Source organism: Ruegeria sp. HKCCD7181 (assembly GCF_057221055.1).
In genome coordinates this window covers 112,632-169,832 of the sequence record NZ_JBWVBC010000006.1, presented here as the reverse complement: position 1 = coordinate 169,832, position 57,201 = coordinate 112,632, and the positions used below count along the sequence as shown (strand labels likewise).

Here is a 57,201-nt window from a genome sequence, read left to right as displayed (position 1 = left end):
GGACGTTGCCAGCATGATCTGATCGTCAATCTCAACCGGGAAAGAAGCCACCAGTTCGCCACCGCGCATCGCCTTGTCCATCGCCGCGACGCCCATGCCGCCCCGTCCGCGGACAGGATAGTCGTGGCTGGAGCTTAGCTTACCTGCGCCGCCTGCGGTAATCGTCAGGATCAGGTTCTCGACGGCTGACATTTCGGCGTAACGTTCCTGAGGCAGAACGCTGTCCGCGTTGCCTTCGTCCTCATCGTTGTCCGTTTCCTCGGTGACGCCCGCCATCAGACGACGCATCTTCAGATACGCGGCGCGTTCATCCGGGCCAGCTTCGAAGTGTCGGATCACCGACATCGACACAACCCGGTCGCCGTTGGACAGCCGTATTCCACGGACGCCCGTGGATTCACGCGAGTTAAAGACTCGCACATCCGTTGTGCGGAAGCGGATGGCACGGCCCGAGTTGGTGACCAGCATCACGTCCTCGTCTTCCGAGCAGATGCGGGCATTAACCAGTTCTACACCCTCGGGCAGCTTCATGGCGATCTTGCCGTTGCGGCGGACATTGGTGAAGTCAGACAAACGGTTACGGCGCACATCGCCCGCGCTGGTGGCGAAAATGATTTGCAGGTTTTCCCATTCCTCATCCGGCACATCAACCGGCATGATCGCTGCAATGGAAACGCCGGTCGGGATCGGCAGGATATTGACGATGGCCTTTCCTTTGCCGGTTCGTCCAGACTGCGGCAGCCGCCAGGTCTTCAACTTGTACACCATTCCATCCGTGGTGAAGAACAGAAGCTGCGTGTGCGTGTTGGCGACGAAGAGGTTGGTAACAACATCCTCTTCCTTGGTCTGCATCCCCGACAGCCCTTTGCCACCACGTTTCTGCGCGCGGAAGTCGACCAGCGGAGTCCGCTTGATGTAGCCACCCGAGGTCACTGTCACGACCATGTCTTCACGCTCGATCAGGTCTTCATCTTCCATATCGCCGGACCAGTCGACGATTTCGGTACGACGTGGTACGGCGAACTGCTCGCGGACGCTGCGCAGCTCATCGCCAATGATCGACATGATCCGTTCGCGAGAGGACAGAATATCCAGGTATTCCTGGATCTTGGCAGCCAGCTGTTCCAGCTCGTCTGTGACCTCTTTGACGCCCAGCTGTGTCAGGCGCTGCAGGCGCAGGTCCAAAATTGCCCGAGCCTGAACTTCGGTCAGGTTGTAGGTGCCATCATCGTTCATTTTGGACAGCGGATCGTCGATCAGGCGCAGGTAACCCTCGATCTCAGCCGCGGGCCAACGACGGGTCATCAATTTCTCACGCGCCTGCGCCGCGTCAACCGAAGACCGAATGGTCGCCACGACTTCATCCACGTTCGAGACGGCTACAGCCAGCCCGCAAAGTATATGGCTCCGCTCGCGCGCTTTGCGCAAATCATAGGCCGTGCGACGCGCTACGACGTCTTCCCGGAAGTCGATAAAACTGGTGAGGAACCGCCGTAGTGTAAGCTGCTCGGGGCGACCACCGTTCAAGGCCAACATGTTGCAGCCAAACGATGTTTGCATCGGCGAGAAGCGGAACAGTTGATTCAGCACCACCTCGGGCGTCGCATCTCGTTTCAGTTCAACCACCACACGCACGCCGTTGCGGTCGGATTCATCCTGTACGTGGCTGACACCTTCGATGCGTTTCTCGCGCACGGCTTCGGCGATCTTTTCGATCATCGAGGCCTTGTTCACCTGATAAGGGATCTCATCGACAACAATTGCGTACCGGTCTTTACGGATCTCCTCGACGCGGGTCTTGGAGCGGATTATCACGCTGCCGCGTCCCTCAAGGTACGCCTTGCGCGCACCTGACCGGCCCAGCATGACGCCGCCTGTCGGGAAATCGGGGCCGGGGACATATTCGATCAATTGTTCGGACGTCAGATCCGGGTCGTCGATCAGGGCCAGCGTGGCATCAACCACTTCACCCAGATTGTGCGGAGGAATGTTGGTCGCCATACCCACGGCAATACCGCCGGCACCATTAACCAACATGTTGGGGAAACGGGCGGGCAGAACGGTCGGCTCTTTATCTTTGCCGTCATAGTTGTCCTGAAAATCGACCGTGTCTTTTTCGATATCTGCCAGAAGGGAGGCGGCGGGTTTGTCCATCCGCACTTCGGTGTAACGCATAGCCGCGGGGTTATCGCCGTCCATCGAACCAAAGTTGCCCTGCCCATCCAGCAACGGCAACGACATTGAGAAATCCTGAGCCATCCGCACCAACGCGTCATAGATCGCGCTGTCTCCGTGTGGGTGGTATTTACCCATCACGTCGCCCACCGGACGGGCCGATTTGCGGTAAGACTTGTCGTGCGTATTCCCTGTTTCATGCATCGCGTAAAGGATACGGCGGTGCACAGGCTTCAGCCCGTCCCGTAGATCAGGGATCGCGCGGGAAACAATGACCGACATCGCATAGTCCAGATAGGACGTCCGCATTTCGGATTCGATGGAAACCGTCGGGCCGTCGTGGGTGGGGCGCTCGGGCGGGGTTTCATCCATGTTTTCAGGAATTTCTGGCGTATCGCTCACGTAAACTGCCCGTTCTTTATGCAGGGTCTATATCTTGTGGATGCATCTTATCAGACCCGGCACATAAGGTGCAAGCAAGCAACGATTTTGCATGCGAAAAACCCGGTAACACCAGAGTAACATATTGTTAACTAAGGGTTAGGAGGTTTTCGTGTTACCCTAAAGAGACCTTGCAATAAATTTGGAGGTCTGCATGGAGCAAAGCGAAACGGAATTAATGCTCAAGGGGTACGGGCTGACGACGGCAGAGTTTTTCTATCGCATGCCCGATTATATTCACGTTCTGAATACGTTCATCTGGCAGGAATACGACCTGGCGCCCGATCATCCAAAGCTGTTCGATTTCATCGACTTCTGGCAGCGAGAGATCGAAGGCCCTTTGCATTCCGTCCGGTTCACGCACCGCAAGATGATCGCGCCCGGAGAATGGCGCAACATGGTTGGTGAGTTTCGGATCAATTGACGCTGGAATAGGGTTTCGGATCAGTAGCTGTCGGATTGCGTTTATATTTTGGACGCATCGGGTAAGGTATCGACCGAGTCGCCGGCCGCATTCGGAGCCACAATATGACAAGAGTTCTGTTTTTCATTACCGCCGCTTGTCTGGCGTGCGGAGGGGCTGCTGCTGACGGCGTTCTGGGAAAGATCAAGAAAGGCGCCGAGAATACGGCAAATGCGATCGGGCGTGGAGCGGAGAGCGTTGGCAACACCATAGACAAGGGCGCAAACGCGGTCGATGAAACCATCAATTCAACGGCAAACCTTGTGTCCAACGAAGCTACACCTGAAGAAACACGCGCCAAGCTCGACCTTATGGCAGATGATGTATTGACGCAGCTATTGGCTGAAAACCCCGAGGCGCGGTCTCTTTACGACGTCAGCGCGGGTTACGCGGTGTTCGATTCTCGTAAAATAACTGTATTTCCTGTTTCGGCGGGTTATGGGCGCGGTGTTGCAGTGTCAAAAGAAACGGACCACCACACCTACATGAATATGGGTACAGGCGGGGTCGGAGCGGCCATAGGTATAGGCGGGTTTGAAACCAAGTTCGTAATTCTGTTCGAAACACCGGAGGTGTTGGAAAAGTTCATAACCTATGGGTATGACGCCACAGCGGAATCCGGGGCTATGTACGGCGATGACAGCAGCAATGAAACCGTTCGGTTCACCGATGGTCGGTCATTCTTTGTGTTGGGTAAGAAGGGCTGGCGGGTTTCGGCTGGGGCGTCTGGCACGAAATACTGGAAATCTCCGGAATTGAACTGAAGGTTCAACTTGAACAGCTTGCCCCGCCAAGAACGCAAAACTTGGCACAATGCGGGTGGTTCAGGTGCACGTCTGCCTCGGCTTCCGCCAATGTTGTACCCATTTCGAATTCAGCCGCGTAAGGCAGTAGGGTGCAAGCCAGAACGACAGGGCTTGCAGCGCCATTGCGTTTGACCACCATGCGCGAGTTGGCGCACATGACCTCGCTTGGGGATTTGTTCAGTATGTCCCAGCAAGCGGTTGTAATTTCAGGGACATCAACCGTTTCGTCCATCTCCGGAAACAGGACTGTTTGAGCAGGATTCCGGGCGTCGATGTCAAAACCATGTTCGGCGAAGAATTCCGCATAGCCCTTCCGGTTTTCTGCATCGGTGTCCCCCCAGACCGTTCGCCCGGCCACCGTCATTCTGAACCCATTGTCGCGCAACCATTTCATGCCGGTCAGAGTTCTCTCGAAACTGCCTGTGCCGCGCTCTTTATCATGTAATTCGGGCTTATAATGATCTACGGAAACACGTAGCGTCAGTGCGCCGGGATGACTGCGTTCGAGCTCCAGCAACCCTTCACGCATCTTCCGGCGCATCATTGGCAGCATGGCGTTAGTCAAAATCAGCACATCATAGTCGCGTTCCAGCGCCGCACGGGCCATGCCGATCATTTCGGGGTTCATGAAAGGTTCGCCGCCGGTGAAACCGATTTCGCGGATCGGCCAATTCCGGGCATCGATCTGATCCAGGTAGGCCCGGACTTCGTCTGCAGTGATATACACCAGCGCATCATTGGTCGGGCTGCTGGCGATATAGCAATTCGAACATTCGATATTGCACAAGGTTCCAGTGTTGAACCACAACGTTTCAGGCTGTTTCAACGAGACCGAAGCACGGGTCTGACCATCTGCTGTCACCAATTTGTTCTGAAACTTGCCGATATTGGCGATGTGAGGGACGTTGTCTTTCATTCCGCATCCGGTTCTTTGCAAATTAATAGTTGATCTAGTTCGATCCGGACTATCGGAAAAGGTGCTGAAGACAGAACTGACAGAGTTTTGATGGAAGCAAAAAAGGAAAATATGGTGGCGCTAACATTGGACATGGCTCGAACGGCAAGGTAAGGAAAACCCATGGTTTCTCGCGTCATACCTGTAGACCCTTTTGATCTGGTCATATTCGGTGGAACCGGCGATCTGGCACAACGCAAGATCCTGCCGGCACTGTTTCGTCGCTATTGTGCAGGCCAGTGGCCCAAAGACACCCAGATCATAGCTGCTGCACGTAGTGATTTGGATCGTGCCGCTTTCCAGGCGCTGGTCTCTGATTCGTTGCGCCAACACGCGCCAAACCGTTCGAAGGACGCGGAAAAGCTGAACGGGTTTCTGAACCGCGTCGATTATGTCCGGTTGGACGCGCTTTCCGAGGATGGTTGGGCCGCGTTGGCGGACAAGTTGCATCAGGACCGCGTACGGGCGTTCTATTTCTCAGTCGGTCCTCGGCTGTTCGGGCCTCTGGCCGAGCGGATCAATGAGAATGGCCTGGCCAATGCACAAACCCGTGTTGTGGTGGAAAAACCATTCGGCCATGACCTCGAAAGCGCACGCGATCTCAATGCCACGCTGGCGGCACATTTTTCCGAAGGTCAAATCTATCGCATCGATCACTATCTGGGTAAAGAAACCGTTCAGAACCTAATGGCGGTGCGGTTTGGGAACATGATGTTCGAGCCGCTTTGGAACAGCCAGTATGTGGATCATATTCAGATCACCGTGGCTGAAACCGTCGGCATCGCCGGGCGCGAGGAATATTACGAGCGGGCAGGCGCCATGCGGGATATGGTACAGAACCACCTGATGCAACTTTTGTGCCTGATCGCAATGGAGCCGCCGGCCAAGTTCGATCCTAACGCGGTACGGGATGAAAAACTGAAAGTGATCCGCGCGTTGGATCCGGTCGAGCCGCATCACATCGTGCGCGGCCAGTTTTCGGCGGGGCCCGAGGGGCTGGGTTATCGTGACGTTGTGGGCAATCCTCGCTCGACCACCGAAAGCTATGTCGCGCTGCGCGCCCATGTCAGCAACTGGCGGTGGGCAGGTACACCTTTTTACTTGCGTACGGGCAAACGGTTGGTGGCGCGATCGTCGGTCATTAATGTACAGTTCAAGGACGCGCCACACTCGATATTCGGGGAAGAAGCAGGACGGCACGCGAATGCACTGTCGATCCGTCTGCAACCGAATGAAGGCATCACGCTGAAGGTGACGATCAAGGAACCCGGGCAGGGCGGGATGCGTCTGGTCGACGTGCCGCTGGACATGAGCTTTGCCGAGGCGTTGGGCCCGGAAAACCAGGACCCGCCTGATGCCTATGAAAGGCTGGTGATGGATGTGATCCGGGGCAACCAAACGTTGTTCATGCGCGGTGACGAGGTAGAGGCCGCATGGGCCTGGACCGATCCTGTCATTGCCGGATGGCAGGCACGGGGCGATGTGCCCAAACCTTATGAAAGCGGAAGCACCGGTCCGGGCGACGCCGAGCTGCTGATGAAACGCGACGGTCGCCACTGGCAAGGGATCAAGCCATGAAAATACAGGAATATGCCGACCGCGATATGCTGGCAATTGATGTGGCCAATGACTTGGCCGGTGATCTTGAGGCCGCTTTGCTGCATCACGATCTGGTGTCCTTTGCCGTGCCGGGCGGCACTACGCCCGGACCGATTTTTGACGGGCTTTGCGCGGCTGATCTGGAGTGGGATCGTGTTCGGGTTCTGCCCACTGATGAACGCTGTGTTCCAGCCGATGATGAACGCTCGAACGAACGTCTCATCCGTGAGCGTCTGCTGACCAGCCGTGCGTCGGTGGCCGAGTATGTGCCGTTATTTGTGCCGGGGCGGAACCCCGAGGACGCTCTGGCCGAGATTGAAACGCTGATCGCACCTGTGCTGCCGCTTTCCGTTCTGGTTTTGGGCATGGGCGAGGATATGCACACCGCCTCGCTGTTTCCGGGTATGGCCGACTTGGGCGCAGCGTTGGACAGCCACGCGCCGATGCTGGCCGTGGCGCGAACAGATGTTCAGCCCGAGCCGCGTATAACGCTGACGGCACCTGTATTGGACGGGGCGCTGTCCAAGCATCTGATTATCTATGGTGAGGCGAAACGCACCGCGTTGGAACGAGCGATGACAATGCCTCCCGAAGAGGCACCGATCGCCGCTGTGCTCAGCGGCATGACGGTACATTGGGCGGAGTAAGAGGTATGCAACTCGAAACCCTCAAATATCTTGTTGAACAGGGGGCTGGCGACAGCATTCTTAACCTGTTCGAAACAGACCCTGAGCGAGCGCGTGAATTTTCAGCCTCGACCGGTGATATGCTGTTCGACTACTCGAAAACCAAAATCGACAAAGATGTCCGTGCCGAATTGATCCGCCTGTGCGACGCCGCTGATCTGGCCGCGCGTCGTGATGCGATGTTTGGCGGCGAGAAAATCAACGAAACCGAGGGGCGGGCAGTTCTGCATACGGCCTTACGTAACCTGGATGGAGGTCCGGTCGAGGTTGATGGACATGACGTTATGCCAGACGTCCTGGACACGTTGCAACGGATGCGAGTCTTTGCCGAAGAAATCCGAGGCGGCGCGATTCAAGGACCGGGTGGCAGTTTCACAGATGTGGTGAATATCGGGATCGGAGGGTCAGATCTCGGCCCAGTCATGGCGACCCACGCGCTTGCGCCTTATCACGACGGGCCGAGGCTGCACTACGTGTCGAACGTGGACGGCGCGCATATCGCCGATACGCTGCGCGAGCTCGATCCGACACGCACACTGATCATTGTGGCCTCCAAGACTTTTACAACGATCGAAACTATGACCAACGCGCGCACCGCCCGTGCCTGGGTAATGGACGGTGGTGGCGATCCGGCGCGGCAATTTGCTGCCGTTTCCAGCGCTTTGGACAAAACAGCGGCCTTTGACATCCCGGAGGACAGAGTCTTTGGATTCGCTGATTGGGTTGGTGGTCGCTATTCCGTCTGGGGACCAGTGGGATTGCCCGTAATGATCGCTGTTGGCTCAAATGCCTTTGATGCATTTTTGCGGGGCGGGCAGGCGATGGACCTGCACTTCCGATCGGCCGATTGGGTTGAGAATATGCCGGTTATGCTGGCCTTGGTTGGCATCTGGCACCGTCAGGTGTTGAACCACACCAGCCGCGCGGTGCTGCCCTATGACCAACGTCTGCTGCGCTTGCCTGCCTATTTCCAGCAGTTAGAGATGGAATCGAACGGCAAGTCGGTCGCCATGGACGGCAGCGCGCTGACCACGCCCTCGGGACCAGTCGTCTGGGGTGAACCGGGCACCAACGGTCAGCACGCCTTTTATCAGCTGATCCATCAGGGTACTGATGTAATTCCGTGCGAGTTCATGGTGGCCGCCGAGGGGCATGAGCCCGAACTTGCCCATCATCACCGCCTGTTATTGGCCAATTGCCTGGCCCAGTCCGAGGCATTGATGCGCGGCCGTTCACTAGATGAAGCGCGGGACCGTATGACTGCCAAAGGGCTGGAAGGCGACGAGTTGGATCGGCAGGCCCGTCACCGGGTATTCCCAGGCAACCGGCCTTCGACCACGCTGATCTATCCCAAGCTCACGCCGTATGTGCTGGGCCAGATCATCGCCCTTTATGAACATCGGGTTTTCGTTGAAGGGACCCTGTTGGGAATCAACTCGTTTGATCAATGGGGCGTTGAGCTGGGTAAGGAACTGGCTACCTCGCTGGGGCCGATCGTGGAGGGAGATGTCAGCGCGGCGGACAAGGACGGATCGACCGCGGCTTTGGTCGACTATGCGCTGCGGCATCGGCGCTGGTAGGCGGTCTTGACCGCGGTCCGCTGTCGTGACCGACAGCATTCTTTTATTGTCAGACAATTGAAAGATTGGCAGGGTCATTGCCAATCAAAGCCAATGTTTGATCCGTCTGGCTCTGCCGGGACGTAATGCAAACAAGGCAATAAAGCGCGGCCGCTACGGCACGAAGCTGACAATGGGAGGATGTCCATGCTGGGACAGATGATGACGCAGCCGTTGCTGATTTCGTCACTGATTGATCACGCCGAACGTTATCACGGGGAAACTGAGATCATTTCGGTCGAGACCGATGGCTCGGTGACTAAGACCGACTGGGCGGGAATTGCGCAAAATGCACGCAGGCTGGCCTCGGCGTTTAACCGGCTGGGATTACAACCGCAGGATCGCATAGGGACGCTGGCGTGGAACAACCGGCGCCATCTCGAGATTTATTACGCCGTGTCCGGTGCAGGATTCGTCTGCCATACGATCAATCCGCGCCTGTTTCCGGACCAGCTGACCTACATCATCAACCACGCTCAGGACCGGGTGTTGTTCTTTGATGCAACATTTATCCCACTTGTCTCAGCATTGCAGGAACACCTGAGTGAGGTTCAGCACTTTGTGCTGATGGGGCCTCGGGACGACGCCGCATCGGAGCAGGTGGTCGATTTGAAATTCTATGACGAGTTGATCGATGCGGGCAGCGACGATTTTGAATGGCCCGACTTGGACGAAAATACGGCCAGCGGCCTTTGTTATACGTCGGGCACTACAGGACACCCCAAGGGCGTTTTGTATTCCCATCGTTCGACAGTATTGCACAGTTTTGCATCGAACACGCGGGATGTTATTGGGTTTTCGGCGATGGACGTCGTGATGCCGGTTGTACCGATGTTCCACGTTAACGCTTGGGGTTCGCCTTACGCGTGCGCCATGTCCGGGTCACGCATGGTGCTACCGGGGCCGGGTTTGCACGGCGAAGCGCTGGTTGATCTGATCGACAAGCATGGTGTGACGCTGGCAATGGGCGTCCCGACTATCTGGCAGGGCCTTCTGGCTCATGCCCAGCAAAACGGTTCTCAGCTGACTAGCCTGAACCGCACCGTCATAGGCGGTGCTGCTTGCCCGCCGTCAATGATTGAAACCTTCCGGGAAACCTATGGCGTCGATACCGTCCACGCCTGGGGTATGAGCGAAATGAGCCCTCTGGGAACGACCAACTATCCGCTGGCCAAACACCTCGATCTGCCGCTTGAAGAACAACACAGACTACGCGAGAATCAGGGACGTCCTCCTTTTGGCGTGGAATTAAAGATCGTAGATGATGACGGCAACGATCTGCCACATGACGGTGAAACACAGGGCGATCTGATGGTTCGCGGTCCTTGGGTGTTGGACAGCTATTTTCAGCTGCAGGATCAGGATCTTTTGCAAAACGGCTGGTTCGCGACTGGCGACGTGGCGACACTGGACCCTGACGGCTATATGACGATCCGCGACCGGTCTAAGGACATCATCAAATCCGGCGGTGAATGGATCAGTTCCGTCGAACTGGAAAACATCGCCGTCGCACACCCGAAACTGGCCACTGCTGCGGTTGTTGGAGTGCCTCATCCGAAGTGGGACGAGCGCCCGTTGCTCGTGGCGGTTAAGTCCGAGGGTGAAGATCCGACAGAGCAAGAGCTATTGGACTTTTTTGACGGTAAAATTCCTAAGTGGCAGGTGCCCGACAAGGTTGTTTTCGTAGATGCACTGCCGCTTAATGCGACGGGTAAAATCCTGAAACGCAATCTGCGCGCGGACTTCAACGATGCCCTGTCGGGCTGAGTGTCGATGATTGGAGAATGGCTCCGGCGGTAGGGATCGAACCTACGACCAATTGATTAACAGTCAACTGCTCTACCGCTGAGCTACGCCGGAACGGTTCGCGCCGTATAGCAATCAGATTTCCTGGCGTCCAGAGGGGTCAAAGGGTTTTTTCGACGAAAAACTGGACCGGACTTCGGATCACACGTCAGTGCAGTTTGAAACGCGCAGATGTAAGGAAAATTGGCTCCGGCGGTAGGGATCGAACCTACGACCAATTGATTAACAGTCAACTGCTCTACCGCTGAGCTACGCCGGAACTGAGGGCGCGTATAACAACACCGATTTTCGCCGTCCAGAGGGGATGCGCATAACGATGAAAAAAATTTCTGCGGGTCAGCTGAGCCGCCGGAATTGTGCTGCTACAGACAGGTCTTGAAGCGGTTCAACGCGGAATTTTCCCGTCAGGTCCACAAGATGCGCAAATACATTTCGTTCGGCGGCTGGCAGCAATGCGTCAGAGGTATCGACATATATCCGGCGGGCCAATTCTTGCACTGTTGCAGGGCCGTCCTCCAGTGCAGTCAGGATTTGGCATTCACGCCCAAGACGATGTTCGATCAGCCAATCCAGCCGGGCCGCAGGTTCAGTAACGGGGGCTCCGTGGCCCGGATGAAACACGGACCATTGGCGCGCGCGCAAGCGGTGGCACGCGTCCATGAAATCGGTCAGGTCACCGTCCGGCGGCGAGACCAGCGAGCTGGCCCAGCCCATTACATGATCGGCGGTAAAACACGCTTCGCCCCAGGCAAGCGCGATGTGATTGCCCAGATGACCCGGCGTGTGGATTACCTCAAGCTCCCAGTCCTCACCTCGGATGATCTGACCATCCAGCACCTCCTGATCTGGGCGAAAGCCTGAATCGATGCCTTCGCCGCCTCCAGCCAACCCTTGTTTCGCCAGCTGCGTCATGACGGCGCTACGACCGGCTTCTGGCTCGCCAAAGGCCAGAATCGGCGCGCCGGTGCGCGCGGATAAAGGGGCGGCGAGGGGCGAGTGGTCCAGATGGGAGTGAGTCACCAGAATGTGGCTGACCCGCTGATCGGGCTGCAACGCGTTTAGAATCGCGTCGAGGTGTGCTTCGATCATCGGGCCGGGATCGATCACCGCGATGTCTCGGGTGCCCAGCAAATAAGTGTTTGTGCCGCGATAAGTCATCGGCGACGGATTTGGTGCAAGAATCCGTCGGAGGCCGGGTGAAAGCTCTTCGGCCACGCCGGGTGCTGGGTTGAAACTGTCAGGGGCTTGCATTGTGACCTCTTCCTCTTACCCAGGTGGCCCGCTAGGTTTAGCGCATGTCGTCGCAATTGCTCAAACCCTATATGCCCCGCAGCCTGTATGCCCGTGCTGCCTTGATTCTCGTGCTGCCGGTCATTGTCGTGTTGTTGGTGGTGTCCATCGCCTTTCTGCAGAAACACCTTGAAGAGGTGACGCAGCAAATGACGCGTTCTGCTGCACGGGAAGTTGATCTGATCATGGAGGGGATGCAGGGCGCCGAGATACAGCAAGAGGCGCTGGCTGCCGTAAGAACCGAATTGACGGCCCTGGGAATGACGGCGCGATTCCTGAACCCGGACGAAGAAGCCGAAGCCGGATCACGCCGGTGGCATGATTTCATAGCGCCGCAAGTTGCTGAAAACCTGCACACAAGGATACCAGAGGCTGTCGCGATAGCCTTGCCGAGCGGCAAAGAGGCGCGCGTTTATCTCAAGACAGACCTTGGGACACTTGAGTTGGCATTCGACCGGAGGCGGTTGTCTCCGGCCGCTCCTCACCAGTTGCTTGTCACTATGGTTTTCTTTGCCGTTGTGATGACCACGATTTCCTTTCTTTACATGCGTAACCAATTGCGGCCGATCACTCGCCTTGCCGACGCGGCGCAAGCCTTCGGTCGCGGTAGGGTCGTGCCTTACACGCCGAACGGTGCGATCGAGGTGCGCGCGGCGGGAAACGCATTTCTGGACATGCGGTCTCGAATTGAGCGTCAGATCGAACAACGAACACGGATGCTGTCCGGCGTTAGCCATGATCTGCGTACGCCGCTTACCCGGTTGAAACTGGGACTGTCGCTTATTCCTGAAGAAGAAGCAGGCCCAATGCTCAAAGATGTGGACGAGATGCAGTCCCTTCTGGATGCATTTCTGGAGTTCTCCCGTGGCACTGCCGAGGGCGCCCCCGAGAAAGTGGAGCCCGAATTGTGGCTGCGAGAGATCGTGAAGGACGCGCAGCGTGCCGGTTACGATGTGGAACTCATATCGGTCGAAGGGGAAGGCCCCGCCATGATGCGCCCGACCGCGATGCGGCGCGCAGTGGAGAACCTGATCGGGAATGCAGTGCGTTATGGTTCTCGCGCTGAGATGAGTCTGACGCTCACGCCAAAATCCCTGCGCATTCGGGTTGAAGATGATGGACCCGGAATTCCATTGGAACAGCGCACCGAGGCCGTAAGACCATTCACCCGGCTTGATCCGGCCCGAAACCAGAATCAGGGCAGCGGTGTCGGTTTGGGCCTGGCCATCGTTGCGGACATAGCACGCGCCCACGGAGGCACGTTGCGGTTGGGCAAAAGCAAAAACCTGGGCGGATTATGTGCGGATATAGTGATCGGACGGTGAAAATGGTAGGCCCGGAGGGACTCGAACCCCCAACCAAAGCGTTATGAGCGCTCTGCTCTAACCAATTGAGCTACAGGCCCGCCTGAGCGCCTTGGGTATCACGATCTGTGCCCGCGTCAAGCCTGACCGTTGCAACATGTTGCACAATCGAATAACCCGCCCGCAAAGCACTCATGAGGGATTGGCCATGACAGCGGGCAAGAACGGAATCACCTATGCCGATGCCGGTGTGGATATTGACGCAGGCAACGCGCTGGTTGACCGGATCAAGCCGGCGGCGAAGCGCACCAATCGCTCGGGTGTGATGAGTGGGCTAGGCGGGTTCGGCGCGTTGTTCGATCTCAAAGCCGCCGGTTACGAAGACCCGATTCTCGTGGGGGCAACCGATGGCGTGGGCACTAAACTAAGGATCGCTATCGATACCGGTTTGGTGGACGGCGTCGGAATCGACTTGGTGGCGATGTGCGTCAACGATTTGATCTGTCAGGGTGCCGAGCCGCTGTTCTTTCTGGATTACTTCGCCACCGGCAAGCTGGACACGGATACGGCCGCACGGATCATCGAAGGCATCGCCGAAGGGTGTGCACAATCAGGTTGCGCTTTGATCGGTGGTGAAACGGCCGAAATGCCGGGCATGTATCCTGATGGAGATTTCGATTTGGCCGGATTCTCGGTCGGTGCGATGGAGCGGGGCGCTGTTCTTCCCGACGGAGTTCAGGCCGGTGATGTTCTGCTGGGGCTGGCCTCGAACGGGGTGCATTCCAACGGCTACTCGCTGGTGCGCAAACTGGTTGAGATATCGGGGCTGGGTTGGGACTCTGAATCTCCCTTTGGCAGCGGGACGCTGGGCGAAGCACTGCTGACGCCGACGCGGCTCTATGTCAAACCTGCATTGGCGGCGATACGGGCAGGGGGCGTTCATGCGCTGGCCCATATCACCGGTGGTGGCCTGACAGAAAACCTGCCGCGTGTCTTGCCCGAAGGAATGGGTGCCGAAATCGATCTGAACTCCTGGAACCTGACGCCTGTCTTTGGCTGGATGGCAGAAGTCGGCGGGATTGCCGAGGCCGAGATGCTCAAGACCTTCAACTGCGGTATCGGCATGATTGTTGTCTGCTCTGCAGATCAAGCCGACACGCTGACCGGGTTGCTGACCGAGGCTGGCGAGACGGTCTCACGGATTGGTACTGTCACGGAAACACCGGGCGTCGCGTACTCGGGCACCCTGTTGTGAGCCATAAGCGCGTCGCGATCCTGCTGTCTGGCGGGGGGTCGAACATGGTGTCGCTGGTCGACAGCATGGTGAACGATCACCCAGCCCGACCCTGTCTGGTTTTGTCCAATGACCCAAGTGCGGGTGGGATTCAGAAGGCAGCAGATCGCGGTATTCCTACAGCTGTGGTCGATCACCGTCCTTTTAAAGGCGACCGTTCAGCATTCGAGTCAGAACTGGTGAAACCTTTGCTAGAGGCACAACCTGACATAATCTGCCTTGCCGGGTTCATGCGGGTACTGACCGGGGAGTTCGTATCGCAGTTTCAGGGGCGAATGCTGAACATCCACCCGTCACTCTTGCCGAAGTACAAGGGCCTGAATACCCACGCACGGGCGATCGAGGCTGGGGACACAGAACATGGCTGTACCGTACACGAGGTAACCGCGGCCCTGGATGACGGTCCGATATTGGGTCAAGCCCGTGTCGAGGTCGAGGCGGCAGATACCTCAGATACCTTGGCCGCACGGGTTCTGACTTGGGAGCACAAGCTGTATCCAGCTGTTTTGCGGCGCTATGCCAAAGGTGACAAATCCCCGGTTCTGCTACCCTGATTTGCCTTCGGTGATTTACACGCCCCCGGAAATCGGCCTATGGTCGCCCCTAACGCTCGGGACGAGGACGTAAAGACGGGCAGTCATTAAAAAAAGAGCAAGAACAGCACGGCGCATGAGAACCCTGACAACGACGCAAGAGCTGGCCGAATTTTGCAAGACGGCTTCGGAATATCCCTATGTTACCGTAGACACAGAGTTTCTACGCGAACGGACATATTATTCGAAACTGTGCCTGGTGCAGGTGGCCTATCCCTCGGACGACGATGATAGCGCGGTGCTTGTTGATCCGCTGGCCGACAATATGTCGCTTGAGCCTCTCTATGACCTGTTTCGTGATGAACGTGTTGTAAAAGTCTTTCACGCCGCACGACAGGATCTTGAGATTTTCTGGGTTGATGCCGGTGTTTTCCCTGCGCCGCTGTTTGACACGCAAGTCGCTGCGATGGTCTGCGATTTTGGTGAGCAGGTGGGTTATGAAACGCTGGTCCGCAAAATCTGTAAAGCGGGCGTGGATAAAACCTCACGATTCACGGACTGGTCTCGCCGCCCTTTGTCGGACGCGCAGAAAACCTATGCTTTGGCGGATGTAACGCATTTGCGGAACATCTACGAATACCTGGCTGCCGAACTTGAAAAGACCAAACGCAGCCATTGGGTCGCGGAAGAGCTGCAAATTCTGACCCGGCCCGAAACCTACGATATTCGCCCCGAGGACGCATGGCGGCGGGTCAAGACCCGAACGAATTCAGCCAAATTCTTGGCCGTGGTTCGCGAGTTGGCTCAATTTCGAGAGGCTTATGCGCAGGAAAACAATGTCCCGCGTAGTCGTGTATTCAAGGATGATGCCCTAATCGAGATGGCGTCTACCAAGCCAAAATCGACCTCGGATCTCGGTGGTTCACGGTTGCTGTTGCGTGATGCGCGTAAAGGTCCAATAGCCGATGGGATTCTCGCCGCAGTCAAACGCGGCGTGAACTGCCCGCCGGAGCAAATGCCCAAAATTGACAACAGCCGCGACAAGCTGAAGGTCAATCCGGCACTGGCCGATTTGCTGAGGGTATTGCTGAAGTCAAAGACTGAAAGCGCAGGCGTGGCCGCCAAGCTGATTGCGTCCAGCGCCGACTTGGATCTGATCGCCTCCGGGGAACGCGAAGTACCTGCAATGACCGGTTGGCGGTTCGAAGTGTTTGGTGAGGATGCCCTAAAACTCTGCGATGGCAAGATCGCACTGGCGGCAAAAGGGCAAACTGTTCAGGTCGTGTCGCTCTAATCCTGCTTAGCGGCGGCGTGATTCCAATGCGTTTTGCTGACCGACCACACGAACCAGGCGAATGTCCTGCAGCTCCTGTGCGGTGACATTGATAGCATCCGACACCATGCGCGACCGTTCGGTCCCTTGCGATGTTGCATAGTCGGGGTAATTCACACGAAACGAGAACTCCATAATGCCGTTTTTGGTGTTTTCCTCTGATTCAACGCGCCTGAGGTGGGCGTCGTAAGCGCCCTGTCGAATTGCTGTCCCAGCAGCATAAACAATAGCCCCCGCCGGCGTTGGATCGATTCGCAGTTCATCAATCCGAGCGATCGGAATACTGCTGTCGATGGCGTCCGGGCGCTTGAACAAGCCGGCCGAGTCACTTTGCGCCGGAACAAGTGCATTCGGATCTTCGGTTGACAGTTCGCCCGGGGCAGGGGTGCTGGGCTCAAACCAGTTCGAGGGGTTCACCCGCGAGTCGCGCCAGCCGCCGCAGCCTGACAGAATTAACGTGGAAACCAGAAGAACAGACAGAGATTTGTACATGGACCCAACGATTTGTGTATTTTTTCCTGCATCGGGTTACCGCAATTTCATCGTCTTGAAAAGCCACGCCGGGGGGTGGACAGACGGTTAAGCTAAGCATAGGTCACAATTATGATCGCGCAACGCAAGGAATAGCCGAACTATGGCAACGCCCGCCTTTGAAGAGATTGTCGAGGACTTCGAATTTTTGGAGGACTGGGAAGACCGGTACCGCCACGTCATCGAGCAGGGTAAGGCGATGTCCCCGTTGGATGATGCACTGAAAGTACCGGCAACCAAAGTCAATGGATGCGCAAGTCAGGTATGGCTACACCCTGTAATCGAAGGCGGGGCGTTCCACTTTGATGGCGACAGTGACGCCCTTATTGTACGTGGCCTGATCGCTGTATTGCGGAGCTTGTACAATGGTTTGCCAGTAAGCGAAGTGCCCAGCGTGGATGCTGCTGCCGAACTTGCGCGGCTGGGCTTAAACGACCATTTGTCCGCGCAACGCTCAAACGGGTTGCGTTCGATGATCGAACGGATTCGCGAAGTCGCTTTGGCCAACGCCTAGCTTTGGTCCTGCTGTCCGGCTGTTGGGCGGGCCGCCCAATCGGATAAGGTGGTTTCCAGATCACCATATCTTGTCAGCCTGCGTTCGAAGGTCAGGCCCATTCTGTCCGCGCATTCCATTGCCCGTCGGGTAAGGTCGGGATTATCGGTCTGCGCCTGATAGACGAGTTTTGTGTAGTTTCCGAAGTACATGTCACGCAGTTCCGGATGCCGGTCCAGACCTAGCGGCTTCCAGACGAACGCATCGAACTGCCGTGCCAGAAAATCCGTTAGGTAGAAGGCTGTGGTTTCGTCATCGGCATGTTCCGCGAAGGCATCGTTGCCCTCGAAGAAAGAATAACAATGCGGGCCCTTGATCATCTCGACGCCCAAACGTTCACAGGCCTGCTGTAACAACCCGCCGGTTCCGCAATCGGCATAGACGACATAGATCCGTTCAAAACTGTCCCGGTGCTTGGCCACCGCGTCTTCGACCGCTTGAGTGATGCGTTCAGGATGGACATGCAGGATTGCCGGTAGGCAGGTCAGTGCCATGTGGTCCCAGCCGTTGCGGGCCTTCAAATCCAGAATTTCACGCGCCAGAGCACCACAAGCGATGAGCAGAATCTGCTCGGCCTTTCGCTGTTCGCTAAAACCCTGCACCGTCAGGCTGTTGTCGTCTGGCAATGGCGTGTCCGTCATCGGGCTTCCGTTCGGTTGCGTCTCAGAACAATTTTAGTGCCGCCTGTTGTGATTTAACAAGCGCGGCCCCGGAACAAAAAAAGCCGCCCGAAACGGGCGGCCTTCGGTAATCTTTCAATTGGCTTAGCCCGCCATCTGATTGTGGCGGCGCGACACGAAGTCTTTGGCCATTTCCACAGCCACCGCAGCGTCACGGCAATAACCGTCGGCACCAATTGCCTTGCCGAACTCTTCGTTCAGGGGCGCACCACCCACAAGTACGATATAGTCATCGCGCAGGCCCTGTTCGACCAGAGTATCGATGACGACCTTCATATAAGGCATCGTGGTCGTCAGCAGAGCGGACATGCCCAAGATGTCAGGCTGTTCAGACTCCAGCGCCTCAAGGTAGTTTTCTACGGGGTTGTTGATGCCCAGATCGACAACTTCGAACCCTGCGCCTTCCATCATCATCGAAACAAGGTTCTTGCCGATGTCGTGGATGTCGCCCTTGACGGTGCCAATGACCATCTTGCCCACACGGGGCGCACCGGTTTCGGCCAGCAACGGCTTGAGGATCGTCATGCCGCCTTTCATGGCGTTGGCTGCCAGCAAGACCTCGGGGACGAACAAGATGCCGTCGCGGAAGTCGTGGCCAACGATCGTCATGCCACCAACCAGCGCCTTGGTCAGGATGTCGTAAGGGGTCCATCCGCGTTCCAGCAGAATGTTCACGCCTTCCTCGATCTCTTCCTTCAGACCATCATAAAGATCGTCGAACATCTGCTCGACAAGTTCGTCGTCGTTCAGTTCTGACAGGATGATGTCTTCTTCATCGGACATGGGGCATTTCCCTGAGCTGTTCGGGCCCTCGGCCCGGGGTGGCAATTTTTTCCGTTTTGGCCATTTCGTCGCATGTATACTGTGACGATTGCGACCTTGGTCGTTCTTAGACCGACCTATAGATGAAAATATGACCTGATGGGGTGGATTTTTTTGCATGACTATCTTGTAGTTTATTCAAGATCCCACGGTATTTTCAAATTTTCCCGTCAGATGGGACGCAGAGGGCAAATGTTGTCGCCTTGCGTGAGCAGCAGCAGTTCTGTATTACAAGACAATGAGAACAAAGAGCGAACAAATTGTTGATCACACACGGCTGGTCGCTCGCGGTTCGGCGTCAAACCATGCCGGCCGTTTCGAGCGGTTCCTCACCACCGCCACGCATGACGGGTGGGATAACGATGAAGAATTGCCGCCGCTGCGTACTGAAGCCCGGGATGAGATTGCACGGAGCCTGATTACCTACAACACCTCTCCTGACTTGCCCTTCGATCGCTCGATCAATCCGTACCGCGGATGTGAACACGGTTGCGTTTATTGTTTTGCGCGCCCGACGCACGCTTATCTGGGGCTTTCTCCGGGTTTGGACTTTGAAACACGTTTGGTCGCGCGTCCGAACTCGGCAAATGTGTTGCGGCGCGAGCTATCGGCGCGGTCCTACAAGGTCGCCCCGATAGCGCTTGGAACCAACACGGATCCATATCAGCCGATCGAGAAGACTCGCGAAATAACAAGAGCCTGTCTTGAAGTTCTGAGAGGTTTTCAACACCCGGTTGGTATCGTAACCAAGGGCACTCTGGTAGAGCGCGATCTGGATATTTTAGCGCCCATGGCGAAGCAGGGCTTGGTCCGCGTGGGGATTTCTTTGACAACCCTGGATTCTGATCTGTCCCGCAGAATGGAGCCGCGTGCGCCGTCTCCGCAACGCCGCTTGAAAACAATCAGGCGGCTGACCGAAGCCGGAGTTCCAGTGCGTGTAATGACATCGCCCATCGTGCCCGGTCTGACGGACCACGAGCTGGAACACCTACTGGAGGCCGGTCAGGAGGCGGGGGCTGATGCGGCCAGTTGGATCATGTTGCGATTGCCACGTGAGGTATCAGAATTGTGGCAGGAGTGGTTGGCGGAACACGAACCGCATCGCGCCGGGAAGATCATGGCGCGCCTGCGCGAGATGCATGGGGGAAAAGACTACGACCCACGTTGGGGGCACAGAATGCGGGGCGAGGGCACCTACGCAGAGATGATTGCGCACCGCTTCAAAGCGGCGCTAAAGCGACTAGGACTGGCGACCCAGTCGCCGCCCTTGCGTTGCGATTTATTTGCTGTGCCAGCGCAGGTCGGCGATCAGCTTAGCTTGTTCTGACAAAAAAGCCCCGGCGCAGGGCCGGGGCTTAAGTTCGTTTTGGCTTGTCTCAGCGTTTTTCGATATCAACGTAGTCCCGCATGGTCTCGCCCAGATACAGCTGACGCGGACGACCGATCTTGTTTTGCGGGTCGGCGATCATCTCTTTCCACTGGCTGACCCAGCCGACGGTACGCGACAATGCAAAGATCGGCGTGAACATCGAAGTCGGGAAGCCCATCGCTTCAAGGATGATGCCCGAATAGAAGTCTACGTTCGGGAACAGCTTCTTCTCGGCGAAATACGGATCTTCCAGAGCTTCTTTCTCCAGCTCTTTTGCGACCTGCAATTTCGGGTTGTTTTCGATGCCCAGCAGCTCAAGAACTTCATCCGCCGACTGTTTCATCACCTTGGCCCGCGGATCGAAATTCTTGTAGACGCGGTGACCAAAGCCCATCAGGCGGAACGGATCGTCCTTGTCCTTGGCGCGGGCGATGAATTCGGGGATGCGGTCGACGGTACCGATCTCTTCCAGCATCTCAAGGCAGGCCTGGTTGGCACCGCCATGGGCCGGACCCCAAAGACAAGCAACACCAGCGGCGATACAGGCAAACGGGTTTGCCCCCGACGAAGACGCCAGACGCACGGTCGAGGTCGACGCGTTCTGTTCGTGGTCGGCGTGCAGCGTGAGTATCCGGTCCATTGCGCGGCTGAGGATCGGATTGACGTCATAATCCTCGGCGGGCACGGCGAAACACATGCGCAGGAAGTTCGACGCATAATCCATATCATTGCGCGGATAAATGAAAGGCTGACCGATGTGATACTTATAGGCCCAGGCCGCGATGGTGGGCATCTTGGCAATCAGGCGATGCGATGCGATCTCACGCTGTTGCGGGTCCGAGATGTCGGTCGAATCGTGATAGAACGCCGACATGGCACCCACAACGCCGACCATAATGGCCATCGGGTGCGCGTCTCGGCGGAACCCGCGGTAGAAATACTGCATTTGTTCATGCAGCATAGTGTGGCGGGTTATCGTGGTCTCAAACTCTTCGAGAACGGCTGCGGTGGGCAGCTCTCCGTACAGCAGCAGATAGCAGACTTCCAGAAAATGGGATTTTTCGGCCAATTGGTCGATCGGGTAACCCCGGTGCAGCAGTTCGCCTTTTTCACCGTCAATATAAGTGATGGTGCTGTCGCAGCTGGCGGTTGATGTGAAACCGGGATCATAAGTGAATACGCCCGCCTGGCTATAAAGCTTGCGGATATCAACAACGTCCGGCCCCGCGGTTGGCGAATGAACCGGCAACTCGTATTCTTTACCATGGACAGTCAGCGTGGCGGTTTTGTTGCTATCGGTCATTTCATCCCTTCCTCAGTCATGCGCATGTCGGATCGCTGTCCGACCTTGCGGGCAACGGCTGCGCGCAAGCGCGCAGTCCGGGTATTAGCGGAGCAGCGTTACCCGAATGTGAAGGTCGGGCCTAGTTCACTGCATCAGAAAGTCGCGCCAGGGTCTCATCCCTCCCAAGCACGAGCATCATGTCAAAAACCGAAGGTGTCACAGCCCGACCGGCCAAAACCGCCCGTAGCGGACCCGCCAGTTTACCGAACTTAACCCCTTTCGCTTCTGCAAACGAATTCAGGGTTTCCTCCAGCTCGTCACGGGACCAGCTAGCATTTTGCAGATGCGGCGTCAATTCAATCAGTATACCATCGGATACAGATGCCAGCGCTTTTTCGGCTTTTTCATCAGGTGTAATCGGCCTTGATGTCAGAACAAAGTGCGCTTTTTCAAGCAGTTCCGGGAATGTTCGGGCTCGATCCTTGAGGCAATACATCGCACGTTCCAGATCACTGGATTGTGTGTCACTCAGAGTGTTGTGACCAGCCGCTGCCAGATAGCCTGCGATTTCATGCCGCAGCGCAGCATCCGCAGAAATAGCAATGTGCTGACCGCACAGGTTCTCAAGCTTCTTCAGGTCGAAACGGGCAGGGCTTTTGCCAATTCCGTCCAGATCGAACCATTCCTTTGCCTGTTCATCAGTAAAAAACTCATCATCCCCATGACTCCACCCAAGGCGCGCCAGATAGTTGCGCATACCGGCCGCAGGATATCCCATTGCCCGGTACTCCTGCGCACCCAGTGCGCCATGGCGTTTGCTGAGTTTCTTGCCGTCGGGGCCGTGAATCAGAGGAATATGTGCCCAGACTGGGACGTCCCAGTCCATTGCTTGGTAGATCATCATCTGACGTGCGGCGTTGTTCAGGTGGTCATCGCCTCGGATAACATGGGTTACGCCCATGTCGTGATCATCCACTACGACAGCCAACATGTAGACTGGCGTTCTATCTGAACGAAGCAAGACCATGTCGTCCAGTTGGTCGTTGCGAATAGTAACGTCGCCCTGAACCTGATCCCGGATGATCGTGACGCCGTCCTGAGGTGCCTTGATACGGATCACAAACGGCAGATCAGGATGGGTCGAGTCATCAGCATCCCGCCAGGGGCTGCGGAATAAGGTGGACTTGCCTTCTGCGCGTGCCTGATCGCGGAAAGCGGCAATTTCTTCCTGCGTCGAGAAGCACTTGTAAGCTTTTCCCTGAGCGAGCAGTTGGTGGGCGACTTCGGCATGGCGAGCGGCACCTTCAAACTGACTTATGATGTCGCCGTCATGATCCAGGCCCAACCACTCCATGCCTTGCAAAATCGCAGCGGTCGCTTCGGGGGTGGATCTTTCACGATCGGTATCCTCAATCCTCAGCAGGAACTTTCCGCCACGACCCCGAGCATACAGCCAATTGAACAACGCGGTACGGGCGCCGCCGATATGTAAGAACCCGGTGGGCGATGGGGCAAAACGGGTGACGACCTGATCGGACATAGTGGTGATTAACCTTTTGGTAACCTTAGCGGGCTTAAGTTGACGCCTGTCTAACGAGCCCGGGAGACGGGGGCAACCATGCGTGTTCTGGCTGGGATCGAGACCGCGTTACTGAAGCAGCGAGGGTACCTGTTTCCGTGGTCTCCGATCTGTTTGGCCATAGGAATCGGATTCTATTTCAGCCTGCGGTTCGAGCCCGGCTTGCAACTTTATGGCTGGGTTCTGGTCTTGTCGCTTGTCGCGTTGGTTGCCAGTCGCAGCCTGCCTGCTGCCTGGGCTCCACTGGCCGTCGGTGTAGCGCTGATTGCCGCAGGTTTTCTACTGGCGGGCGCGCGTGCTCACAGGGTTGCAGAGCCGGTACTGCAATGGCGCTACTATGGCCCGATCGAGGGGCGGGTCGTGGCGCTGGACCGCTCTGCGTCGGATGCGCTGCGGGTGACGCTGGATCAGGTGCGGATCGGGGATGTGCCTGAAAAACAGCAACCGCAGCGCATCCGGCTGTCTATGCATGGCGACACTGTTCCCCTGATGCCGGGACAACGGATCATGACGACCGCGTATATGTCTCCTCCGCAGGGGCCGGTCGAGCCGGGCGGTTTCGATTTTCGCCGTCACGCATGGTTTCAGCGTTTGGGTGCCGTCGGTTACACCCGAGTTCCCGTGATGCCTGTGTCTCCGGTTGAGGACGGGCTTGGTGGTGTGCGAATAACGTTCTGGCGCATGGCTGTATCCGAGCACGTGCGTGGGGTTTTGCCTGGCGAAGTTGGTGGATTTGCTGCTGCCGTGACAACCGGGGATCGCAGCGGCATGGGGCAAACCACGCTTGATGCACTTAGGGCGTCGAACTTGGCTCATTTGCTGGCAATTTCAGGTCTGCACATGGGCTTGTTGACCGGTTTCGTTTTTGTGACTTGCAGGATCATATTGGCAACGATTCCGGCTTTGGCATTGCGTTTGCCGGTGCGAAAGCTGGCCGCGATCTGTGCGCTAAGTGCCGCAATGGTCTATCTGCTATTGTCAGGCGGGAATGTCGCGACCGAGCGCGCCTTTGTCATGGTCAGCGTCATGTTGGGCGCGGTTCTGATTGATCGCAGGGCCATTTCACTACGCGCTGTTGCACTTGCGGCCCTGATTGTCCTGATCCTGCGCCCCGAATCTCTGCTTAGCCCTGGGTTTCAGATGTCATTTGCCGCAACCACCGCTTTGGTTGCTGCATTCGGAGGAATGCGCAACCTGGGGCCGATCCCGGGTCCCAAATGGATAAAGCCTGCTTTGGGTTTGTTGATGTCCTCTGCCATTGCGGGTCTTGCCACTGCACCGGTCGGGGCTGCGCATTTCAATACAATGTCTCACTATGGCCTGCTGGCGAACCTCTTATCGGTGCCCGTCATGGGTACGGTCGTGGTGCCGACCGCTGTCGTAGCGGCACTATTAGCGCCATTTGGATTGGAATGGCTCGCGCTGGCACTGATGGGTTTGGGACTACGCTGGATTTTAGGGGTTGCAGAGTGGGTCTCGGCGTTGGACGGGGCCAGGGGCTATGTGGTCAGCCCCCCGGAATTCGTGTTGCCTATGCTGGCTCTTGGCGCATTGTGGGCCATTCTTTGGCAAACCCGTGCCAGATGGGCAGGCGTGGCCCCAATGGCAGCGGCGCTAATGCTATGGGGGCAGGGACACAGGCCAGAAGTTCTGGTGGCCGATACAGGCAGTCTGATTGGTGTAATGACCGCAAGCGGGCGGGCGCTGAGCAAAGAAAAAGGCAGCGGTTTTGTGGCTTCGGTTTGGCTTGAGAATGATGGTGACGGCGTAGATCAAACCCGCGCGGCGGCCCGCTGGCCGCATGCCCCGGACCGGGTGCAGCGGTTTTTGCTGGGCGATAAGGAACTGGTACACGTCACCGGAAAGCGGGCAGCCAGCAGCTTTGACGAATGCAATCAAAACCAGATAGTCGTATCGCCGATTGCGTTGGAGCTCAGCGGCAACTGTACGATCTTTGGCCCGAAAATATTGCGAGAAACCGGCAGCTTGGCGTTTGACGACGGACATCTTATGACCAGTGCAGATGTCACCGGGCGCAGGCTCTGGTCTCCCAGCGCCCGGAATATCAAGGATCAGTAGCTGCGGATCAAGCCAACCAGACGACCTTGAACTTTGACCTTTTCTTCCGGCAACACACGGGTTTCATAAACCGGATTGGCAGCCTCGAGTGCAATTGCGTGGCCACGGCGGAAGAAACGTTTCAGCGTGGCTTCCTGATCTTCCACCAGTGCGACAACGATATCGCCGTTATCTGCGACCGAAGTTTCCCTAATCACAACAACATCACCGTCATTGATGCCTGCGTCGATCATCGAGTCACCGCGTACTTCAAGCGCGTAGTGGTCTCCTTTGCCGGAAACCATAGTGCCCGGCACTGCTACACGGTGAGAAACATGGCTGATTGCTTCAATTGGAACACCCGCTGCGATACGGCCCATCACGGGCAGTTCCATCGCATCTACTGTGACCGGTTCGAAATTGGCGGGGCGCGGGCCTGTTGGCCGGTCGCCCTCGATCACGCGTGGGGTAAAGCCTGCGGTCGGCTCGCCACCGAGGCTTTCCGGTAATTTCACAATTTCGATGGCGCGGGCGCGATGCGCAAGACGGCGGATAAAGCCACGCTCCTCCAGCGCGGTGATCAACCGATGGATCCCGGATTTCGAACGCAGATCCAGCGCAATCTTCATTTCGTCGAAGCTGGGCGGAACACCGTCCGCCTGAACGCGTTTATGGATGAATTCCAGCAAATCCAGCTGTTTTTTGGTCAGCATTGCTCACACCTCGTCGCTCATGCGTTTTCTTTTGTTCTACGCATGTTCACGTTTTGTGTCAACGGATTTACAGGTCTTCTAGATCGGGAGGTACAGAACTTCGTCCCCGACAACCCGTTCAGGATCATGCGGTTCACGCACCAACAGTGCATTTGCTTGGGCCAGAACACTGAGCAGCGAGCTATCCTGATTGTCACAGGCCCGGATGCCGGTTTCGTCCAGTACAGCGCGCATATAGTGTTCGCGCGGTCCGTTCTTGCCGATAGGCGCCGCCAGTTTGGCTCGTCGAAATGGTGATAAAGCCTCTTCGCGTCCAAGCATGCGGCGCACCATTGGGGCCAGAAACAGATAGCCGCAGACCATTGCACTCACCGGATTGCCGGGCAGGCCGACCATGGCCGCGTCACCCAATCGTCCGGCCATTAGCGGTTTTCCGGGTCGCATTCGGATCTTGTAGAACGACCGGTCCATGCCCAACGCCTGCGAGACATCGGCGACAAGGTCATATTCGCCCACCGAGGCGCCACCGATGGTTACGACCATGTCCGCGCCGTCCGCCAGATTGAATGCTGTTTCCAGCGAAGAGACGGTGTCCTGAGCAATCGGCAGAACCCGGACACGCGCACCAACTTCCTCGAGTAACGCTTTGAGGCCAAAGGTGTTTGACGCGATGATCTGATCGGGGCCGGGGGTTTCTCCGGGCATGACCAGTTCGTTTCCGGTCGAAATGAGCGCGATCTCTGGTTTGCGTGTTACCGGCACCGTTGCGATATTCATTGCGGCCATCAGTGCAACGTCTTCTGCTCGAAGGCGTCGAGGTGCTGAAATCCGTGTGCCGACCGCAAAATCAATGCCTGCCGGGCGGATATTGGGTTTGGGGCCGGGGTCATTGCTGATTGTGATCAGATCGCCGCGTCGGTCGACATCTTCCTGAATGACGACAAAATCAGCACCTTCGGGAACTGGCGCGCCCGTAAAGATTCGAACTGCCTGTCCGGGGCCCAAGGGGGCGCTGAAACGCTGCCCTGCCGTGGCTTCGCCAACGACTTTGAACATCGCGTGCCGTTCGACTTCGGCGGATATTACCGCGTAGCCATCCATCGAGGATGCGGCAAAAGGCGGTTGATCCCGGGTTGCTAACACATCCTCCGCCAGAACACGGCCTGCGGAATTTGCAAGCGGAACTGTCTCGGCAGGAAGCGGGTTAACCAGCTCGAACAGCAGAGCAAGTGCCTCTTCTACGCTAATCATTCCGCTTCGTAACGTCCTGATTTTCCGCCATCTTTCAGAAGAACCCTGATACCGCCAATCTCCATCGCTTTGTCCACGGCTTTGGTCATGTCATAAACGGTCAAAGCTGCGGTCGTGACGGCGGTTAGGGCCTCCATTTCGACGCCGGTCTGTCCAGACGTTTTTACGGTCGCTTCGATCTGTACACCTGGCAGGTCCGGGTCCAGTGTCAGCTCGACGGCAGCACGCGTAATCGGGAGGGGGTGGCACAATGGGATCAGGTCGGGTGTTTTCTTAGCGCCCATGATACCGGCCAATCGTGCCACACCGAGAACGTCGCCCTTTTTTGCGCGACCTTCTGAAATAATATCAAAGGTTTCCCGAGCCATCTTGACGTGACCCGCGGCAACAGCGACGCGATTTGTCACCGCCTTGTCTGAGACATCGACCATGTGTGCCTGGCCCTGAGAGTCGAAATGAGTCAGTGGCATTACATCACTCCGGGTACCAATGGGTTGGCGAGCAACGCATGGGTCGCAGCCGCCACATCGTCCTGACGCATCAAGCTTTCACCGATCAGAAAACAACGGGCGCCGTAACGTGCAATGTCAGCCAGATCTTCGGGCGTGCTCAAACCGCTTTCGCAAACGATCCGACGCCCAGCAGGAACCAATTTCGATAGGCGTCTAGTCGTATCAAGAGTGGTTTCGAACGTTTTCAGATTACGATTGTTTATCCCGATCAATGAGCTTTTTAGAAGCGTCGCGCGTTCCAGCTCCGCTTCGTCATGCACCTCGATCAGAACATCCATTCCCCATTCAAATGCGGTCTGTTCCAGTTCAGCGGCCTGCGCGTCACTCACCGAGGCCATGATTATCAGGATACAGTCGGCACCAAGAGCGCGCGCCTCGATGACCTGATAGGGATCATACATGAAATCCTTGCGCAGCGCCGGCAGTGTTGTGGCCTCACGTGCAGCAGTCAGGTACTCTTTAGCACCCTGGAAACTGGGTGTATCTGTCAGAACCGAGAGGCACGCCGCTCCGCCGTCTTCGTAAGCCTTGGCCAAAGTAGGCGGATCAAAATCTGCGCGGATCAACCCTTTGGACGGGCTTGCCTTTTTAACCTCAGCGATCAGGCCATATCCCTTACGCGTTGCACGCTGCAGCGCGTCAGCGAAACCGCGAGTTTCTGAGGCGGCATTGGCTTCGGATTCCAGCGTTTCCAGTGGCTTATTCGCTTTATCCGCAGCAACTTCTTCCAGTTTGTAGGCTTTGATCCTGTCCAGAACGGTCTCGGTCATGCGGCTTCCTGTGTAATTCGGGCCAGGGCGGCGATTTTTTCTTTGGCTTTCCCGCTGTCGATGCTTTCGGCAGCCATGGCAACACCCTCTCGTAGGTCGCTCGCGGCGTCGGCTACTACCAGTGCGGCCGCGGAATTGAGTAATACCGCGTCACGATAGGCCGATGGCGCGCCATTCAACAGGGCACGGAACGCAGAGGCATTCTCTTCGGGGGTTCCGCCGATGATATCCTCGAACGGATGAACCGGCAGTCCTGCGTCTTCGGGGTGAATCTCAGCTTCCTTAACGGTACCGTCTTCAACGGACGCGACCCAGCTGATGCCGGTGATGGTCAGTTCATCGGTGCCATCTGATCCATGGACCAACCAGGCGTGTTCCGAGCCCAACAGGCCCAGCGTTTCGGCCATTGGACGGATAAGATCGCGACTAAACGCGCCGGTCAACTGACGCTTGACCCCGGCCGGGTTTGTCAGAGGTCCCAGAATGTTGAATATCGTGCGCGTGCCCAGCTCTTGTCGGGACGGCATGACATGGGCGATTGCCGGGTGGTGCATCGGCGCCATCATAAAGCCGATGCCGACGTCTTTTAAAGCTTTTTCAACGACTTCCGGGCCGACCATAACGTTGATTCCAAGCTGTCCCAGAGCATCCGCAGCGCCAGATTTCGAACTCAGATTCCGGTTGCCATGTTTCGCGACAGTCACGCCAGCGCCAGCCACCACGAACGCGGTGGCAGTCGAGATATTCAGCGTTCCCTTGCCGTCGCCGCCAGTGCCCACGATGTCCATCGCACCAGCAGGAGCATTCACCGCATGACACTTGGCCCGCATGACTGCGGCTGCAGCGGCATATTCATCTACGGTTTCACCGCGGGTTCGCATGGCCATCAGCAAACCACCGATCTGGCTGGGCGTTGCTTCGCCGTCGAATAGAATTTCAAAGGCTTTTTCAGCTTCGGCGCGGGTCAGAGACCGATCGGCCGCAGCACCGATCAGCGGTTTCAGTGCGTCGCTCATGCGGGGACTTTCATTTCATTCAGGAAGTTCTTGAGCAGGGCATGCCCGTGCTCAGAAGCGATGGATTCCGGGTGGAACTGTACGCCGTGTATTGGCAGTTCCTTATGCTGCAGGCCCATGATTGTGCCGTCTTCTAGTTCAGCCGTGACTTCAAGGCAGTCGGGCAGGGTATCGCGGTTTACAATCAACGAGTGATAACGGGTTGCTTCGAACGGCGACGGCAGGCCAGCAAAAACACCCTTTCCGGTGTGGTGCATCTGACCCATTTTTCCATGCACAATCTCATGACAGCGAACCACTTCGCCGCCAAAAGCCTGCCCGATGGTCTGGTGCCCCAGACATACACCCAGCAAAGGCGTTTGGGTTTCGGCGGCAGCTTGGGTGAGAGCCAGGCAAATACCCGCTTGATCAGGGTCACAAGGGCCCGGGCTCAGCAGAATACCGGCCGGGTTCATGGCCATCGCTTCCTGCACGTCCAGCGCATCGTTGCGGCGCACGACCATTTCGGCGCCCAACTCGCCCAAATAGTGAACGAGGTTGTAAGTAAACGAGTCATAGTTGTCGATCAGCAGCAGCATTCAGCACAAGTCTTATGTTTGAGCAATTCGGGCTGGCGATGCAGCCTCGAGGCGCGGTATAATGTCGGGACATACATGCTCAGGCTTGCGCGGCAGCGTCAAGGGGACATACGCCCCTGTCGCGTGCGCAAGGGAGTGCCGCATCAGACGGCGCCCGGGGCAGGTGAGGCAGACAACAACGCGAGAGGCGAAACATCAATGGGCGGATTTTTCGGTGGACTGATCGCCGGGGCGGTCGTTGTTTTGTTCCTTGGTGTGGCTTTGTCCATGACCACGCCGCTGACCCGTAAACCCGACGTTACAACTGTGGCACCTCAGGTTGCAGCAGTGCCGGTGCTTGAAGGCACGGCAAACGTGGACGGAACCGGGAATGATGCGGATCTGGTTGAATTGCCGCCCCGCGCGCCCGAAAGCCCTACAGGCCAGTCTGATACGGTTGTCGGTTTGGTTGGCAGTGAACCGCGGGTCGATTCTCTGCCTCAGACGGGCTCCGCCCCTTCGGAATTGGAAGCACCGGACGACTCCACCGCGCCTTCAGTGGCCGTTGCTGGCGATTCACCGGCGCAAGTGGCGCAAGTGGCGCCCGTTCCAGCATCACCTCTTCCGGATGTAGAGCCGGATACAGTCGCAGAATTACCACCCGCGCCACAACCGGCGCCAGAGGAAGAGGCAACACCGGAAACAGAAATTCAGTTGGCTGAGCCTGTTTCTCCGCAGCCGGAAACTGAGGTTGCGATACAGCCTGGTGAAACGTCTAAAACAGAAGACGACCAGGAGGTTGCTACTTTGCAACCGGAACCACTGCCTGAACCTCAGATTGAATTGCCCGAAGCCCGTCCAGAACCCGAGGATGGTGACAGTCCCATTGCCGTTGAGGGGGAAGAGGACACGCGGCCGCGCAAACTGCCGCGGATTGCGTCATTGCCGCAGATTGGTGGCGAACAGCCATCGACCTCGGCTCAGGCAGTTGGAACGCGCATAGTTCCGCTGACCGAACGAGATGAGCCAACGGTCGAGGACGTTGTAGAAGCTGCGGTCGGGACGGGAAATCCGATCGAAGATTATGCAGCCAGTTTTGAGAATCCAGAAGCCAAGCCGCTAATGTCGATCATTCTGATAGACGATGAAGGCGCTTATGGTGCGGAGGCGTTGAAAGACTTTCCGTATCCGCTGAGCTTCGCTGTGAAACCGTCAGATCCCGACGCCGCGGAAAAGATGGCCCGACACCGTCAGGCCGGGTTCGAAGTTCTGGCCGTTGCTGATCTGCCCACGGCAGCCAGTGCGCAGGATGCCGAGGTATCTTTATCGGTATGGCTGGACGCTTTGCCCGAGACTGTAGGGATTCTCGAAGGCGTTGGTACCGGAATTCAGGGAAACCGCAAACTTGCCGATCAGGTGGCCGCGATTGCCGGCGGTACTGGTCGTGGTCTGGTCACGCAAGGCAAGGGGCTGAACACCGTGCAGAAGCTGGCTGCGCGCAACGGTATCCCGTCGAGTGTTGTGTTTCGGGATTTCGACGGCGCGCGACAAGACCCCCAAGTAATGCGCCGCTTTCTGGATCAGGCTGCATTTCGCGCCGGTCAGGAGGGCGCGGTTGTCATGCTGGGGCGTTTGCGTCCCGAGACGATCTCGGCCTTGTTGCTTTGGGGGCTTGAGGATCGCGGAAGCCGGGTCGCCATGGCGCCGATCTCGGCCGTAATGATGAACGAGATCCGGTAAGTCTCTTTAAAACCTGATTAATAAGGATGGTAGCCAAGCTGCCATCCTTTTCTTTAACTGTTGCCGTTGCCGGTAAATCGAGCAGCATCCGCAGCCGCGCGTCGGATTGCGTTCGATTTGTGAACGGTCTCCATAAATTCGGCTTCGGGATCGCTGTCATATACAACGCCACCCCCGGCCTGAATATAAAGCTTGTGGTCTTTGACGATGGCGGTGCGCAGAGCGATGCACATATCCATGTCGCCGCCCGCGCTGAAATAACCAACACCGCCGCCATAGACGCCGCGTTTTTCAGGTTCCAACTCGTCGATGATTTCCATCGCACGCACCTTGGGCGCGCCAGAGACCGTCCCGGCGGGCATCCCTGCAAAGAAGGCGTCTAAAGCGTCTTTATCTTCAGCCAGCTCACCAACGACGTTCGAAACGATGTGCATCACGTGGCTGTAGCGTTCAATTATGAATTCTTCGGTCGGACGTACCGTGCCGATCTTCGAGACCCGACCCGTATCATTGCGACCCAGATCCAGCAGCATCAGGTGCTCGGCCAGTTCTTTTTTATCGGCCAGCAGATCGATTTCGTTGGCCTTGTCCTCTTCGGGTGTGGCGCCGCGTGGGCGGGTTCCGGCGATGGGCCGGATGGTCACTTCACTGCCGAAAACTCGCACCAGAATTTCCGGGCTGGCGCCTACAACCTGAAAACCGCCGAAATTGAAGTAGAACATGAATGGCGAAGGGTTCGTACGACGCAAGGATCGGTACAGCGCAAAGGGAGGCAGCGGGAAATCTTGCGTCCAGCGCTGCGCGGGAACGACCTGAAAGATGTCACCTGCGCGAATGTATTCCTTGGCCTTCTCTACCGCCTCCATATAGCCGGATTTGGTAAAGTTCGACACAGGTGGTGCGACCTCTCCAGCCTCTCCCAGATCACGGGTCTCGGCGGGCATGGCCCGTTCCAGATCTCTGACGGCGTCCATCACACGTTCGGCAGCCTGCGCATAGGCAGCCTTGGCCGACTGACCGTCGCTGACCCATGCCGGAGACACCACGGTGACCTCGCCCTTTACCCCATCCAAAACAGCAATGACCGAGGGGCGCAGCATGATGGCATCCGGCAGGCCCAGAGGATCAGGGTTCACGTCCGGCAGGTATTCCACCAGTCGGACCATGTCATAACCCAGATAGCCAAACAGACCAGCCGCTGCCTGGGGCAGGTCATCAGGAAGTGCAATACGGCTTTCGGCCAGCAACGCACGAAGGTTGTCCATTGGATTGCCGTCCTGCGGAGTGAACGCATCCGCATCGAACCGTGCCGAACGGTTCAACGATGAGGTTTCACCATGACACCGCCAGACCAAATCCGGTTTCATTCCGATGATCGAATAGCGCCCGCGAACCTCGCCACCGGTCACGGACTCGAGCATGAATGCGTCTTTCTGCGTGCCAGTCAGCTTGAGCATCAGGGACACCGGCGTATCCAGATCAGCAGCCAATCGGGTATAAACGACCTGATTTTCACCGGCTTCATAAGCGCGTGCGAATGCGTCGTACTCGGGTGTCAGCGCCATGTTCGGTCTCGTTTAATAGCTGGCCTGTACGGCGTTCAGCGCCTGCTGATCCAGCACAGGACGGGCACGGGTCTGAGCGTCGCGCACGTAGATGTCGAAGATGTTCTGAGCCAGCGCCTGATTCAACTGCGCAGCCAAAGCGTCCTGCATGCGACGTTGTTCATCTGTTTCGGCTGGCGGCAGTTCTTCATCCAGACGCACGATCATTGCAGTGCCCAGGCCGGGAATGACGCGCAGTTCTCCCGGTTCCATTTCGAACACCTGACTCATGAAATTGGCGGGAACATCGTTCAGAAACGCAGTCCGGGTCAGCGCATTTTCCACTCGGAACGGCAGGCCCGTTGCAGTGAAATCACCGTCGGTTGCCAACTGTGTCAAAACGCTATTGGCCTGATCCTGCAACGCTTTTGCAGTTTCGGCCTGCACCCAGGCTTCTGCAACGCGCGGGCGCGCCGATTCCAGCGGTTCAGGACGGGGCGGGAGTGTATCATTCAAACGCAGCGCAAAGATCGAGCCATCTTCGAGGAACGCGACTTCGGGAAAATCACCGTCGCGGACGTCCTGAGCCGCAGAGCGGAATCCTTCATAAGCAGCAATTCCGTCTTCGCTCTGCCGGGTCCAGTCGATCGTACCCAGCTCCATCTCGGTCTCGGTCGCAAGCTCCTCCAGCGTGGCGCCACCTGCCAACATGTCGTTGATGTCTTCTGCCTGCGCCTCGATCAGGCGCCGCGCACGTTCGGCGGACAGTTCTTCACGCAGCTCGGCTTCGGCGTCTTCGAAGCTCACGTTATTTGCGGCCAGTGAACCGTTGATGCGGAACAAGGCGGGACCAAAAACAGAGGGTAACGGCCCAACTACGTCGTCGATTTCCGCTGCAAAAACATCGTCTGCAGCATCACCCAGATCGTCACGAGTGACATCGCCGAGATCCACATCGCTCAACTCGAGCTCGCGATCGCGGACCAGCTGTTCGAAGTCGGCACCTCCGACTTCCAGTTGAGCCAGCGCTTCGGTCGCCGAAGCTTCGTCGGAGAATACCAGCCGTTCGACTAAACGGCGCTCCGGCTGTTGGTACTGTCCTGCGCGTTGATCATAAAGACGGCGCAGAGCGTCCTCTTCGACCTCGACCATGTCCAGCAGCATTTCGGGCGACAGGACCGCATATGTCAGCTGCTTTGTGCGGGGCAGGGTGAACTGGTCAGTGTTTTCGTCATAATAGGACTGCACCTGCGCATCCGTGGGTTCAGAGATCGGTGTCTCCAGAGCATCCGAGGATAAGGTGGCGACCGTAAAGCTGCGCCTTGCCAAAACGTAATTTGACAGGGCGTCGGTCAATGTACGGGGCATTTCAACGCCGCTCATCACAGCGCCTTGCACGATTGTGCGGGCGGATTCCTTACGCAGGTCTGACTCGAACTGCGCATCTGTCATACCGACCTGTTCAAGCCGGAAGCGATAAGCCTCGCGATCAAACTCACCATTCACACCCTGAAAGGCGGGAATCTGGACGATCTCCTGTTGAAGGTTTTCGTCACCGATGGACACCCCCAACTGACCGACCTCATTGTCCAGCGCAGCAAGCGCAATCAGGCGCGACAGGGCCAGTTGGTCCAGCCCAAGCTCTTGTGCCTGAGACATCTGCATCGGCTGTCCGGTTTGCGCTTCTACCGCGCGGATTTCGCGCTGCAGCTCACGAACATAGGCATCGACCGAAACGTTCTCATCCCCGACTTGTGCTACCGTGCGTACCGTGCCGGTCAGACTGGTCGCGCCGAACCCGGCCAGGCCCAGCATCAAAAGGCCCATGAGTATCCAGACAAAGGTCTTTGATAGGTTTTTCACGCCTGTGGCCATAGTGCCCTCTTGATTTTGTTGTGGCAGGAACTGCCCCGTCGGTTGCGGCCCTGAATACGACGCGCACCGCCGAGGGGCAAGCTCAGAAGGTTACAGCCTGCAAACGGTCGAACAACTGTTCGATTCCAGCCCGGTCGAGATTGGCGAATGCCACACGCACCTGTCGTTTTCCCGCCGGGTCGTGATCGGGCATGAACATTGTTCCCGGCAGAAGAAGAATCCCTGCTTTGGATACTAACCGACGAGCCAATTCGTCCGAGGCCATGTCGAATGGGTGTTCGAGGTAGGCGAAATACGCACCCAATCCAAGCAATCGCCAACCCTTGGCCGTCAGGCGCGGCATCCCTTCGGTTATTGCGTCACGGCGGTCGAGGATTTCGTCACGCTCTCCCGCCACCCATTGAGACAGGTTCTGCATTCCCCAAAGGGCGGCGAACTGACCGATCTGACCAGGGCAGATCGCAACCGTATCCAGAAATTTCTCCATTTCCGCCAACAAAGAGGTGCTGCTGGCGACCGCACCAACCCGGTGACCGGTTAGCCGGTACGCTTTCGAGAACGAGTACAAGTGAACAAGTGTGTCCTGCCATCCCGGTTGCTGAAACAGGTCGTGCGGTGGGCCGCTTCGGCTGTCAAAATCGCGATAGGTTTCATCGACCAAAAGGCGAATCCCAGCCTCCTGCGCCAGATCGTAGAAGGCGCGCACAATTTCGGAGGGGTATTCGACACCACCGGGATTGTTGGGCGTCACCAGTGCTATTGCGCGGGTTTTGTCCGTGATCAGGGCACGGGCCTTGGCCGGATCAGGTAGGAGGTCATCACCGGTTGGCAAATCAACGGCAGTGACACCAGCCATATCCAGCCACATTTTATGGTTGAAATACCAAGGTGTTGGAAGGATGACCTCATCCCCCTGATCGGTGATTGCCGAAATCACTGCCGAGAATGCCTGATTGCAACCGGACGTTATTGCCACCTGATCTTCTGCAATCCTGGTTGCATAATGATCGCCAATTTGCGCAGCAAGCTCCGCGCGCAAATCATCATTTCCCAAAACCGGACCATAGAGGTGCGCGCTGTCCTCAGAGACTGCGAATTCGGCCATCGCCTGCCGAAGTGCCAGTGGCGGAGGATCGACCGGGGCCGCCTGACTGACGTTAATCAGAGGGCGCTCGGCGGGGAATGTGACCCCTTCAAGCCATCGACGCGCCTCCATTACAGGAGGAGGGAAGGTGGCTTTGGTACGAGTCTGGGTCATGGCGTGCCGATTCCTTGGCGAGGCTCGGCCTCGCGCATCCGAGGGTTATTGAACGGAAAAAGCCGGGGAATTTAGTCGGTGCCCCGGTAAGGTTGGACATATTGCAGGGCCATGTCCCACGGGAAGAAGATCCACGTGTCCTGGCTGACCTCGGTAATAAAGGTGTCGACCATCGGCCGACCTTTTGGCTTGGCATAGACCGTCGCAAAATGGGCTTTGGGATACATTTCGCGCACCAGTTCAAGGGTTTTGCCGCTATCCACCAGGTCGTCGATGATCAGGATGCCTTCGCCATTTCCCATCAGGTCGGGGTTCGGCGCCTTCAGCACCTGAGCTTCGCCCTGTTCCTGATGGTGGTAGGACCTTACGCTAACCGTGTCGACAGTGCGGATATCCAGCTCGCGGCTGACGATCATCGCCGGGGCCATGCCACCGCGAGTGATTGCGACGACGGCGCGCCAAGCGCCATCATCGGGACCTTGCCCATCCAGTCGCCAAGCCAGCGCGCGCGAGTCGCGATGAATCTGATCCCAGCTGATGTGGAAGCCCTTTTCGTGCGGCAGTTGGTCCTTGGCGCTCATGGTCTTAACCCTTTTCAACGTCTGGCGCGTCGACGGCTTTCATGCCGACGATATGATAACCGGAATCCACATGCAGGTTTTCCCCGGTTACGCCGCTGGACAAGTCAGATAACAGATAAAGGGCTGAATTGCCGACATCGTCGATCGTCACATTGCGGCGCAAGGGCGAGTTATACTCGTTCCACTTCATGATATAACGGAAATCGCCAATGCCACTGGCCGCCAGTGTCTTGATCGGACCGGCTGAGATCGCATTGACGCGAATCCCATCCTTGCCAAGATCTTCGGCCAGATACTTAACAGAAGCTTCCAGCGCAGCTTTGGCAACGCCCATCACATTATAGTGTGGCATCACCTGTTCGGCGCCGTAGTAGGTTAGCGTAATTGCGCTTCCACCTTCGGTCATCATCTTTTCGGCGCGCTGCATTACAGCCGTGAAGGAATAGACCGAGACATCCATTGTCAGATTGAAATTGGCGCGGCTGGTGTCAACGTAGCGACCGCGTAGCTCGTTCTTGTCGGAAAAGCCGATGGCGTGGACGACAAAATCCAGTTTGCCCCATTGCTTTTCGAGCGAAGCAAACAGACCGTCAATCGAGTCCTCGTCGCTGACGTCACAAGGCAAGACGATCTCACTGCCCAGCTGAGCCGCCAGAGGGTCGACGCGTTTCTTCAGAGCATCACCCTGATAGGAAAATGCAAGCTCGGCCCCGGCGTCGGACAAGGCGCGGGCGATTCCCCATGCGATGGATTTGTCATTGGCCAGTCCCATGATGAGGCCGCGTTTGCCGGCCATCAACTGATTTGACATGTTTGGTTCTCCGCCTGTCGTCGCGTTGTGTTTGGTTGGTTTATGCCATTGATTGCCATGCATCAAGGCCATGTGCTCTTGCTCGCAGCGGGTTCTCGCCTTAGGGTCGGGATCAACTGTTTCCAGGGGATGGAAATGAACGAGCGCAGTGGCATCTTTGCCGGCACCGATCCGTTGGAAATAGCGCGGCGGTGGTTGAGTGAAGCTGAAAAAACGGAACCCAACGACCCGAACGCGATTGCGCTGGCAACCGTGGACCAGGGTGGTTTACCTAACGTACGCATGGTTTTGTTGAAAGACATCGAGCCTGACGCTTTTGTCTTTTACACGAACTATCACAGCGCCAAGGCTGTGGAACTGGACGGTGCTGGCAAAGCGGCTTTTGTAATGCACTGGAAATCATTGCGGCGCCAAATCCGGGTTCGTGGTACAATCAGCAGAGAAGAAGGCCCGCAGGCGGATGAGTATTACGCCTCCCGCTCGCTCAAAAGTCGGTTAGGGGCTTGGGCATCGCGTCAGTCGCAACCGCTGGACAGTCGCACCGCGCTGATGGCCGAAGTGGCCAAGTTGACGGCAAAGCTGGGTCCCAACCCTCCGCGCCCTAAGTTTTGGGGTGGGTACCGGTTAATTCCGACTGAGATCGAATTCTGGGCAGACGGGGCTTTTCGGTTACATGACAGGTTCCAGTGGCGTTGGAATCCTGAGAGCTCTGAATGGCATATACAAAGGCTGAATCCATGACTCTCGCGTATCGTGAAATGCAACGGCCCATAAATGAAGGACTTTTTCGGCTTGAATTTGTGTGGCAATCTCATAGAAACCGAACCCTCAACGACCTCAATGCTTTCGTGATGGGAAAACAGTGCCAGAAGATCTGAACAGCATGTATCGCGTCCGTGGACACGTGAAATGGTTCGATCCCGCCAAGGGGTACGGATTTGTTGTGTCCGAAGAAGGCGGTCCGGATATTCTGTTGCATGTCAATGTACTGCGCAATTTCGGCCAGAGTTCGGTCGCGGATGGCGCGGGTATCGAGATCATGACGCATCGGACTGACCGAGGTGTGCAGGCGGTCGAAGTGGTCAGTGTCGATCCTCCGGCTCGGGCTGAGTCGATGATGCTGGCGGATTTCGCCGAGCTGGATCCGACCGTTATTGCAGCAGCGCCATTGGAAGCTGCGCGGGTTAAATGGTTCGACAAGGGCAAGGGCTTTGGCTTTGCCAATGTGTTCGGCAGCAGCGAGGACGTGTTCCTGCATATCGAAGTTTTGCGCCGTTCCGGACTTGCGGACCTGCAACCAGGCGAGGCGCTGGCGATGCGCGTGATCGACGGCAAACGCGGTCGCATGGCGGCGCAGGTGCTGGCATGGGAATCAGCCCTGAACGGGTGAAAGCTTTGTGATGAAATTTTCCTCGCTTCTGGTGATTCTCACTTTGACACTGAGTGGAGCCGCCAGGGCAGAGTGCAGACCTGATCGCGTCGACCTGAAAAACAATCAGGCACAGGTTCGCTTTGACATCGAACTGGCCCGGACCCCGCAAGAAAGATCGCGAGGGTTGATGTTCCGGGAAAACCTTCCAGCGCGCGCCGGGATGTTGTTTGTATTCGACCCGCCGCAACCGGTGGCGTTCTGGATGAAGAACACTCTGATCCCTTTGGACATGATCTTTGTCGATCGTGCTGGAATCGTGACACGTGTTCATCAGGGTGCGATTCCCGGCGATCTGACGCCCATCGAGGGCGGAGATTCGGTTTACGCTGTGCTGGAAATCAACGCGGGCCTTTCGGCGCGATACGGTATTCGCCCCGGAACGCAGATGCGTCACAAAGTTTTTTCGCAAGGCCCCGCAATTTGGCCATGTTAGGGGTTTTCAAATCAGATCACCGCCGTTAGGAAGGCGCACGGTCCGGGGCGTGGCGCAGTCTGGTAGCGCACCTGTTTTGGGTACAGGGGGTCGTAGGTTCGAATCCTGCCGCCCCGACCACTTCCTTCAAGAAATTGGCGTTCCGCCATAACCGGCGTAGATGTCCGTCAAATCGCGGTCCAGCGCATCACTTTGCACCGGGATTTTAATGGTTGAGCCGTTCTTTTGCGGTACGAGAAAGAACAGATCCGCATCCACACGATAACCCTGACCGTTTTTGGTCGAGCTCAGGCGTGTCACGATCTGCGGTAGTTTCTGCGGATAGCCATCGTAATTGAGAATCAAAAACGCGGTGGCGTCAGGCGAGAGCAATTCGCGACACTCGAAACTGCTTTGCCCGGTTTTCACATAGTCCTCACCAGGACCAGCGCAGTCTGTTTCAAAGGATGCGAACAGTTTTTTGGGATAGTCGGGGAACTGTGCGCTGCGAGACGGCAGGGGTAATTCTTGTGGTGTGCAGGACACTGAAAGGATCAGGATCGGAAGCAAGCGCAGAAGATGCATGATCAATTCAGTCCCCATTCAAATCCGTTTGGTCTTTTGGAGTATTGCACGCGTTCGGATTTTCCGAAGATGATTCTCTGACAGCATTGTTAATTGTGTTGCGGATGATCTACTGCCGGTAACTGTTGTGTTCGAAACAGGAATTTTATTTGAAGAATTTGGGCGTCTATCTGGTGCAGCTGTGAATAGTCTTGTGGAGGAATCGCAATTTGGCGACATGCCGCCCGTTTTCTGGATTACGTCAACAAAAAAGATTTCAAAATGGCGGAAAAAGGCCGTTGACGATCTATGGGTAGATACGCCAAATTGTATGGGCCGAAAGGATTGCCACTAAATCTGGTAGGAATAGCCGGAACGGGCAACGGACAAGGGTCGGAAAGCACTTAATTGCGACGTGCAACCGTTGAATCGGGTCTGCGCTGTTTTGTACGGCGCACCGTCCCTTTGTGTCCAGAATTAGACGGCAAAGCGGGCGGTACCCCGCAGGACAAGTTTAGGTGCCGGGAAGCGAACATTGGGCTGAATTGGGGCTGCGGAAATGAAGATTGAAAGAAAGTTCACCAAACCGGGGCAGGATGCATACGCAGATCTGGATTTTGTGTCGGCAACCTCGGAAATCCGCAACCCTGATGGCACCATCGTGTTCCGTCTTGATGGAATCGAAGTCCCCTCCAGCTGGAGCCAGGTGGCAAGCGATGTCATCGCGCAGAAATATTTCCGCAAGGCGGGCGTGCCCAGCCGCCTGAAAAAGGTCAAGGAAAAGGATGTCCCCGAATTTCTCTGGCGCTCGGTCCCGGCCGATGATGCTGAATTCGATGGTGAAATCTCGTCCAAGCAGGTGTTCGACCGTCTGGCGGGCGCCTGGGCCTATTGGGGCTGGAAGGGCGGCTATTTCTCGACCGAGGAAGACGCGCGCGCCTATTTCGACGAGATGCGCTATATGCTGGCGACACAGCGTGCCGCACCGAACAGCCCGCAATGGTTCAACACCGGTCTGCATTGGGCATATGGAATCGATGGCCCGGCGCAGGGTCACCACTATGTCGACTACAAAACCGGCAAGCTGACCAAATCAAAATCCGCCTACGAACATCCGCAGCCGCACGCGTGTTTCATCCAGTCGGTCGACGATGATCTGGTGAACGAAGGTGGCATCATGGATCTTTGGGTGCGCGAGGCGCGCCTGTTCAAATACGGCTCGGGTACCGGGACCAACTTCAGCCATCTGCGTGCAGAAGGTGAAGCGTTGTCGGGTGGCGGCAAGTCCTCGGGCCTTATGGGCTTTCTCAAGATCGGCGACCGCGCCGCTGGCGCGATCAAATCAGGCGGCACAACCCGTCGAGCAGCAAAGATGGTAATCGTCGATGCTGATCACCCTGACATCGAGAAATTCATCGAATGGAAGGTGATCGAAGAGCAGAAGGTGGCCTCGATCGTTGCCGGATCGAAGATGCACGAGAAGATGCTGAACGGCATTTTCGAGGCCATCCGCTCGTGGGACGGCGCGCAGGACGATGCGTATGATCCCAACAAGAATGACAGCCTGAAGAAAGCGGTTCGTGAGGCGAAAAAGGTCGCGATCCCCGAGACTTACATCAAGCGCGTGCTGGATTACGCCAAGCAGGGCCACGACAGTATCGAGTTCCCGACCTACGACACGGATTGGGATTCGGAAGCCTATAGCTCGGTCTCGGGTCAAAACTCGAACAACTCGATCCGCGTGACGAATGCGTTCCTGACTGCCGTCGAAAAAGACGCCGATTGGGAACTGATTAACCGCACCGATGGCAAGGTTGCGCGGACTGTGAAGGCGCGTGATCTATGGGAAAAGGTCGGCCATGCGGCTTGGGCCTGCGCCGATCCGGGTATCCAGTTCCACAACACGGTCAACGAGTGGCATACATGCCCCGAAGACGGTGAGATTCGTGGCTCGAACCCGTGCTCGGAGTACATGTTCCTGGACGATACGGCCTGTAACCTGGCGTCAATGAACCTGCTGACGTTCCTTAAGGATGGTGAGTTCCAAGCGGCCGACTACATGCACGCCTCGCGCCTGTGGACGCTGACGCTAGAAATCTCGGTGACGATGGCGCAGTTCCCGTCGAAGGAAATCGCGCAATTGTCCTATGACTTCCGCACGCTGGGTCTGGGTTACGCCAATATCGGCGGTTTGCTGATGAACATGGGTTACAGCTATGACTCGGATGAAGGGCGTGCCATTTGCGGATCGCTGACCGCAATCATGACAGGCGTTGCCTACGCCACCTCGGCTGAGATCGCCGGAGAGCTTGGTCCGTTCAAAGGCTATGAGCGCAACGCAGACCATATGCTGCGCGTCATCCGTAACCATCGCCGTGCGTCGCAAGGTGTTACCGAGGGCTATGAGAAACTGGCCGTCAAGCCAGTGCCTCTGGACCACGACAACTGCCCGGACAAACGTCTGGTTGATCTGGCCATGTCGGCTTGGGATGAGGCGTTGAGCCTTGGTGAGAAGAACGGTTTCCGCAACGCGCAGGCCACCGTGATCGCGCCGACCGGAACCATCGGTCTGGTGATGGATTGCGATACCACGGGGATCGAGCCTGACTTTGCTCTGGTCAAGTTCAAGAAGCTCGCGGGCGGCGGTTACTTTAAGATCATCAACCGCTCGGTGCCTTCGGCGCTGGAAAAGCTGGGCTATTCTTCGGCTCAGATCGAAGAGATCGTGGGCTACGCGGTCGGCCACGGCACCATCGGCAACGCACCGGGGATCAACCACACCTCGCTGACTGGTCACGGCTTTGGCCCGAACGAGTTGGCCAAGGTGGACGCCGCGCTGGAAAGCGCATTCGACATCCGGTTCGTCTTCAACCAGTGGACGCTGGGCGAGGACTTCTGCACCGGCGTTCTGGGCATCCCGGCGACCAAGTTGAACGACCCGACCTTTGACCTGCTGCGCCATCTGGGCTTTACCAAGGCGGATATCGACGCGGCAAACGACCATGTCTGCGGAACGATGACGCTGGAAGGTGCGCCGCACCTGAAGGAAGAGCACTATTCGATCTTCGACTGCGCCAACCCGTGCGGCAAGAAAGGCAAGCGTTTCCTTGGGGTTGATAGCCATATCACCATGATGGCAGCGGCGCAGAGCTTCATCTCGGGCGCGATCTCGAAAACAATCAACATGCCGAATGACGCGACCATCGAGGACTGCCAGAAGGCCTATGAGCTTAGCTGGTCGCTTGGCGTCAAGGCCAACGCGCTGTACCGTGACGGCTCGAAACTCTCGCAACCGCTTGCGGCTGCTCTGGTTGAGGATGACGACGAGGCCGCTGAGACACTGGAAAGTGGTTCGGCGCAGGAAAAAGCCGTCGTACTGGCTGAGAAGGTGATCGAGAAGGTTGTGGTCAAGGAGATCATCCGCAGCCATCGCGAGAAACTGCCGCATCGCCGCAAGGGATATACCCAAAAGGCAATCGTGGGCGGCCACAAGGTCTATCTGCGCACCGGCGAGTTTGAAGATGGCAAGCTGGGCGAGATCTTCATCGACATGCACAAGGAAGGTGCTGGCTTCCGGGCGATGATGAACAACTTTGCCATCGCGGTGTCGGTCGGCCTGCAATACGGGGTGCCGCTGGAAGAGTTCGTCGACGCCTTCACCTTCACCAAGTTCGAACCGGCGGGAATGGTGCAGGGCAACGACTCGATCAAGAACGCGACGTCGATCCTGGATTACATCTTCCGCGAACTGGCCGTGTCCTACCTGGACCGCACCGATCTGGCCCATGTGAAGCCCGAAGGCGCAACCTTCGACGATCTGGGTCGGGGCGAAGAGGATGGCCTGTCCAATGTCTCGGAAATCAGTGACCGCGCGGCCTCCAAGTCTTTGGAAGTGCTGAAACAAATCAGCTCGACCGGGTATCTCCGCAAACGTCTGCCGCAAGATCTGGTGGTCTTCAATGGCGGTCAGGCCGAGGTGAACGGCATGGCCGAAACCGCGCCCACCTTTGAAGCGCCTGCAGCTGAAACCACTGTCGCAACCAGCATGGACGCACGGACCAAAGCCAAAATGCAGGGCTACGAGGGTGATCCTTGCGGCGAATGCGGAAACTACACGCTGGTGCGCAACGGTACCTGCATGAAATGCAACACCTGCGGTTCCACGTCGGGTTGTAGTTAAAGAAAACGCCCCGGCATCCCGGGGCGCAGGGGTCGGAAGCTGCCACAGTGACCGGCCCCGACGAATACGGAGCAAGGCCTGAGACTTACCACAAGGCGCCTTGTTCCACTCGGTCGACATGCCCGTGTCGACCGGGAACAGGGTGGGGCGGAATATTGCTCTTTCCCACTCTCTCACGGGGCGGGTGCGCTCGTCCCATGCGCAGTCCAGGCCGCAGGCAAAAAAACACCGGGCGGTCAACGATATGAGCCTGGAAGGCGAAACTAACGGGGGGCTTCGGCCCCCTTTCTTTTTTGGGCACCTGAGTCGCCGATTTGAGCGCAGGGTTGCCGGATCATCCCAAATCCGTCGGGCAAGAACCGCCGAAACGCTGATTGGCCGTTTTGTCCAGCGGCGGATTGCGGATGCGACTCGGTGAAACACGCGGAGATTGGCGCGAAAACACTGAAATCCCGCAATGCGGGTGACGAGGGGGTGGGACTGGGTGTTTGTGATGCTTGTCCGGACACCAAGACACAAAAAACTCACTTAGGAGGCACCGTTATGAAACCGCAAAATATGGCTGTCATTTCAGCATTTGTATTTGGACTGCCAGCGCTGGCTGTTGCGCAATCTACTGCCGACGCCAACGGCGATGGCGTTCTGACCATCGAAGAAGTTCAGGCTGTAGTGCCGGAAGTTGACGCTGACGTCTTCTCGACCATGGATGCAAATGGTGACGGCGCGCTGGACGCTGACGAGATCGCGGTGGCGCAAGAGGCCGGATTGCTGCCCCCAAGCAACGGCTGATCTCTCATCGCGACGGCGGCCCGAATCAGTTCGGGCCGCTGCTTTTTCAAAAGGTTATGCGGGTAAGTGAATGTTGAACCTGCTTCGCAGTTCGGCGTCCAACAGGGGGTCGAAACGAGCCTGTGACGGGGTTGCAAGGATCGCTTCTTTACGTGCAATCGCCTTTTCGATCAGATCTGGTTTGCCCAGCTCGGCCCACTCTTTGGGTGAAGTCCGGTCTCCCAGAGTTGGGTAGACATAGTCTACCTGCATCCGGCTAAGCGTGGCATCTGTGCCCAAGTAGTGACCCGGCCCACCCAGACAAACCTCGGCAATCTGGTCCAGGGCCAGCGTGTCATCTGTTACTTCGATCCCACGCACACAGCGCAGGGCCTGACCGATCAGGTCATCGCTGAGGATCAGGCTCTCGAGGCAAAACCCCAGTAGGGATGAGTGCATGCCAGCGGCTTCATAGACCATGTTGAGCCCAGACAGGCCCGCCATGACGTTAGAGCACATCTGCTCCCACCCGGCTTGCATGTCAGGCAGTTTCGAATCCGACGCTCCAGCTGCCGCGCCACCGGGCAAGCCATAGAACTTGTGCATTTGTGCGCAACCTGCGCTCAACAAAGCTTGCTCACCGGAACCGACCGACATCGCGCCGGTACGCAGATCAAGGCCGAACGGCCAGGTCCCAACGATGGCCGGGGCGCCCGGTTTGACGGCGTTCACGTAGACCAGGCCCGCCAGACATTCCGCAGTGGCCTGAGTGATGGCACCCGCGATAGTCGACGGCGCGGTGGCGCCCGCCATGCCGGCAGACAGCAGCAGAACCGGCATGCCGGCATTAATACACGCCTCCATCACCTCGCAACTTTCGGTTGCGAATTTCATCGGTGGAACCACAAAGCAATTAGAGTTGGATACAAACGGCCGTTCGCGCCACTTGTCTTCTCCACCGGCGATCATATGCAACATTTCCATGGCCGGAGCGACATAGCTTGGATCGGTGAAGGAGGTTCCGATGTGCTTGAAGGTACCCGAGCAGCACGCGTAGATCGTGTTCAGGTCCATCTCCTGATTATCCAGGATATCTCGGCACACCATCGGGCGCTGGACAAAGTGGATGTTGTCCAGGCTGTCACATATGCGGGACGCATCATACAGGTCCTGAACCGTCGAATCGCGGTATTCCCGCCCATGGATATCGACCATGTGAACGGCAGCACCAGCGGTACCGTAGTGTACGCGGTTTCCGGTTAATTCCAGGTCGGTCTTGCCGTCACGGCTGTGCAAGGTGACCGAGCGATTTGCCTTGGCCAACATGTCCTCGACCAATGCGCGGGGAAAGCGGATGCGACCGTCGTCGCCCAGAATACAGCCTGCACCGACAAGATAGTCGATGCCGCTTTGCGGTGCGTCGGCCAGGCCGATGGTTTCCAAAGCGGTCAGGGCAGCGTTGTGAATACGCTCCATATCCTGTTGGCTGAGTGGCTTGTAGGTGCCGCCCTCCATGCCGGGGCGGATAGGGCGCAGATGATCCGGCAGGGCGCTTGAGCGGGCTGCACGTCGGGCAGAGCGACCGCCACTGCGCGAGGAGTTTCGGGATTGATCGTTCATATTTTGGGTCCGGTTACTAGACAGGAAGTAGGTATTGGCAGGGTCAACCCGCCAACGGCCGCCCCCTTGCGGCACGTCCCCGGTCCGCACCGATGGTGCGGCTCACAAGGGATATCTTCCAGAAGTCGTTTTTCATCAGAACCCTTCGCGTCTCAGTGCTACTTTCCTAACCAATGTCGGCGAAATCTGTTCTATTTGCGACCATTGTTCGGATTTCTTTATCTGACGCGCACGAGCTCTCGCGGCGTCCGAATGTCGAAAATGTCACGCAAGATTCTGTGAGGAAATGTTTTTTTTCCGTTTGGGCGGAAATCTGTTAAGCTGCTGTTAAGTATTTAAAGAGGAATTTTGGGTTAGCTGATTAACTGGCATGGCCTGATCCAACTGAGGCAATCGTGCCGAACCGACGGCGTACCTCCGGAGGTCTGAGTGAAACTGACAAAGGCGACACTGTCTGTAGTACTGCTGCTGAGCGCTGGTCCAGCGCTGGCAGAGGATTGGACGGGTGCTTATGTGGGTTTCAGTTTTGGTTACACCGATGTTGACGGCCCAAGCGGAAGCGGCGGTAGCGATTTCAGCTTTGGCCCGCTTATCGGCTATGATTACGATTTCGGAAATTTCGTTTTGGGCGGCGAGTTGGAGTACAACAGCCTGAACCTGGATCTTGGGCGGTCCGAAGGGAGCTTGGACAGCATGTCCCGGGTGAAACTGCGGGGCGGCTATGATTTTGGCTCGGCCCTTGGATACGTGGTTGTCGGTTCGGCACGCGCGGACACATCAGGCAGCAGCGACACTGCAGCTGTCTATGGAATAGGAGTCGCGTATCCGATCGGAGACAGGTTTGTGATCAGTGGGGAAGCACTGCGCCAGAACTTCGACGATGTGACCCGGTCCAATGGTGGTCTTGATGCTAACGTTATCAATCTGCGCACGACGTTCCGGTTTTAACGAACACCTGCAATTGAATGACTAAGCAGCACCTCTGTCCTGCGACAATTGCCCGGCGAAATCACACAAAGTCTTAAGCGAATCGGCGAATCTTTCATCATCAACAGTCATCGCAACGCGAATGTGTCCGGCGGCGGCGACGCCGAAACTTTCACCAGGCATGACCGCAATCGAATGCGCATCCAGTAAGGCGTTTGCAAATCCTTCGCCGCTCAACCCTGTGGCGCGAACGTCCAGCATCAGATACATCGCGCCCTGTGCCGGGATCAGGCCAACAGTGTTTTGCTGCGCCAGAAGCCGTGTAGCCAGTTCGCGGCGGCGTCGGAACGGGGCGGCGACTTCATCTTCGGGGCCCTGACCCGCACTGAGTGCAAAACTCGCGGCATCCTGAATGAATCCCGGTACGCCATAGGTTGTGTGGGTCGCCAGATTGATCAGGTGTTCGATCACTTCTTCCGGACCGACGATCCACCCGCATCGAGACCCTGTCATGGCATGGGATTTGGACATCGACCCGACGACCAGAGTACGCTCGGCCATCCCCGGCAACGCGCGGGGCGAGATGTGTGAACCTTCCCAGACCTGAGTGTCATAAACCTCGTCCGAGATCAGCCAGAGATCACGGCGTTGGCAAAGCTCAGCAATCGCGCCCAGCGTTTCAGGTGAATAGACAACGCCCGTGGGGTTGTTGGGCGTATTGATCAGCAGGGACACGGCGCCGTCTGTATGTTCGTCGATCTTTTCGGCACGGGGCTGGAACGCATCTTCGGCGCTAGTCTGTACGGCTTTGGCGATTGCTCCGGCACCGCGTATCGTGCCGGGGTAGGTGGCGTAGTAAGGATCAAGGTACAACCCCGTATCGCCGGGATTGCAAACGGCGACGTGGGCGGCGAACAAAGCGGCCTGACCACCCGGTGTGATCAGAACATTATGGCGCGTGGTTTTCACACCAGTACGCACCTGAACGCGCGCGGCCACAGTGTCGCGCAGCAGATCGGTACCGGGCACCATGGCATAACCGGTGTGGCCACTTTGGGCAGAGGCGTCCATCTCGGCCAGGATTTCGGGGCTTGTGCCGATGTCATGTTCGCCGATGGTCAACTCGGTAATGGCATGCCCTTCCGCGATCATCCGGCGCGCCCGATAAAACACGTCCCAGCCATCGGATCCGCCTTCGGTCAAATGTGTGATGCGATGCGACAGTTTCATTCCACGCCTCCCTGATTTCGCCCGAATGGGGCAGAGGCGTGCGGGTTTGTCAATCAGCTTCGTGCGGCCAAAGTCGATTGGACCTTTTTAGTCAGCGAAGCGCGCACGATATCGTAAGACGCCGTCAGCCGGTGCCGTATTTCTTCAGGGTCCGTATCCCAAGGCAAGTGAATCCAACTGCGGTGAAAATAGGGAGCCTTGGTGCCTATTCCTGCATCAATCAGCATCTGAGCGGTTTCGATATCGGGTGTCTTCACGGACACGCCGTCGCCAACCGAGCCGACACAGGCGAACATCTTGCTGCCGACTTTCCATGCATCATGTCCTCCGCCCCAGGGGTCGGACAGCTCGGCGCCGGGCAGGTCACCACATACGGAATTGACGAAATCGCGGCTCATGCTGCTGACTGTGCCGCGAGGGAGCAACGAACTCAAGGCTTGGCGCAGGATGTGTCCCGTGATATGCGGAACGCATGAACCGTATGACCTGCATCATTATTTGCTGCATTCCCTGCTGATCACTCAAGCGGGCCGGTTTCTTTCGTTTTCATCTCTGAGACAAGTTGCTATGCCCGCGCAAACGCGCAAGCGCACGCTGTTTTAGGAGCAAGACCCGATGACGACGATCAAACTGCACAACACACGGACGCGGACGAAAGAGGATTTCGTTCCGATCGACCCTGAAAATGTGCGTATGTACGTCTGCGGGCCGACGGTCTACGACCGGGCGCACTTGGGAAATGCGCGGCCCGTTGTTGTCTTTGACGTGCTGTTTCGCTTGCTGCGCCATGTGTTTGACGCCGAACACGTGACTTATGTGCGTAATTTCACCGATGTTGACGACAAGATTAACGCGACAGCTTTGGCCCGGAAAAAGGCGGGCGCTGAAGGCTCATTGGAGCTGCTGGTGCAGGAACGGTCGGATGAAACGATCGGCTGGTATCTGCATGACATGGGTGCGTTGGGTGCATTGGAACCCAGTCAGATGCCCCGCGCGACAGAGTATATCGCCCAGATGATCGCGATGACGCAGGATCTGATCGACAAGGGCCATGCCTATGCCGCCGAGGGGCACGTACTATTTGCGGTGGACAGCTGGAAAGAGGAGTACGGCAAGCTTTCGGGACGGTCCGTCGATGACATGATTGCCGGGGCTCGGGTCGAGGTGGCTCCGTATAAGAAAAACCCGATGGACTTTGTACTCTGGAAGCCGTCGACAGACGACTTGCCGGGATGGGATTCGCCCTGGAGCCGCGGGCGCCCGGGGTGGCACATCGAGTGCTCGGCCATGAGCTACGAGTTGCTGGGTGAGAGTTTCGATATTCACGGCGGCGGCAACGATCTGATGTTTCCGCATCATGAAAACGAGATTGCTCAGAGCCGTTGCGCGCATCCACATGGTGAGTTTGCGAAAGTCTGGCTGCACAACGAAATGCTGCAGGTGGAGGGGAAGAAGATGTCCAAATCGCTGGGCAATTTCTTTACTGTGCACGATCTGCTGGAACAGGGCGTACCGGGTGAAGTCATCCGCTTTGTCTTCCTGCAAACCCATTACCGCAAGCCGATGGACTGGACCGAGAAAAAGGCGCGTGAAGCCGAGGCGACATTGCGAAAGTGGCGGACGCTGACGGCGGGCATCGAGCCCGCCGCCAGCGTGGCGCCCTCGGTCATCGATGCGCTGGCCGATGACCTGAATACTGCAGGCGCCATTGCGGAACTTCATCGTCTGGCGGCGACTGGTAATGCCGCTGGGCTTTTGGCGGGCGCACAAACCATGGGTTTGTTGACGGCCGAGATGGGAGACTGGGCGGAAACCGGTTCGCTGGACTTGTCACCTCATGCCGACAGGCTGGCGCAGGCGCGGGCGACCGCGATGCAAACCAAGGATTTCGCCGAAGTTGATCGCCTGAAGGCGCTGTATCTGGCGGCAGGTCTTGAAGTTCGGATGAGCAAGGACGGTGTGGATCTGGTGCCCGGCGCGGGTTTCGACGCTGCCAAGCTGGAGGGTGTGTGATGGCCAGAGATCGGCTTTATCTCTACGATACAACCTTGCGCGATGGTCAACAAACGCAGGGGGTTCAGTTCTCGACGGCCGAAAAGGTCCAGATCGCTCAGGCGTTGGACGAATTGGGAGTTGACTATATCGAAGGCGGCTGGCCCGGTGCCAACCCCACCGACAGCGCATTTTTTGAAGCTGCCCCCGCGACGTTGGCCCGGTTGACTGCGTTTGGAATGACCAAACGATCCGGACGATCAGCTGAAAATGACGATGTACTGGCGGCCGTGATGAACGCGGGTACGCAAGCGGTCTGTCTGGTCGGAAAATCTCATGACTATCACGTGACCCATGCGCTTGGTGTATCACTTGAGGACAACGTCGAGAACGTACGCGCCTCGATCGCACATATTGTAGCGTCCGGGCGTGAAGCGCTGTTTGATGCCGAGCATTTCTTTGATGGCTACAAGGACAACCCGGCCTATGCGATTGAGGTCTGCCGTGCCGCAATGGATGCGGGGGCACGTTGGGTTGTGCTGTGCGACACGAACGGCGGTGCACTGCCGGCAGAGGTTGGCAGGATTGTCGCTGATGTGATCGCCGCGGGTTTGCCGGGGGATCGGCTGGGCATTCACACACATAACGACACGGAAAACGCGGTTGCTTGTTCGCTGGCGGCTGTGGATTCCGGAGCACGGCAGATTCAGGGCACGTTGAACGGGTTGGGCGAGCGTTGTGGAAACGCCAACCTGACGGCGTTGATCCCGACCTTGCTGTTGAAAGAACCCTATGCCTCGAACTTTGACATTGGCGTCAGTCACGAAGCGCTGATGGGTTTGACGCGGATCAGCCGCATGCTTGACGACATTCTGAACCGGGTTCCCAGCAAACAGTCGGCCTATGTGGGCGCATCGGCCTTTGCCCATAAGGCAGGTTTGCATGCCAGCGCAATTCTAAAGGACCCGTCGACATATGAGCATGTAGACCCGGGCGACATTGGCAATGCACGTGTCATACCGATGTCGAACCAGGCTGGGCAATCAAATCTTCGCAAGCGGCTGACCGAGGCCGGACTGACGGTTGAGGCCAGCAACCCGGCGTTGGGACGCATTCTGGACCGGATCAAACTGCGTGAGGCTGAGGGGTATTCCTATGACACCGCCCAAGCCAGTTTCGAACTTCTGGCACGGGATGAGCTGGGTCAGTTGCCCGAATTCTTCGAGGTGAAGCGTTACAAGGTCACGGTTGAGCGTCGAAAGAACAAGTATAACAAGATGGTCAGCTTATCCGAGGCTGTCGTAGTGGTGAAGGTCGACGGGGAAAAGAAGCTGTCGGTCAGTGAATCGCTTGACGAAGATGGCAGTGATCGCGGCCCGGTGAACGCGCTGGCCAAAGCTCTGGCCAAGGATCTGGGTCGATATTCTCAGATTCTTGAAGATATGCGCCTGGTGGATTTCAAGGTGCGGATCACTCAAGGTGGAACCGAGGCGGTGACGCGGGTCATAATCGACAGCGAAGACGGGCAGGGTCGGCGCTGGTCGACTGTTGGCGTCAGCGCGAACATAGTTGATGCCTCGTTCGAGGCCTTGCTGGATGCGATCCAGTGGAAACTGGTGCGGGATTGCGGCTCGCAAACGGCGGCGGCCGAGTGACCGTGGAATTCGACGAAGATGTCAAAGCCTGCGCGGCCTTGGTGCATCGCGCAGACCCAGACCGGTTCATGGCCGCCATGGCTGCACCTGTCGGTGCACGCGCAGTTCTGTTTCCACTTTATGCCCTCAATGTCGAGGTGGCCCGTGCCCCGTGGGTCACACAGGAGCCAATGATTGCCGAGATGCGCCTGCAATGGTGGCGCGACGCATTGCAGGAGATTGCCGAAGGGCAGACCGTTCGCCGCCATGAGGTTGTAACGCCCTTGTCGCGCAGCCTGTCACCTCATCTGGCCGCACTATTGGATGAGTATGTCGCCGTAAGGCGTTGGGATATCTATCGCGATCCGTTCGAGGACGAAGACCACTTTGACAGTTATATCCGTCACAGTGCCGGGACCTTGATGGTCGTGGCTGCGCAATCTTTGGGTTCAGGTGACGAACAAACCCTGCGCGATTTCGGCTATGGCGTGGGGGTGGCGAACTGGTTCCGCGCAATCCCCGATCTTGAAGCCCGTGGAAGAATTCCCTTGCTGGACGGGACGCCTGATGGCGTTCGCGCACTGGCTGAAAAAGCCCTGGAGCGCCTCACAGCGGCAAAGGCCGGCCGGACGACCGTCTCGGATGAGGCGCGTCCCGCGCTCTATGCGGGCTGGCAGGCCGAATGGGTGTTGCGACAGGTTTTGGCGCAGCCTGGGCGTGTCGCCCAAGGGGGGCTGTCCCAAGGGGAATTGCGGCGCAGGCTGTCGTTGATGTGGACTGTTGGAACCGGTCGCTGGTAGCTGATGTCAGATCGCCTCGGGCTCTGCCGGGCGAAGGACCAGCCACAGCAGAGCACCGCCCGCAAAGGTCAGCAGCGGGATCATGGCCAGATTGACTGCAGACCAGCCTTCGACCGGTGATCCGCCCGAACAGTTCATTAGACCGCCCGATGCGAGCGAGGCCAGCGTGACGCCACCGAATACTAACAGGTCATTGAGACCCTGCATGCGCCCGCGTTCGCTCACCTCGTGAGATGCGGCCAGCATTGAGGTCGCACCGATAAAGCCAAAATTCCAGCCGATGCCAAGCAGGATGAGAGCGACGAAAAAGTTGCCAAGATCGACCCCTTGCAGGGCAACGACCCCAGCCCCGCCAAGAATGGTGAGACCCAAAGCGACGATCTTTTCCACGCCGAACCGAGCGATCAGGTGACCGGTGAAGAAGCTGGGTACGTACATGGCCAGCACGTGTGCGGTAACCACGTCAGCGGCGTCATTTGCAGTGTAACCGCAGCCCACCACTGCCAGCGGCGTGGATGTCATCACTAGATTCATCAACGCATACGAGACCATCGCACAGATAACGGCGACGGCAATGCGCGGCGTTTTCAGCAATTCTAGCCGGGATCGTCCTTTTGGCGAGTTCTCGGTCGGGCGCGCTGGAGTCGGGATATCGAGGAAAAAGAAAAGGGCTGAGCCGACTACATTGATCGCTATCACTGCCAAATATGTCCCCAGAAACGGGATGACATAGGCGGTAGATGTGAGTTTCACGATTTGTGGCCCAATGATTGCCGCCGCCAATCCGCCTGCCATGACATAGGAAATCGCCTTCGGCCGAAACGTATCCGACGCAGTGTCAGCGGCTGCAAAACGATAAAACCCGTGGGCGCTCATGTAGATGCCTGTCAGCAAACTCCCAAGCAGAAAGATCGGGAATGAGCCCAGATACAAACCGTATGCGCCCACCAGACCACCGCAGGCACCGGCCGTAGCCCCGACAAGGAACCCGGCGCGCCGCCCCCAACGTTGCATGATTGCCGAAATGGGTGTGGCCGCCAGCATCGATCCCAAAACGATCAGCGAGATCGGCAGGGTAGCGAGGCAGGGGTTTGTCGCAAGCGATTGCCCGGCCAGACCGCCAACAATGAACATCATTGGCATCTGCGCGCCTAGAAGCGATTGAGCGGCCACCAGAACGGCGACGTTGCGCTTGGCTTGGCTGTCATTTGGTGTGATGGCGGTCATTGTCATGGGCCTATGCGTATCGGCGATCTGTTCGGCACACAAGCGGGTTGCATATGCGACAAAGGGGCCTAACGTTCGGCGGGGATCACAAAACGGAGCGCCCATGGTTGTCGGACGCATTATTGAAACGCCAGGTTGTGTCGCGGAAGGTGCTGCATGGTTATCTGACACCTGTCCGCGCATGGCCCATGCCATCGAACAGACAGGCCCTTTGCCCCTGCGTCGCCGCCCGGACGGTTTTGCCCAGTTGCTAAGTGCGATCGTCAGTCAGCAGGTCAGCGTTGCCTCGGCAAACGCGATCTGGAAGCGGTTGCAGGAGGCGAAATTGACCGGACCGCGCAAGATCATGTGGGCTACAGATGACGATCTGAGGGCTGTCGGATTAAGTCGCCAGAAGATTCGTTATGCCCGGGCTTTGGCTGAAGCACGCATTGATTACAAAGCATTACGCGGTATTCCTGATGAGGATGTTGTTGCGATACTGACGCAAGTATCGGGGATTGGAACTTGGACTGCCGAAATTTACGCCATGTTTTCATTAGGGCGTGCCGACGTTATCGCACCCGGTGATCTAGCGCTGCAAGAAGCCGCCCGCGCGCTCTACAAGTTGCCTGCGCGGCCAACCGACAAGGAACTGCGGCAGATGGCAGAAGCCTGGTCGCCGTGGCGATCGGTTGCGGCACGGGTTTTGTGGGCCTATTACCGCGTGGTCAAAGACAGAGAAGGGATCAGATGACACGGGTTTTGAATGCGCTCCGAAAAGAGCCGGTTTCGGGCGATACACGCTCGGTTGTGGTGTTTGTGCACGGCTATGGCGCTAACGGGGCCGACCTGTTGGGTCTTGCGGATGTTCTGGGTGAACACCTTCCCGACACGTTGTTCGTGGCCCCGGATGCGCCCGAGCAGATTCCCGGCATGCCCAACGGGTATCAATGGTTCCCGATCCCCTGGATTGACGGATCCTCGGAAGAAGAAGCACGGCGCGGCATGGAAATGGCCGTGGAAGACTTCGACGCGTTTCTCGACGCTCTGATGGTGGATGAGGATGTTTTGCCGGAACAGGTTGTACTGTTTGGGTTCTCTCAAGGCACAATGATGAGCCTTTATGTTGCGCCGCGTCGCGAAGATCCGGTTGCCGGAATTGTGGCCTTTTCCGGCCGTCTTCTGGAGCCGGACATGTTGGCAGATGAAGTTGTCAGCCGGATGCCCATTCTATTGGTGCATGGTGACGCAGATGACGTCGTGCCGCCGCAATCGCTGCCGGAAGCTGCAGAGGCCCTGCAGACAGCAGGTTTCAAAGAAGTCTACGCGCATGTCATGAAAGGCACCGGGCACGGTATCGCGCCCGATGGGCTGAGCGTCGCACTGGCCTTCATGCGTGACAAGCTGAGCCTGTAACCGTGATCGTGGTGCGTCCGATGATGCGGGAGGATGTGGCTGACGCATGCCGCATTCTCAACGCTATCATCGCCGCAGGCGGGACGACCGCGCTTGAAATTCCGTTCTCTGAGCCCTTGTTCACGCAAAGCTATCTCGACGGCTTAGACAAGATTTGTTGCCACGTTGCGCTGGATGTTCAAGGCGAGGTGGCCGGATTTCAATGGTTGGGCACCCATGAGACCTTGCCCGAAGATTGCGCCGACATCGCAACCTTCACCCGCCGCCATCCAGTGCTGCGCGGCGCTGGTCGCGCACTGTTCGAAGAAACGTCGAAACGGGCCGTTTCGTTGGGGTTTCAAGCAATCAACGCAACGATTAGGGCCGATAACGCTCTCGGACTCAAGTATTATGAAAAGATGGGATTTCGTGATTATTCCGTGGCTTACGGCATACCGTTAAGGGATGGAACGCCGGTAAACAGGATTTCGAAACGATATGCTTTACGTTAGTCCCACAGGTGGCTTTCTGAAAACTCAACTGAGTTGCCTGCCGGGTCGCGGACATAAAGAGATCTTGCACCGGTGGGCCAGTCGAACTCGGCGTCAAGCGGGATGTTCCAGTCCAGTAGATGTTTGCGCATGGTCGCGATCTCATCGCGAGTCAAAACCAAGCACACATGTCCGGGGCCGCGCGCGCCATGTGGTGGGACTGGCAGGTCTGGGTTGGTTGGCGGTTGCTCGGTCTGAACCGGATTAAACAGCAGCAGGACTGAACCGCCGACCCGATAGAAGACGTGCCGATCTTCCACGCGCTGAATGCGTGTCAGCCCCAGAACTTCTCCGTAAAACCGCTCAGCCGCATCGAGATCATCAACATACAGCGCGGCCTCCAGAATGGCGGACGGGGCTGGTATGTCTGCAGTAACCTTCATGAATCCAGTTTAACCGCTATGGAGCATTCTGTCACCGGCGGGGGCGGCGGTCGCGTTTACGTAGTGGGGCGGAATTGAAAGCAGGCAATGGCAAGCTGTCCCAGTGACCGGGTTCCAGCCCTTCCAACGTCCAGTCGCCGATTCGAGCTCGGATAAGCCGAAGGGTAGGGTGGCCCACTGCGGCCGTCATTCGACGAACCTGCCGATTGCGGCCCTCGCGGATGGTCAACTCGACCCAGCTATCGGGAACGGTCTGACGTACGCGAATTGGTGGCGTGCGGGGCCACAACCCCTC

At 57.3% G+C, this 57,201-nt stretch carries 52 protein-coding genes and 4 tRNA genes (2 of these 56 running past the window's edge); 27 read left to right on the top strand and 29 right to left on the bottom strand.

From position 1 onward, the window contains the following. On the bottom strand, positions 1-2,577 hold the 5' portion of the coding sequence (gene gyrA, locus AC2TCY_RS13750) for a DNA gyrase subunit A (protein WP_480848098.1). Its footprint begins 150 nt before the window's first position; 2,577 of the gene's 2,727 nt are visible here — the first part of the coding sequence; its start codon is at positions 2,575-2,577; the stop codon falls past the left edge of the window. Between the two features lie 193 nt (positions 2,578-2,770). On the opposite strand from gyrA, the gene AC2TCY_RS13745 reads away from it, so the two are divergent. Then, positions 2,771-3,040, top strand: coding sequence for an usg protein (locus tag AC2TCY_RS13745; protein WP_480848096.1), 270 nt, complete (start codon positions 2,771-2,773; stop codon positions 3,038-3,040). Positions 3,041-3,144: 104 nt separating this feature from the next. After that, positions 3,145-3,843 carry a lipid-binding SYLF domain-containing protein gene (locus AC2TCY_RS13740; protein ID WP_480848094.1) on the top strand — a complete coding sequence of 233 codons (699 nt, stop codon included), beginning with the start codon at positions 3,145-3,147 and terminating at the stop codon, positions 3,841-3,843. Positions 3,844-3,847: 4 nt separating this feature from the next. On the opposite strand, the gene AC2TCY_RS13735 is transcribed toward AC2TCY_RS13740, so the two are convergent. Continuing rightward, entirely contained in the window at positions 3,848-4,801 is a 954-nt protein-coding gene (locus AC2TCY_RS13735) for a radical SAM protein (protein WP_480848092.1), read from the bottom strand. 162 nt (positions 4,802-4,963) lie between these two features. Between AC2TCY_RS13735 and zwf the strand changes: the two genes are divergently transcribed. The 4 genes from zwf to AC2TCY_RS13715 all read left to right on the top strand — a co-directional run bounded on the left by zwf (position 4,964) and on the right by AC2TCY_RS13715 (position 10,511). Further along, a complete protein-coding gene (zwf, locus tag AC2TCY_RS13730) occupies positions 4,964-6,418 on the top strand; it encodes a glucose-6-phosphate dehydrogenase (RefSeq protein ID WP_480848090.1) in 1,455 nt (484 codons plus the stop codon). Further along, a complete protein-coding gene (pgl, locus tag AC2TCY_RS13725; protein ID WP_480848089.1) occupies positions 6,415-7,086 on the top strand; it encodes a 6-phosphogluconolactonase in 672 nt (223 codons plus the stop codon). Before zwf ends, pgl begins: the two co-directional genes overlap by 4 nt. 5 nt (positions 7,087-7,091) lie before the next feature. Next, a complete protein-coding gene (gene pgi / locus AC2TCY_RS13720; protein WP_480848087.1) occupies positions 7,092-8,705 on the top strand; it encodes a glucose-6-phosphate isomerase in 1,614 nt (537 codons plus the stop codon). A 186-nt stretch (positions 8,706-8,891) separates the two neighbouring features. Further along, positions 8,892-10,511 (top strand): long-chain-fatty-acid--CoA ligase, encoded by a 1,620-nt coding sequence (locus tag AC2TCY_RS13715; protein WP_480848085.1) that lies wholly within the window; start codon positions 8,892-8,894, stop codon positions 10,509-10,511. An 18-nt stretch (positions 10,512-10,529) separates the two neighbouring features. On the opposite strand, the gene AC2TCY_RS13710 is transcribed toward AC2TCY_RS13715, so the two are convergent. From AC2TCY_RS13710 to AC2TCY_RS13700, 3 genes are all read right to left on the bottom strand, one after another. Beyond that, a tRNA-Asn gene (locus AC2TCY_RS13710) sits at positions 10,530-10,604 on the bottom strand. Positions 10,605-10,734: 130 nt separating this feature from the next. Then, positions 10,735-10,809, bottom strand: a tRNA-Asn gene (locus tag AC2TCY_RS13705). Positions 10,810-10,886: 77 nt separating this feature from the next. Continuing rightward, positions 10,887-11,801, bottom strand: coding sequence for an MBL fold metallo-hydrolase (locus AC2TCY_RS13700; RefSeq protein WP_480848083.1), 915 nt, complete (start codon positions 11,799-11,801; stop codon positions 10,887-10,889). A gap of 44 nt (positions 11,802-11,845) precedes the next feature. On the opposite strand from AC2TCY_RS13700, the gene AC2TCY_RS13695 reads away from it, so the two are divergent. Beyond that, the gene (locus AC2TCY_RS13695; protein WP_480848081.1) at positions 11,846-13,165 is read left to right on the top strand and encodes an ATP-binding protein; all 1,320 of its coding nucleotides are present in this window, start codon (positions 11,846-11,848) and stop codon (positions 13,163-13,165) included. Positions 13,166-13,168: 3 nt separating this feature from the next. Here AC2TCY_RS13695 and AC2TCY_RS13690 read toward each other — a convergent pair. Further along, a tRNA-Ile gene (locus tag AC2TCY_RS13690) sits at positions 13,169-13,245 on the bottom strand. Between the two features lie 107 nt (positions 13,246-13,352). Between AC2TCY_RS13690 and purM the strand changes: the two genes are divergently transcribed. The 3 genes from purM (at position 13,353) to rnd (ending at position 16,265) form a co-directional block, all read left to right on the top strand. Next, positions 13,353-14,399, top strand: coding sequence for a phosphoribosylformylglycinamidine cyclo-ligase (gene purM, locus AC2TCY_RS13685; RefSeq protein ID WP_480848079.1), 1,047 nt, complete (start codon positions 13,353-13,355; stop codon positions 14,397-14,399). After that, a complete protein-coding gene (gene purN, locus AC2TCY_RS13680; RefSeq protein ID WP_480848077.1) occupies positions 14,396-14,992 on the top strand; it encodes a phosphoribosylglycinamide formyltransferase in 597 nt (198 codons plus the stop codon). Before purM ends, purN begins: the two co-directional genes overlap by 4 nt. Before the next feature lie 115 nt (positions 14,993-15,107). Then, positions 15,108-16,265: a ribonuclease D gene (rnd, locus tag AC2TCY_RS13675; RefSeq protein WP_480848075.1), complete on the top strand. Its 1,158-nt coding sequence runs from the start codon at positions 15,108-15,110 to the stop codon at positions 16,263-16,265. Between the two features lie 6 nt (positions 16,266-16,271). On the opposite strand, the gene AC2TCY_RS13670 is transcribed toward rnd, so the two are convergent. Further along, entirely contained in the window at positions 16,272-16,796 is a 525-nt protein-coding gene (locus AC2TCY_RS13670) for a hypothetical protein (RefSeq protein WP_480848073.1), read from the bottom strand. A gap of 142 nt (positions 16,797-16,938) precedes the next feature. Here AC2TCY_RS13670 and AC2TCY_RS13665 point away from each other — a divergent pair, with 142 nt between their 5' ends. Continuing rightward, positions 16,939-17,349 (top strand): SufE family protein, encoded by a 411-nt coding sequence (locus AC2TCY_RS13665; protein WP_480848071.1) that lies wholly within the window; start codon positions 16,939-16,941, stop codon positions 17,347-17,349. Here the strand turns inward: AC2TCY_RS13665 and AC2TCY_RS13660 are convergent. Next, complete coding sequence (locus AC2TCY_RS13660; RefSeq protein WP_480848069.1) at positions 17,346-18,029, bottom strand: DUF1638 domain-containing protein; 684 nt, start codon at positions 18,027-18,029, stop codon at positions 17,346-17,348. The genes AC2TCY_RS13665 and AC2TCY_RS13660 overlap by 4 nt on opposite strands. Before the next feature lie 123 nt (positions 18,030-18,152). After that, entirely contained in the window at positions 18,153-18,851 is a 699-nt protein-coding gene (locus AC2TCY_RS13655; RefSeq protein WP_480848067.1) for a corrinoid protein, read from the bottom strand. 277 nt (positions 18,852-19,128) lie between these two features. Here AC2TCY_RS13655 and AC2TCY_RS13650 point away from each other — a divergent pair, with 277 nt between their 5' ends. Further along, entirely contained in the window at positions 19,129-20,217 is a 1,089-nt protein-coding gene (locus tag AC2TCY_RS13650) for a PA0069 family radical SAM protein (protein ID WP_480848065.1), read from the top strand. 49 nt (positions 20,218-20,266) lie between these two features. Here the strand turns inward: AC2TCY_RS13650 and gltA are convergent, their stop codons facing one another. Next, entirely contained in the window at positions 20,267-21,562 is a 1,296-nt protein-coding gene (gene gltA, locus AC2TCY_RS13645) for a citrate synthase (RefSeq protein ID WP_480848063.1), read from the bottom strand. Between the two features lie 121 nt (positions 21,563-21,683). After that, on the bottom strand, positions 21,684-23,084 hold the full coding sequence (gltX, locus tag AC2TCY_RS13640) for a glutamate--tRNA ligase (protein ID WP_480848061.1): 1,401 nt from the start codon (positions 23,082-23,084) through the stop codon (positions 21,684-21,686). A gap of 78 nt (positions 23,085-23,162) precedes the next feature. Between gltX and AC2TCY_RS13635 the strand changes: the two genes are divergently transcribed. Beyond that, positions 23,163-25,202 (top strand): ComEC/Rec2 family competence protein, encoded by a 2,040-nt coding sequence (locus AC2TCY_RS13635; RefSeq protein WP_480848059.1) that lies wholly within the window; start codon positions 23,163-23,165, stop codon positions 25,200-25,202. Here AC2TCY_RS13635 and lexA read toward each other — a convergent pair. The 6 genes from lexA to AC2TCY_RS13605 all read right to left on the bottom strand — a co-directional run bounded on the left by lexA (position 25,196) and on the right by AC2TCY_RS13605 (position 30,021). Further along, positions 25,196-25,894 (bottom strand): transcriptional repressor LexA, encoded by a 699-nt coding sequence (gene lexA, locus AC2TCY_RS13630; protein WP_480848057.1) that lies wholly within the window; start codon positions 25,892-25,894, stop codon positions 25,196-25,198. The genes AC2TCY_RS13635 and lexA overlap by 7 nt on opposite strands. A gap of 78 nt (positions 25,895-25,972) precedes the next feature. Next, positions 25,973-27,145 (bottom strand): molybdopterin molybdotransferase MoeA, encoded by a 1,173-nt coding sequence (locus AC2TCY_RS13625; RefSeq protein WP_480848055.1) that lies wholly within the window; start codon positions 27,143-27,145, stop codon positions 25,973-25,975. Continuing rightward, entirely contained in the window at positions 27,142-27,615 is a 474-nt protein-coding gene (gene moaC / locus AC2TCY_RS13620; protein ID WP_480848054.1) for a cyclic pyranopterin monophosphate synthase MoaC, read from the bottom strand. The genes AC2TCY_RS13625 and moaC overlap by 4 nt, the downstream gene beginning before the upstream one ends. Continuing rightward, positions 27,615-28,427, bottom strand: coding sequence for an indole-3-glycerol phosphate synthase TrpC (trpC, locus tag AC2TCY_RS13615; RefSeq protein WP_480848052.1), 813 nt, complete (start codon positions 28,425-28,427; stop codon positions 27,615-27,617). Before trpC ends, moaC begins: the two co-directional genes overlap by 1 nt. Further along, complete coding sequence (gene trpD / locus AC2TCY_RS13610; RefSeq protein ID WP_480848051.1) at positions 28,424-29,443, bottom strand: anthranilate phosphoribosyltransferase; 1,020 nt, start codon at positions 29,441-29,443, stop codon at positions 28,424-28,426. The genes trpC and trpD overlap by 4 nt, the downstream gene beginning before the upstream one ends. Then, on the bottom strand, positions 29,440-30,021 hold the full coding sequence (locus tag AC2TCY_RS13605; RefSeq protein WP_480848049.1) for an anthranilate synthase component II: 582 nt from the start codon (positions 30,019-30,021) through the stop codon (positions 29,440-29,442). Before AC2TCY_RS13605 ends, trpD begins: the two co-directional genes overlap by 4 nt. A 198-nt stretch (positions 30,022-30,219) precedes the next feature. Here AC2TCY_RS13605 and AC2TCY_RS13600 point away from each other — a divergent pair, with 198 nt between their 5' ends. After that, complete coding sequence (locus AC2TCY_RS13600; RefSeq protein ID WP_480848047.1) at positions 30,220-31,740, top strand: divergent polysaccharide deacetylase family protein; 1,521 nt, start codon at positions 30,220-30,222, stop codon at positions 31,738-31,740. A 53-nt stretch (positions 31,741-31,793) separates the two neighbouring features. Here the strand turns inward: AC2TCY_RS13600 and trpE are convergent, their stop codons facing one another. The 5 genes from trpE to fabI all read right to left on the bottom strand — a co-directional run bounded on the left by trpE (position 31,794) and on the right by fabI (position 37,809). Further along, positions 31,794-33,305, bottom strand: a complete 1,512-nt coding sequence (gene trpE / locus AC2TCY_RS13595) for an anthranilate synthase component I (protein ID WP_480848045.1) — start codon at positions 33,303-33,305, stop codon at positions 31,794-31,796. Positions 33,306-33,317: 12 nt separating this feature from the next. After that, a complete protein-coding gene (locus tag AC2TCY_RS13590) occupies positions 33,318-35,159 on the bottom strand; it encodes a SurA N-terminal domain-containing protein (protein WP_480848043.1) in 1,842 nt (613 codons plus the stop codon). A gap of 82 nt (positions 35,160-35,241) precedes the next feature. Further along, on the bottom strand, positions 35,242-36,417 hold the full coding sequence (locus AC2TCY_RS13585) for an aminotransferase (RefSeq protein WP_480848042.1): 1,176 nt from the start codon (positions 36,415-36,417) through the stop codon (positions 35,242-35,244). Positions 36,418-36,488: 71 nt separating this feature from the next. Continuing rightward, positions 36,489-36,998 carry a xanthine phosphoribosyltransferase gene (gpt, locus tag AC2TCY_RS13580; RefSeq protein ID WP_480848040.1) on the bottom strand — a complete coding sequence of 170 codons (510 nt, stop codon included), beginning with the start codon at positions 36,996-36,998 and terminating at the stop codon, positions 36,489-36,491. Between the two features lie 4 nt (positions 36,999-37,002). Beyond that, positions 37,003-37,809, bottom strand: coding sequence for an enoyl-ACP reductase FabI (gene fabI, locus AC2TCY_RS13575; protein ID WP_480848038.1), 807 nt, complete (start codon positions 37,807-37,809; stop codon positions 37,003-37,005). Between the two features lie 135 nt (positions 37,810-37,944). Between fabI and pdxH the strand changes: the two genes are divergently transcribed. From pdxH to AC2TCY_RS13555, 4 genes are all read left to right on the top strand, one after another. Continuing rightward, on the top strand, positions 37,945-38,550 hold the full coding sequence (gene pdxH, locus AC2TCY_RS13570) for a pyridoxamine 5'-phosphate oxidase (RefSeq protein WP_480848036.1): 606 nt from the start codon (positions 37,945-37,947) through the stop codon (positions 38,548-38,550). Positions 38,551-38,671: 121 nt separating this feature from the next. After that, positions 38,672-39,199: a cold-shock protein gene (locus AC2TCY_RS13565; protein WP_480848035.1), complete on the top strand. Its 528-nt coding sequence runs from the start codon at positions 38,672-38,674 to the stop codon at positions 39,197-39,199. Positions 39,200-39,209: 10 nt separating this feature from the next. Next, positions 39,210-39,674, top strand: a complete 465-nt coding sequence (locus tag AC2TCY_RS13560; protein ID WP_480848034.1) for a DUF192 domain-containing protein — start codon at positions 39,210-39,212, stop codon at positions 39,672-39,674. Positions 39,675-39,717: 43 nt separating this feature from the next. Continuing rightward, a tRNA-Pro gene (locus AC2TCY_RS13555) sits at positions 39,718-39,794 on the top strand. 6 nt (positions 39,795-39,800) lie between these two features. Here AC2TCY_RS13555 and AC2TCY_RS13550 read toward each other — a convergent pair. Continuing rightward, on the bottom strand, positions 39,801-40,238 hold the full coding sequence (locus tag AC2TCY_RS13550; protein ID WP_480848289.1) for a hypothetical protein: 438 nt from the start codon (positions 40,236-40,238) through the stop codon (positions 39,801-39,803). A 538-nt stretch (positions 40,239-40,776) separates the two neighbouring features. Between AC2TCY_RS13550 and AC2TCY_RS13545 the strand changes: the two genes are divergently transcribed. Together AC2TCY_RS13545 and AC2TCY_RS13540 are read left to right on the top strand one after the other, a co-directional pair. Then, positions 40,777-44,397 carry a vitamin B12-dependent ribonucleotide reductase gene (locus tag AC2TCY_RS13545; protein WP_480848032.1) on the top strand — a complete coding sequence of 1,207 codons (3,621 nt, stop codon included), beginning with the start codon at positions 40,777-40,779 and terminating at the stop codon, positions 44,395-44,397. A 543-nt stretch (positions 44,398-44,940) separates the two neighbouring features. Further along, positions 44,941-45,186, top strand: a complete 246-nt coding sequence (locus tag AC2TCY_RS13540) for an EF-hand domain-containing protein (protein WP_480848030.1) — start codon at positions 44,941-44,943, stop codon at positions 45,184-45,186. A gap of 54 nt (positions 45,187-45,240) precedes the next feature. Here AC2TCY_RS13540 and AC2TCY_RS13535 read toward each other — a convergent pair whose 3' ends face one another. Beyond that, the gene (locus AC2TCY_RS13535; protein ID WP_480848029.1) at positions 45,241-46,785 is read right to left on the bottom strand and encodes a trimethylamine methyltransferase family protein; all 1,545 of its coding nucleotides are present in this window, start codon (positions 46,783-46,785) and stop codon (positions 45,241-45,243) included. 429 nt (positions 46,786-47,214) lie between these two features. Between AC2TCY_RS13535 and AC2TCY_RS13530 the strand changes: the two genes are divergently transcribed. Next, the gene (locus AC2TCY_RS13530) at positions 47,215-47,733 is read left to right on the top strand and encodes an outer membrane protein (protein ID WP_480848027.1); all 519 of its coding nucleotides are present in this window, start codon (positions 47,215-47,217) and stop codon (positions 47,731-47,733) included. Positions 47,734-47,754: 21 nt separating this feature from the next. Here AC2TCY_RS13530 and AC2TCY_RS13525 read toward each other — a convergent pair whose 3' ends face one another. Both AC2TCY_RS13525 and AC2TCY_RS13520 read right to left on the bottom strand, forming a co-directional pair. Next, positions 47,755-48,942, bottom strand: a complete 1,188-nt coding sequence (locus tag AC2TCY_RS13525; RefSeq protein ID WP_480848026.1) for a pyridoxal phosphate-dependent aminotransferase — start codon at positions 48,940-48,942, stop codon at positions 47,755-47,757. A 53-nt stretch (positions 48,943-48,995) separates the two neighbouring features. Continuing rightward, positions 48,996-49,340 (bottom strand): MmcQ/YjbR family DNA-binding protein, encoded by a 345-nt coding sequence (locus AC2TCY_RS13520; RefSeq protein ID WP_480848024.1) that lies wholly within the window; start codon positions 49,338-49,340, stop codon positions 48,996-48,998. A gap of 217 nt (positions 49,341-49,557) precedes the next feature. Here AC2TCY_RS13520 and cysS point away from each other — a divergent pair, with 217 nt between their 5' ends. From cysS to AC2TCY_RS13505, 3 genes are read left to right on the top strand one after another with little or no spacing between them, the layout of a single operon-like run. Beyond that, complete coding sequence (gene cysS, locus AC2TCY_RS13515) at positions 49,558-50,955, top strand: cysteine--tRNA ligase (RefSeq protein ID WP_480848023.1); 1,398 nt, start codon at positions 49,558-49,560, stop codon at positions 50,953-50,955. Continuing rightward, a complete protein-coding gene (gene cimA / locus AC2TCY_RS13510) occupies positions 50,955-52,589 on the top strand; it encodes a citramalate synthase (RefSeq protein WP_480848021.1) in 1,635 nt (544 codons plus the stop codon). The genes cysS and cimA overlap by 1 nt, the downstream gene beginning before the upstream one ends. Before the next feature lie 2 nt (positions 52,590-52,591). Then, complete coding sequence (locus tag AC2TCY_RS13505; RefSeq protein ID WP_480848287.1) at positions 52,592-53,368, top strand: phytoene/squalene synthase family protein; 777 nt, start codon at positions 52,592-52,594, stop codon at positions 53,366-53,368. Between the two features lie 6 nt (positions 53,369-53,374). On the opposite strand, the gene AC2TCY_RS13500 is transcribed toward AC2TCY_RS13505, so the two are convergent. Further along, positions 53,375-54,601 carry an MFS transporter gene (locus AC2TCY_RS13500; RefSeq protein WP_480848019.1) on the bottom strand — a complete coding sequence of 409 codons (1,227 nt, stop codon included), beginning with the start codon at positions 54,599-54,601 and terminating at the stop codon, positions 53,375-53,377. Positions 54,602-54,698: 97 nt separating this feature from the next. Here AC2TCY_RS13500 and AC2TCY_RS13495 point away from each other — a divergent pair, with 97 nt between their 5' ends. Genes AC2TCY_RS13495 through AC2TCY_RS13485 form a run of 3 tightly spaced genes read left to right on the top strand, consistent with a single transcriptional unit; the run spans position 54,699 to position 56,484 of the window. Beyond that, positions 54,699-55,331, top strand: a complete 633-nt coding sequence (locus tag AC2TCY_RS13495; RefSeq protein WP_480848017.1) for a DNA-3-methyladenine glycosylase family protein — start codon at positions 54,699-54,701, stop codon at positions 55,329-55,331. Beyond that, on the top strand, positions 55,328-55,993 hold the full coding sequence (locus AC2TCY_RS13490; RefSeq protein WP_480848016.1) for an alpha/beta hydrolase: 666 nt from the start codon (positions 55,328-55,330) through the stop codon (positions 55,991-55,993). Before AC2TCY_RS13495 ends, AC2TCY_RS13490 begins: the two co-directional genes overlap by 4 nt. Positions 55,994-55,995: 2 nt before the next feature. Continuing rightward, entirely contained in the window at positions 55,996-56,484 is a 489-nt protein-coding gene (locus AC2TCY_RS13485) for an N-acetyltransferase family protein (RefSeq protein WP_480848015.1), read from the top strand. On the opposite strand, the gene AC2TCY_RS13480 is transcribed toward AC2TCY_RS13485, so the two are convergent. Together AC2TCY_RS13480 and AC2TCY_RS13475 are read right to left on the bottom strand one after the other, a co-directional pair. After that, complete coding sequence (locus tag AC2TCY_RS13480) at positions 56,481-56,906, bottom strand: VOC family protein (protein ID WP_480848013.1); 426 nt, start codon at positions 56,904-56,906, stop codon at positions 56,481-56,483. The two genes, AC2TCY_RS13485 and AC2TCY_RS13480, sit on opposite strands and share 4 nt — an antisense overlap. A gap of 31 nt (positions 56,907-56,937) precedes the next feature. After that, positions 56,938-57,201 carry the 3' portion of a pseudouridine synthase gene (locus tag AC2TCY_RS13475; protein ID WP_480848011.1) on the bottom strand. It continues 342 nt past the right edge of the window, so the window shows 264 of its 606 coding nt (coding positions 343-606); its start codon lies beyond the right edge, outside the window — the gene reads right to left on this strand; the stop codon is at positions 56,938-56,940.

Bases quoted from the DNA above. Each gene is read 5' to 3' on its own strand.
- AC2TCY_RS13745 (WP_480848096.1), top strand. From the start codon at position 2,771: ATGGAGCAAAGCGAAACGGAATTAATGCTCAAGGGGTACGGGCTGACG.
- AC2TCY_RS13740 (WP_480848094.1), top strand. From the start codon at position 3,145: ATGACAAGAGTTCTGTTTTTCATTACCGCCGCTTGTCTGGCGTGCGGA.
- AC2TCY_RS13735 (WP_480848092.1), bottom strand. From the start codon at position 4,801: ATGAAAGACAACGTCCCTCACATCGCCAATATCGGCAAGTTTCAGAAC.
- zwf (WP_480848090.1), top strand. From the start codon at position 4,964: ATGGTTTCTCGCGTCATACCTGTAGACCCTTTTGATCTGGTCATATTC.
- pgl (WP_480848089.1), top strand. From the start codon at position 6,415: ATGAAAATACAGGAATATGCCGACCGCGATATGCTGGCAATTGATGTG.
- pgi (WP_480848087.1), top strand. From the start codon at position 7,092: ATGCAACTCGAAACCCTCAAATATCTTGTTGAACAGGGGGCTGGCGAC.
- AC2TCY_RS13715 (WP_480848085.1), top strand. From the start codon at position 8,892: ATGCTGGGACAGATGATGACGCAGCCGTTGCTGATTTCGTCACTGATT.
- AC2TCY_RS13700 (WP_480848083.1), bottom strand. From the start codon at position 11,801: ATGCAAGCCCCTGACAGTTTCAACCCAGCACCCGGCGTGGCCGAAGAG.
- AC2TCY_RS13695 (WP_480848081.1), top strand. From the start codon at position 11,846: ATGTCGTCGCAATTGCTCAAACCCTATATGCCCCGCAGCCTGTATGCC.
- purM (WP_480848079.1), top strand. From the start codon at position 13,353: ATGACAGCGGGCAAGAACGGAATCACCTATGCCGATGCCGGTGTGGAT.
- rnd (WP_480848075.1), top strand. From the start codon at position 15,108: ATGAGAACCCTGACAACGACGCAAGAGCTGGCCGAATTTTGCAAGACG.
- AC2TCY_RS13670 (WP_480848073.1), bottom strand. From the start codon at position 16,796: ATGTACAAATCTCTGTCTGTTCTTCTGGTTTCCACGTTAATTCTGTCA.
- AC2TCY_RS13665 (WP_480848071.1), top strand. From the start codon at position 16,939: ATGGCAACGCCCGCCTTTGAAGAGATTGTCGAGGACTTCGAATTTTTG.
- AC2TCY_RS13660 (WP_480848069.1), bottom strand. From the start codon at position 18,029: ATGACGGACACGCCATTGCCAGACGACAACAGCCTGACGGTGCAGGGT.
- AC2TCY_RS13655 (WP_480848067.1), bottom strand. From the start codon at position 18,851: ATGTCCGATGAAGAAGACATCATCCTGTCAGAACTGAACGACGACGAA.
- AC2TCY_RS13650 (WP_480848065.1), top strand. From the start codon at position 19,129: ATGAGAACAAAGAGCGAACAAATTGTTGATCACACACGGCTGGTCGCT.
- gltA (WP_480848063.1), bottom strand. From the start codon at position 21,562: ATGACCGATAGCAACAAAACCGCCACGCTGACTGTCCATGGTAAAGAA.
- gltX (WP_480848061.1), bottom strand. From the start codon at position 23,084: ATGTCCGATCAGGTCGTCACCCGTTTTGCCCCATCGCCCACCGGGTTC.
- AC2TCY_RS13635 (WP_480848059.1), top strand. From the start codon at position 23,163: ATGCGTGTTCTGGCTGGGATCGAGACCGCGTTACTGAAGCAGCGAGGG.
- lexA (WP_480848057.1), bottom strand. From the start codon at position 25,894: ATGCTGACCAAAAAACAGCTGGATTTGCTGGAATTCATCCATAAACGC.
- AC2TCY_RS13625 (WP_480848055.1), bottom strand. From the start codon at position 27,145: ATGATTAGCGTAGAAGAGGCACTTGCTCTGCTGTTCGAGCTGGTTAAC.
- moaC (WP_480848054.1), bottom strand. From the start codon at position 27,615: ATGCCACTGACTCATTTCGACTCTCAGGGCCAGGCACACATGGTCGAT.
- trpC (WP_480848052.1), bottom strand. From the start codon at position 28,427: ATGACCGAGACCGTTCTGGACAGGATCAAAGCCTACAAACTGGAAGAA.
- trpD (WP_480848051.1), bottom strand. From the start codon at position 29,443: ATGAGCGACGCACTGAAACCGCTGATCGGTGCTGCGGCCGATCGGTCT.
- AC2TCY_RS13605 (WP_480848049.1), bottom strand. From the start codon at position 30,021: ATGCTGCTGCTGATCGACAACTATGACTCGTTTACTTACAACCTCGTT.
- AC2TCY_RS13600 (WP_480848047.1), top strand. From the start codon at position 30,220: ATGGGCGGATTTTTCGGTGGACTGATCGCCGGGGCGGTCGTTGTTTTG.
- trpE (WP_480848045.1), bottom strand. From the start codon at position 33,305: ATGGCGCTGACACCCGAGTACGACGCATTCGCACGCGCTTATGAAGCC.
- AC2TCY_RS13590 (WP_480848043.1), bottom strand. From the start codon at position 35,159: ATGGCCACAGGCGTGAAAAACCTATCAAAGACCTTTGTCTGGATACTC.
- AC2TCY_RS13585 (WP_480848042.1), bottom strand. From the start codon at position 36,417: ATGACCCAGACTCGTACCAAAGCCACCTTCCCTCCTCCTGTAATGGAG.
- gpt (WP_480848040.1), bottom strand. From the start codon at position 36,998: ATGAGCGCCAAGGACCAACTGCCGCACGAAAAGGGCTTCCACATCAGC.
- fabI (WP_480848038.1), bottom strand. From the start codon at position 37,809: ATGTCAAATCAGTTGATGGCCGGCAAACGCGGCCTCATCATGGGACTG.
- pdxH (WP_480848036.1), top strand. From the start codon at position 37,945: ATGAACGAGCGCAGTGGCATCTTTGCCGGCACCGATCCGTTGGAAATA.
- AC2TCY_RS13560 (WP_480848034.1), top strand. From the start codon at position 39,210: ATGAAATTTTCCTCGCTTCTGGTGATTCTCACTTTGACACTGAGTGGA.
- AC2TCY_RS13550 (WP_480848289.1), bottom strand. From the start codon at position 40,238: ATGCATCTTCTGCGCTTGCTTCCGATCCTGATCCTTTCAGTGTCCTGC.
- AC2TCY_RS13545 (WP_480848032.1), top strand. From the start codon at position 40,777: ATGAAGATTGAAAGAAAGTTCACCAAACCGGGGCAGGATGCATACGCA.
- AC2TCY_RS13540 (WP_480848030.1), top strand. From the start codon at position 44,941: ATGAAACCGCAAAATATGGCTGTCATTTCAGCATTTGTATTTGGACTG.
- AC2TCY_RS13535 (WP_480848029.1), bottom strand. From the start codon at position 46,785: ATGAACGATCAATCCCGAAACTCCTCGCGCAGTGGCGGTCGCTCTGCC.
- AC2TCY_RS13525 (WP_480848026.1), bottom strand. From the start codon at position 48,942: ATGAAACTGTCGCATCGCATCACACATTTGACCGAAGGCGGATCCGAT.
- AC2TCY_RS13520 (WP_480848024.1), bottom strand. From the start codon at position 49,340: ATGAGCCGCGATTTCGTCAATTCCGTATGTGGTGACCTGCCCGGCGCC.
- cysS (WP_480848023.1), top strand. From the start codon at position 49,558: ATGACGACGATCAAACTGCACAACACACGGACGCGGACGAAAGAGGAT.
- cimA (WP_480848021.1), top strand. From the start codon at position 50,955: ATGGCCAGAGATCGGCTTTATCTCTACGATACAACCTTGCGCGATGGT.
- AC2TCY_RS13500 (WP_480848019.1), bottom strand. From the start codon at position 54,601: ATGACAATGACCGCCATCACACCAAATGACAGCCAAGCCAAGCGCAAC.
- AC2TCY_RS13495 (WP_480848017.1), top strand. From the start codon at position 54,699: ATGGTTGTCGGACGCATTATTGAAACGCCAGGTTGTGTCGCGGAAGGT.
- AC2TCY_RS13490 (WP_480848016.1), top strand. From the start codon at position 55,328: ATGACACGGGTTTTGAATGCGCTCCGAAAAGAGCCGGTTTCGGGCGAT.
- AC2TCY_RS13480 (WP_480848013.1), bottom strand. From the start codon at position 56,906: ATGAAGGTTACTGCAGACATACCAGCCCCGTCCGCCATTCTGGAGGCC.